Consider the following 56,351-nt stretch of genomic DNA (forward strand, 5'->3'; position numbering starts at 1 on the left):
TCTTGTGCAGTTGCAGGTTGAACGTGCGCGAGAAGGTAGTTTCTTCGCTGGCCACTTTGCGGCCCAGGTAGTCGGCAATGGCGCCGTCATAACCCGCCGTGTGTTCGAATGCCTTGACGGCCAGGTCGAAACGCGTCGGCTGAGTCACCTGGCCGCCATGCTCGGCCAGCTCGTTCAACACGCGGGAGTAGTCGTCCGCGTTGACGACGATAGTGGTGTAGGCATGGTTCTTGGCGCAGGCGCGCACCATGGTGGGGCCACCAATATCGATGTTCTCGATGGCATCTTCCAGCGTGCAATCCGGTTTGGCGATGGTGGCAGCGAACGGGTAGAGGTTCACCACGACCATGTCGATGGGGCTGATATCGTTATCGGCCATCACGGCGTCGTCCTGACCGCGACGGGCCAGAATGCCACCATGGATTTTGGGGTGCAGGGTCTTGACCCGGCCGTCCATGATTTCCGGAAAACCGGTATGTTCGGAGACTTCGGTCACGGGGACGTCGTTCTCTTGCAGCAGTCGGTAGGTGCCGCCGGTCGAGAGCAGTTCGACGCCATGCTTCACGAGGCCCTGTGCGAACTCGACAATGCCGGTTTTATCGGAGACGCTCAGCAGGGCGCGGCGGACGGGGGTAGCGGTGCTATCAGCCATGGGAGTGCTCATGTATCAGGTTCAGGGTTGGAACAGCCAGGTTTAAAAACGGCAACGCCCCTTAAGGGGCGTCACGATCGATCAGTCCATACAGCTTGAGTTTCTTGCGCAGCGTGCCACGGTTCAGGCCCAGCACGTCGGCGGCACGGGTCTGGTTGCCGTCGGTATGCTCCAGTACACAGGCCAGTAGCGGTGCCTCCACTTCGGCCATCACCATGGCATACAGGTCCGATGCCTGACCTCCATCAAGGTGCTCGAAGTAGCGACGCATGGCCGTTTCCACGGCTTCCCGCAGCGGTTGAGGTTGGGCCGTGGTCGCCGGGTCCGCCAGGGTGCCCGCCAGTGGCGATGAGCTTTCGCTTGAGAGCAGGTCGCGTTCAGTCATGCGGCATGGGTTCCTTTGGCTAGCAAGCGCTGGGAGGCGCTATGGGTCATGGCGTCATCAATCCATTGAAACTGCGCATCAGGTGATGCGAGCGCATTGAACTGCTGCTTCAAGCGGCGCTGCTCGGTATGGGTAAAGCGTGAGTCTTCATCGAGGTACCAGCCCACATGCTTGCGCGCAATGCGCACGCCCATGGTATCGCCGTAGAACGCGTGCAGGGCGTGCAGGTGCTCGGTCAACACCTGGCGGCGCTCTGCCAGCTCAGGGGCGGGCAGGTGCTCGCCATGGGTCAGGTAGTGAGTGATCTGCTGGAAGATCCACGGGTTGCCCTGGGCGCCACGACCAATCATGACCGCATCGGCGCCGGTATGGCGCAGCACGCGGGCCGCCTTCTCTGGCGAAGTGATGTCGCCATTGGCAATGACGGGAATGGTGAGTCGTGACTTGATCTCGGCGATGGTGTCGTATTCGGCTTCGCCCGTGTAGCGCTGCTGGCGGTGGCGTCCATGCACGGCCAATGCCTGTATGCCTGCCGATTCGGCCAATTGGGCAATGCGTACCCCATTGTTGGAGTCGGCGCACCAGCCCGTGCGGATCTTGAGCGTCACGGGAATATCGACGGCATTGACCACTGCGTCGAGAATCTCGGCCACCAGGGCTTCATCGCGCAGCAGCGCGGAGCCAGCGGCCTTGTTGCAGACTTTCTTGGCGGGGCAGCCCATGTTGATGTCGATGATCTGCGCGCCCAGTTCGGCATTCAGGCGGGCGGCTTCGGCCAGCATCTGCGCATCGCCACCGGCAATTTGTACCACCCGGGGTGCAGGTTCACCCTGATGATCCATACGCAGCTGGGATTTGCGCGTGTGCCAGAGCGAAGGATCGGACGTGACCATTTCACCCACCACCCAGCCTGCCCCCAAACGCCGACATAGCTGCCGGAAAGGGCGATCGGTGACACCGGCCATGGGCGCAAGTATCACGGGGTTGGGCAGTTGATAAGGCCCAATCGCAGGGGGCTGGATAGTCATCATGGTCATGGCGGTGCACTTTGATAGGCATGAAAACGACGAATAGCGCGTTTCAAGGGAGCGTATGATACGCCTACTCGCCGCAGTAATGAAGGAAAGCGCAGCAAATTATGCGGGTCTCCAGCCGGTCAAGCGTACCCAGCCTTCACGCAAGGTCGGCTCTTCCATGATAAGTCCTTGGGCTTCATAGGCGTCCAGTACGTCGTTGGCCTGCTTGGCAAGAATGCCCGAGAGCGCAATGTGGCCTCCGGGTGCCACGTGGCTGGCAATCATGCCCGATAGTTCGACCAGCGGGCCGGCCAGAATGTTGGCCGTCACGATAGGGTAGGTCTGGTCATCGGCCAGTTGCTCGGGGTAGTAAAGTGACAAGGCCTGTTCGGCAATACCGTTGCGCTGCGCATTGTCGCGACTGGCTTGCAGCGCCTGCGGGTCGATGTCGGTTCCATCGGCGCTGGACGCCCCCAGTTTCAGGGCAGCAATGGCCAGAATGCCTGAGCCGCAGCCCACGTCCAGTACGCGCTGGTGGGTCAGAACGCCTTGCACGGCCAGGTGGTCGAGCCATTCCAGGCAGAGTGCGGTGGTGGGATGGGTGCCGGTGCCAAAGGCCAGGCCGGGGTCCAGGATCAGGTTCACCGCCTCTGCTTCGGGGGGCTCCAGCCAGCTGGGCACGATCCACAGCCGCTGGCCCATGCGCAGGGGAGTGAAGTCATCCATCCATTCCCGTTCCCAGTCCCGGTCGGCCAGCAGCTCGTACTCGATGGTGGGGCAGGGTTCGCCGGGCATGTGTTCTGCCCAGGCGGCCTCGATACGCTCCAGCATCTCGCTGATGCCATCGAGGTCGTCATACAATCCCGTCAGGACGGTGTCTTGCCAGAGCGGCGTGGTGCCACGCTCCGGTTCGAAGACGGGGTCGTCGTGGGCATCCTGAAGGCCGATGGCCGTAGCACCCTCGTCCAGCAGCAGTTCTTCAAGAAGCTCGGCCTGCTCAGGAGCAACGTGCGCTTTTAATTGCAGCCAGGGCATGAGAAGTCTCCACGGGGTCAGTGAATGGTCATGAAACGCTCACGGGGTGGCAATCGCCACCCCGCGTAGACAACCTGGCGTTACTCCGATGAGGAGGCGTCAGGTTTGTAAGCATCAGCTCACTACCTAGCTGCTCAGCTTCTTTTCCAGATAATGGATGTTGACGCCACCCTGGCGGAAGTAGCTGTCTCGAACCAGGTCTTTCTGCAGGTCGATGTTGGTTTTGATGCCTTCCACCAGCAGTTCGTCCAGCGCATTGCGCATGCGGGTCAGCGCAATGTCGCGATCGGCGCCCCAAGTGATCAGCTTGCCGATCAGCGAATCGTAATGCGGTGGAACGGTGTAGCCCGTGTAGAGGTGCGAGTCCATGCGAACGCCCAGGCCACCTGGGGCGTGGAACAGCGTCACTTTGCCAGGAGACGGCATGAACGTACGGGCGTCTTCGGCATTGATACGGCATTCGAAGGCATGACCATTGAGCTGCACGTCTTCCTGGCGAATCGACAGCGGCATGCCAGCGGCGATGCGCAGCTGCTCCTTGACGATATCCACGCCGGTGACCATCTCCGTCACGGGGTGCTCTACCTGGACCCGGGTGTTCATCTCGATGAAGAAGAACTCACCCTCTTCGTAAAGGAACTCGAAGGTGCCGGCGCCGCGATAGTTGATCTCGATACAGGCCTGACGGCAGGCTTCCAGAACCCTGGCGCGTGCCTCGGGGTCGAGGCCGGGCGCTGGGGCCTCTTCCAGCACCTTTTGGTGGCGGCGCTGCAGGGAGCAGTCCCTGTCGAACAGGTGAATCGCGTTACCTTGGCCATCGGCAAGTACTTGCACCTCGACATGGCGCGGCTTCTCGAGAAACTTCTCCATATAGACCGTGCCGTCACCAAAAGCAGCATGCGCTTCGGTGCGGGTGACGGTAATGGCAGACAGCAGGTGCCCTTCGGTATGCACCACGCGCATGCCACGCCCGCCGCCACCGGCCGCGGCCTTGATGATCACCGGGTAGCCAATGCGGCGCGCAGTGGCCAGATTGGTGGCATCGTCATCGCCCAGAGGGCCATCCGAACCGGGAACGGTTGGTACGCCTGCTGCCTTCATGGCCTCGATGGCGCTGACCTTGTCGCCCATCAAGCGAATGGTCTCTGCGCGGGGGCCGATAAAGGTAAAGCCAGAGCGTTCTACCTGCTCGGCGAAGTTGGCGTTCTCGGAAAGGAAGCCATAGCCCGGGTGAATCGCGCTCGAGTCCGTCACCTCAGCGGCGCTGATCAAGGCTGGGATGTTCAAGTAGGATTGCGCGGAAGAAGCAGGGCCGATGCAGACGGCTTCGTCTGCCAGGCGAACGTGCATCAGCTCGCGGTCGGCTTTGGAGTGAACCGCTACGGTCTTGATGCCTAGCTCTTTACACGCTCGCAAGATGCGTAGGGCTATCTCGCCGCGGTTCGCGATAAGTACCTTGTCCAGCATGGGAGAGTCCACCCGTATCGTAATGAAAGATTAAGCGAGGACGATCATGGGCTGATCGAATTCCACCGGCTCGCCATCTTCCACCAGAATGGCTTCGACCACGCCATCACGGTCGGCTTCGATCTGGTTCATCATTTTCATGGCTTCGACGATGCACACGGTGTCGCCTTGCTTTACGGTGTCGCCAACTTCCACGAAGGCCTTGGCGCCAGGGGCCGGGCTGCGGTAGAAAGTGCCGACCATGGGAGAGTTGACGGCTTCACCGCGATAGCTGGCACCTTGAGGTTCCGCTTCGGCGCTGGGGGCGCTTGGCGCAGGAGCCTGCGGCGCGTATGCGGGCTGGGCGTATTGTGGCATTGGCTGTGGCTGCCAGCTGACTCCATTCGGATGGCGGCTGATACGCACTGATTCTTCGCCTTCCTGAATTTCGATTTCGCTGATGTTGGACTCTTCCAGCAGCTCGATCAGCTTTTTGACCTTACGAATATCCATCTATATAGCCCCAAACGTTAATCAATAAAACACGGCGCAGCAGGTCGAACCTGCCTGCTTGCGTGCGGCGCAGTAAACCTGATTTTAAAACGAAGAGAACGCTGCACGATGGCGAACGTTACCCCTGTGTCAACGCTAAAAGATGAGCTTTTTAGCAAATATGGCTGCGGAGTTTGCCGAAAAAGTTGCGCACTGTCCAGTGGTCGCCTCAGGCGTGGCTAATTTTGCGACTTAAACGACCGTTTGACGACGTTGGCGACAAAGCGCTAAAAAAATGGCCAGCGCACCGTACTGCGCTGACCATGTCATTCAGACTAGTGCAAGGCTAACCTTGCTGCCACCGTTTGAGTGAATCGAGGTGCTGCGCCAGTGCGTGTGCCGTGACTTCGCCCTGTATACGTGCTTCCCGGACCTCGATACCATGCTGAAAGAACAGCAGGCTGGGCGGGCCAAACAGGTCGAAATGATTCAATAGCTCTCTGCTGTTTGCGTTGGTATTGGTAACATCGACTGCGACACGCTGAAAATCGTTCAATTGCGCGGCTACTTGCGGATTGGGATAGACGTCTCGCTCCATTAATTTACAGGATATGCACCAGTCGGCAGTGAAGTGTACGAAGACTGGCTGATCGGATTGAGCAGCTTGTTCCAGCTGGGTTTGTAGCTCGCCCAGCGTACTAACCGTTTCAAACGGTAGTGCCGTTTCAGTGGTGGTGGTCGAGCTGCTGCCCAGCGTCAATGGGCGTAGTGGGTTGGTGCCACCCTGAGCCGCCCCCAGTACCAGGGCTATCCCCCAGGCAAGCAGCATCAGGCCCAGGGTTTGGCGTGCCTTGGCCCAGCCCGACGCGTGCTGGAGCGTCAAGGCTCCCAGCGTCAGGGCAGTCCCGATCGCCAGCGCTGCCCAGAGCAGCAGGCCGATGGAAGGTGCCACAAGACGTTCGATCATCCAGATGGCGACCCCTAGCATCAGCAAGCCAAACGCGATCTTGACGCCGTTCATCCAGGCGCCCGAGCGCGGTAGCAGCGTCGTGCCAAAGGTGCCGACCAGCAGTAGCGGCACGCCCATGCCCAGACCCAGTGCAAAGAGGGCGGCACCGCCCACCATGGCATCGCCCGTGGACGATATGAACACCAGGGCGCCCGCCAGTGGCGCCGTGACGCACGGTGAAACCACCAGCACCGAGAGCGCTCCCGCCAGGGCCAGGCCTGCCGGGCCGCTGCGCTGGGCTCGCGCCTGCCAGGCGTCGACGGTGTTGGCCACTCGGGGAGAAACGCGTAGATCGAAGGCGCCGAACATGGCCAGCGCAAAGAGGGTGAACAGCAGTGCAAAGGTGATGAGCACCGGCGCTGACTGAAGATGTGCCTGCAGGTTCAAGCCTGCGCCAAACAGCCCCATCAGCACGCCCACCAGCGCATAGGTGCTGGCCATGCCCAGCACGTAGCTGGCTGACAGCACGAAAGCACGGGGTCTGGTCGGGTTTTGCCCTACCACGATGGAGGAGAGAATGGGAATCATGGGCAGCACGCAGGGCGTAAAGGTCAAGCCGATACCCGCCACAAAGAATAGCCCTAGCATCAAGGGCAGGCTGGCCTCGCTCATCAGGTGGCGAAAACGGCTGTCCTCGCTTTGCGGGGCAGTAAAGGCTGAGGGTTGGGCGATAGAGGACTGCGCGTCGCTTGTTGATGCAGTATTGGCTGGAGCATCCGTCCCCTGGTGTTCACTCCATTGGGCGAACTGGCTGGGGGGTGACGCTTGCGGAGCTTTCAGCGTTACCCGCTCTGGCGGGTAGCAAAGTCCGGCATCGGCACACCCTTGAAACGTCAGCTCGATATGGGCCGGGCCAGAATGGGGCGCGGAAAAGGGTACTTCGAACACCAGGCTGTCGCGAAAGATATAGACGTCACCCATGAACTCATCGTTGGTGAACGTGCCTTCGGCGATGATGGGGGCTTCCAGGCGGAGATCATCCTGCAGGCTGGCAACCGCGAGCTGGTGTCGATAAAGATAGTACTCATCGGCAATGTCGATGCCGATATACAGTGTTTCTTCGTCATGCCAGGCGCTGGGTTGGAACGCCTCCATGACAGGCAGAAAATCACTTTGATTACTGGATGAAAACCATTGGCCTTGCGCCAGCAATGGCAAGCAGGCCAGTAGGAAAAAAAGAGAGAAGCGTTTGAGCAGTAACACGAGGTTTCCTTACGCAGCGGTGTCGAGGCAACAATAGCACGCAGAATACCGTAACCGTTCGCCCAGGCGTAGCGGCTGCGGTGACGTGACGCGCTACTTCATGTTCGCTTAACCCAGTATGCAAAAGGCCGCCCGAAGGCGGCCTTGGACGAATCATGGCAGAACGTTTGCCACTTGAACGTCGACTCAGGACTTCTTGTAAGCCGCCACCGATTTTTCGATGGCCTTGCGAGCGGCTTCAACCCCTTCCCATGACTCTACCTTGACCCATTTGCCTTTCTCCAGGTCCTTGTAGTTCTCGAAGAAGTGGGCAATCTGCTGGCGCAGCAGTTCTGGCAGGTCGGTGACTTCCTTGACGTCATCATAGAGGGCAGACAGCTTGGCATGAGGTACGCATACCAGCTTGGCGTCTTCGCCTGCTTCGTCAGTCATGTTCAGGATGCCTACCGGGCGGGCGCGAATGACACTGCCGGGAGCGACCGGGTAGGGGGTCACCACGAGTGCGTCGAGGGGGTCGCCGTCATCTGCCAGGGTGTGAGGGATGAAGCCGTAGTTGGCCGGGTAAAACATGGGGGTGGCCATGAAACGGTCAACCAACAGCGCACCCATATCCTTGTCGATTTCGTATTTGATCGGCGCGTGGTTGGCAGGAATTTCGATCGCCACATAGATATCGTTGGGCAGATCCTTTCCAGCGGGGATGTTATCGAGGTTCATCTTGAGTTCCTTGGCTTGGCTTATCTATTGCGATTGAGGCAGATGTCAAACAATTGATGCATTGCATTAATAGGGCAGAATTATACGAACATGACTGCCAGATTACCAATGCGACATAGGTGTTTGACGTTGATGAAGACAGGGGGCGGAGTGCTCTTTGATGGCCGACGCGACGTTTGGTGGGCATCGTTTCGGCGTCGCAGCGTGTATCATGTCGCCGTGTGATCGTGGCAAGGACCTTTATGTCCAGGAGGATGAGTTGGCGCACGCCCAGTTGCTAATCAGTTATGGTCAGGCTTTCGTTGCCCCGCAGCGCCGCCAGCATCGCAGCTCCATGTCGGTGCGCCTGCCGGATGCGCCCGTATTGAAATCGAAAGGTGGCTGTGCCGTCATCAGCGACTCGCTGTCGCGCAATACCATGGCCAAGCAGGCAGGTGATCTAAGCGTGCGTGGCTTTTTGTCCGACTATTACTCCACCCCCGAGCACTGGGATACCAAGACCTCTGCCACGCGGGTCTTGAGAGCGCTCAATAGCTGGTGTTATAGCCAGAGTCAGCACGTCAAGGAAGGTGGTTTTGTGTCCTCCATGTCTGCCCTGGTATTGCTTGGCCGCGAAGGGCACCTGTTTCATATGGGGGACACGCTGGTCTTTCGTCTGCGAGGGGCCGAGTTCGAACAGTTGACCCGTGACCATGTAACCGACGTGGGGGGGTACCGCTATCCTTCTCGGGCCTTGGGCATGGATGGCAGCCTGGATATCGATTACACCCACCTGCCGCTCAAACAGGGTGATTTTTTCGTCTTTACCACCCAAGCCGTGCGCGGCACGCTCATGCCGTCTGACTATGTGCGCTTGATTCGTGAAGATGCCAGCGATCTCGATGCGGCCTGTGAGCGCCTGGCCAGCGAGGCCAAGCAGCGCGCCCAGGAGCGAGGTTATGGGGGAGAGCAGTTCTGTTTTCAGATTCTGCGTGTCGATGAGCTGCCGGAAGAACCCAGTGATACGCCCAGTATGCTGTATGGGGACTTGCCCATCCCCCCAGAACTGGCGGTAGGCGAGCGGCTGGATGGCCTCGAAATACAGGCGGTGCTGTCGCGAAACGCGCAGTCCAGGGTCTACCGCGTACGCGATGTGCACAGCGACCGTATCATGGTCATGAAGGCGCCAAGCCCAGAGCTTTCGCTGCGCAATGCCTATCTGGAACACTTCCTGCTGCAGCAGTGGGTAGTGGAGCGGGTCAACTCCCCCTTCGTGGTCAAGGTCATGGAGCTGTCGCGTCCTCGCCGCTATCTCTACTATCTCATGCAGAACGTGGAAGGCGAGACGCTGCGTGAGTGGGCGCAGCGCCACCCTCAAGCCAGCTTGAACCAGCGTCTGGACATTGCCAACCAGCTGGGCAAGGCGGTACAGGCGCTGCACCACCGAGATATCATTCATCAGCAAATCAACCCGGATAACGTACTGATCGACCAGCACGGTAAAGTCGTGCTGACCGACTTCAGCGCCTGCCACATGCGCGAGGTGGATGGCCATCGCCAATCCGGCGACCTGCTGCGACAGGTGGGGCTTTGCGAGCATACGGCGCCTGAGTATGCGCTGGGCGACACCATAGGCCGCCGCAGCGACCAGTATTCGCTGGCTTCGACCGTTTACTGGTTACTGACCGGTGAGCTGCCGTACCTGTTGACACCTAACCGCCTGCGCAGCCATACCGATCTTGAAGAGCTGGCCTATCGCAGCGCGCGTACCACCAATCCTGAGATTACCCCGGAGCTGGATGAGGCGCTGCGTCGAGCCCTGGACCCCCAGCGAGCGCTGCGTTTTCGTCGCATGTCGGAGTTTCTCTACGCACTGCGTGTGCCCTTGGGGCGTTTGCCGGTACGCGAAGAGTCGCGCCCAGAAGCTCGGCGGTTCTGGCAGGGGGTAGCGGGCATTCTTCTGCTGCTGTTGGTGCTCTCCTGGCTGTTACGCTAGGTCAGAACGCAGAAGGGATGGCCTGGGCCATCCCTTCTAGCGCGACTGCGGGCCGTTCAGGTCGTATTACAGCGTGAACGTGGGCAGTTTCTGCGCCACTTTCGCCAGCTTCAGCTTGGCGACTTTGGGCAGGCCATTTTCGAAGGGCGGGAAGTCTTCGCCTTGAATCAGCGGGGACAGGTAATCGCGGCACTGCTGAGTGATGTCGAAGCCACTTTCGCTGATGAAGTCACGTGGCATGAACTTTTCCTGGTTAGCGATTTGTGCCAAGGGAGCAGAGATCACGTCCCATTGGTACGGGGTCTGAGAGATGCGACGAATCGCCGGCATCATGGAGTTCTTGCCTGCCAGCGCCAGCGTCACGGCTTCGCGGCCCACGGCATAGGCCTGCTCCACATCGGTTTTGGAAGCCAGGTGGCGCGCCGCCCGCTGCAGATAGTCAGCCACGGCCCAATGGTACTTGTAACCCAGGTCCTGCTTGATCATGCCCGCCAGAGTGGGCGCTACACCGCCCAGCTGGCGGTGGCCAAAGGCGTCGGTGTTGCCTGCATCGGCCAGGAAGGTGCCGTCTTCGTAGCGTGCCCCTTCAGATACCACGATGACGCAGTAGCCGTACTTCTTGACGCTCTCATCGACCCTGGCCATGACCGCTTTGCGGTTGAATGCCACCTCGGGGAAGATGATCAGGTGAGGCGGTTCACCTTCGCCTTCCCCTGCCAGACCACCCGCTGCTGCAATCCAGCCTGCATGACGCCCCATGACCTCAAGCACGAATACCTTGGTAGACGTGGCACACATCGAGGCGATGTCCAGAGACGCTTCGCGAGTAGAAGTGGCAATGTACTTGGCCACGCTACCAAATCCGGGGCTGTTGTCGGTGATGGGCAGATCGTTGTCGACGGTTTTCGGTACGTGAATGGCGGTCAGTGGATAGCCCATTTTTTCCGATAGCTGAGACACCTTGAGACACGTGTCGGCGCTATCACCTCCGCCGTTGTAGAAGAAGTAGCGAATATCGTGGGCTTTGAAGACCTCGATCAAGCGCTCGTACTGGGTGCGATGAGTATCGATATCCTTGAGCTTGTAGCGACATGAGCCAAAAGCACCGCCCGGGGTGTGGCGCAGGGCAGCAATGGCGTCGTCGCTCTCCTGGCTGACGTCGATCAGGTCTTCAGTCAGGGCGCCGATGATGCCGTTATGGCCGGCATACACCTTGCCGATCTGATCGGGGGCTTGCCGACACGCTTCGATCACGCCGCAGGCGCTGGCATTGATGACGGCGGTAACGCCACCGGACTGGGCATAAAAGGCATTGTGCAGGGCCATGGAACGTTTCGTCTCCTGAGCGAGTGTCGTGTTGCTAGCTAAATGAGTTTTCGGGGTATCAGTAAATGCTGCGGAGTTTAGCCTAAAGCCGTTGCCACTGCATTACACGCAGGGCAAGGCTGCTGGAGCTACTCCTCGCCTGCGTCCATGGCTTGCTCTTTCAACGCCAGCTGCCAGCCGCCCAGATCCTTGTAGCGATTGACCATGGCGCAGAATAGTTCGGCGGTGCGCTCGGTATCATAACGGGCGGAGTGAGCCGATTTGTTGTCGAATTCGATGCCCGCCGCACGACAGGCGCGTGCCAGCACGGTTTGGCCGTAAACGAAACCCGCCAGGGTCGCTGTATCGAAACTCGAGAACGGATGAAACGGGTTGCGCTTGACGCCACACCGATTGGCGGCTGCGTTCAGAAACCCTTGATCGAACGCCGCGTTGTGGCCTACCAGAATGGCGCGAGAGCAGCCATGCGCCTTGATGGACTTGCGAATGGGGCGAAAGATTTCCCCCAACGCCTCGGACTCGCTCAAGGCGACCTGGCGGCGCAGCGGGTCATCCAGGTTGATACCCGTGAAATCGAGAGCCGATTGCTCCACATTGGCCCCCTCGAAGGGGTGAATATGGTAAGCATAGGTGGCGTCGGGCAGTAGATTGCCTTCCGGGTCCATGGTGAGCGTCACAGCGGCAATTTCCAGTACGGCATCCGTCTGGGCATTGAACCCGCCCGTTTCCAGGTCAATGACCACCGGCAGGTAACTGCGAAAACGCTGGGCCATCAGATCGCGGGCAATTGCCTCGCTCATGCAGCTCTCCTTAGTAAAGCGAGTAATCGAACACAGTGGCGGTCATGGGGAGTCGCCACGAATGAGCTGATTCTAGCAGCTTTGGGCCCAAGGCGTCGTTGACGGTATTCGCTGGGCAATGAGAGCGCTATACTGGGTGCCAGGTGTAATGGGTAGTGCCCGAGCGTGCTACCGATTCTGGTGAACTGTGTTCTTATTCAAGAGGAGCAAAGAATGTCCGATGTCAAAAAGGTTGTGCTGGCATATTCAGGCGGCCTGGACACATCCGTTATCGTCAAGTGGTTGCAAGAGACCTACAACTGCGAGGTAGTGACCTTCACTGCCGACATCGGTCAAGGTGAGGAAGTCGAGCCCGCGCGTGCCAAGGCCCAGGCGCTGGGTGTCAAGGAAATCTATATCGAAGACCTGCGTGAAGAGTTCGTGCGCGATTACGTCTTCCCCATGTTCCGTGCCAACACCATTTACGAAGGCGAGTACCTGCTGGGTACTTCCATCGCTCGCCCGCTGATTGCCAAGCGTTTGATCGAAATCGCCAACGAAACCGGCGCCGACGCCATTTCCCACGGTGCGACCGGCAAAGGCAACGACCAGGTGCGTTTCGAGCTGGGCGGCTATGCGCTCAAGCCGGGCGTCAAGGTCATCGCACCCTGGCGCGAGTGGGACCTCACTTCACGCGAGAAGCTGATGGCCTACTGCGCAGAGCACAATATCCCGGTGGACTTCTCCAACAAGAAGAAGAAATCCCCGTACTCCATGGATGCCAACCTGCTGCACATCTCCTACGAAGGCGGCATTCTGGAAGATCCGTGGGCCGAAGCCGAAGAAGACATGTGGCGCTGGAGCGTTTCACCGGAAGCCGCCCCTGAGCAGCCCACCTACGTCGAACTGACCTTCGAGCAAGGCGATATCGTGGCCATCGACGGCGAGCCGTTGAAGCCCCATGAAATCCTCGAAAAGCTTAACAAGCTGGGCGGCGACAACGGTATCGGTCGTCTGGATATCGTCGAAAACCGCTATGTGGGCATGAAGTCGCGCGGCTGCTACGAAACTCCCGGAGGCACGATCATGCTGCGTGCCCACCGCGCCATCGAGTCGCTGACACTGGACCGCGAAGAAGCACACCTGAAAGATCAGCTGATGCCCAAGTACGCCGAAGTGATCTACAACGGCTACTGGTGGAGCCCCGAGCGTCGCATGCTGCAGGCGGCCATTGACGAAACGCAGAAAAACGTTTCAGGCGTCGTGCGCATGAAGCTCTACAAGGGCAATGCCACGGTGGTGGGCCGCAAATCCGAGCAGTCGCTGTTCGACGAGTCCATTGCCACGTTCGAAGACGATGCCGGTGCCTACAATCAGAAAGATGCCGAAGGCTTCATCAAGCTGAACGCGCTGCGCCTGCGCATTGCGGCCGGCAAAGGTCGCCAGCAAAGCTAGTCTCTTGCCTTGTGACCAGCCCCGGTGGGTTGGTCACTCTTTCCTGGAGTGGTCATGTTTAAAAAACTACTTGCGGGCCTGTTTGGGTCAAGCGATGAGCGTGGAGGCCTGTCGGGCACCAAGGCGGCTGAGCCTGTCGCCTACAAAGAGTACCTGATCATTTCCCAGCCGGATGACCAGAGTGGCCAGTACCGTGTCAGCGGTGTGATTCGTAAAGCCGTTGCGGGTGATAGCGTTCAAGAGCACCGTTTCGAGCGTTCTGACATGCTGCCAGGGCGTGAGGCGTGTGATGCGCTGATGGTCAGCAAGGCGCAGCGCTTCATCGATGAGGTGGGGGACGCGATGTTCGAACCGGACCCCCGTCGTGAAAGCGGTACCCCTAACTAAGCTGTGAATCCATCAGGGTGCGCGCTTCTGCGGCGGCCTGCAGCATCAAGTCTGCAGGTGCCGCTAATAAGGCGCCCTGTTCAAAGGCCTCTACATCCTCTAAAAGCTGCCCCATACGCCAACATGGCTTGCTAGCGCTTTATGGACACTCGGACTTAAAGGCAACTCTTGCAGCATTGTGACCAGATCAATACCCAAAATGATTGGCATATGCGAGAAAAGCCCCACCATAAATGTCTCTTCTGCAATATCCTACTCTGCCTGACGGGGTAAATGCATTTAGAAAGCCAAGAATAGCGTACAAGATGAAGAACATGCCAGTTACATTAAGATACGCTTGCCTGTCACATTTTTTCACTTATCAAGCTGTGCAGGGAGTTCAATCGACATCCGAGTGCCACCCAAGGGCGAGGCCTCTGCCCACATTTTTCCCCCGAGATGCAGAACGATGGCACGGCTGATGGGTAATCCCAGCCCACTGCCTTTGGGTCGCTGTGGCCTGGAGTGTCCGTTGCGCTGCAACTGATAGAACTTTTCGAAAACATGCTCCCTTTCTTCTTCGGGAATGCCTGGCCCATTATCGTCCACGCTCAGGCGAAAATGATCTTCATAGGCTTCTACGCTTAGCATTATCTCGGGATGGGTGTGGTGCGCGAACTTGCGCGCGTTTTCCAGCAGATTGATGATCACCTGTTCCAGCCTGTCGGGGTCAGCTTCTACCATGGCAGTCTCGGGCTGCACCACCAATTTAAAGGTCAGGGCTTCTTCTTGATGCAAGCGGGCCAGTGCGTCGCTGCTTTGTCGGGCTAATACCACGAGATCGACGGGCTGGGGTGACATGGTGAAACGACCACTTTCCAGACGCGCCAGATCGAGTATTTCCTCAATCAGCCGGGAGAGTCGCTCACTTTCCTGCACCATGATGGTCAGGAACTGATGGCGCTTGTCATCGCTGATGTCCGGAGTGTCGCGCAATATTTCGGCAAACGAGCGAATCGACGTCAGGGGGGTTCGTAACTCATGGCTGACCATGGCCACGAACTCATCTTTCATCCGGTCCAGCTCGCGCAGCCGCTCATTGGCACTGCGCAGTTCCTTGCCCACCCGGGCCAGCTCCTGGGATTTCTGCTCAAGGCGACGGTTGTACTCCAGCGTCTGTGACGTGGTATCCAGAATGCTCATCACCGAGGCAACGTCCAGCGCTTCACCGCGCAGCACCGAATTGATCAACACGCTGGCGGAGGCACTGCCCAGCGAGCCTGCCAGCGCCTGCTCGGCCCGCGTGATCAGCCCGCTGGAAGCAGGCTGTGTTTTGTTCAGCGGCTCATGTTGGGTAAACACGCGCTCGGTGGCCGTACTGCCCAGGTAGCGGATGAGCAGGGCGTGTAGGGCGCCTTCGGTGGTTTCGCCTCGCCATAGAGAGGTCGTGTGCAGGCCCGGGTGCATGGCGCCGGTGAAGAGTGCTGCCTGGGTCTGCTCCAGCGGCGTGGGCCGGGTAAACAGCGATACACCTACCAGCAGCCCCACATTGCACAGCATGCTCCAGAACAGTGAGTGGGTATAAATGTCCCAGCCGGTCAGGCCCAGCAGGGCATAGGGCGACAGCCACGCTAGCCCCCAGGGGCCTTGGGTGACCAGCGCGCTATCCAGCCATCCCGATTGAGCAAAGCCCGGCAGCAGCAGGGTGTAGAACCAGACGATAAAGCCTGCTACCAGAGCCGCGGCCGCCCCTTGGCGGGTGGCGCCGCGCCAGTAAAGGCCGATCAGCAGCGCAGGGGCAAATTGAGCGACGCCCGCAAACGAGACCAGTCCGATGGTGACCAAGCTGTAAGTGTCGCCAATCAGCGCGTGGTAGAGATACCCCATCAGCAGAATCACGACGATGGCGATTCGGCGTATCCCCAGCAGCCAATCGGCCAGCTTGCCGTGGCTGCCGATATAGAGCCCTTTGACCTTGAGCAACAGCGGCATGACCAGTTGGTTGCTCACCATGGTGGAGAGCGCGATGGTTTCCACGATCACCATCCCCGTGGCCGCGGACAGCCCACCGATGAACACCAACAAGGGCAGGCCCTCGAGACCTGCGGAGAGAGGCAGCGTCAGCACGAAGCTGTCCGGGTCTCCGGCATCCAGCAGCAGCCCCGCCAGGGCAATGGGAATCACGAACAGGTTGATCAGCAGCATGTAGAGCGGAAACAGCCAGCTGGCGCGAATCAGGTGCTGCTCATCGACGTTCTCGACGACCAGTACCTGGAACTGACGTGGCAGGGTCAAAAAAGCCAGAAACGCGAGCAGCAGCATGCCCACCCAGCCGGTGGCCCCGCCGGGTACACTCTCCAGCCGCATGGCGTTGGCCAGCTCCGGCATGGCCGCGGCCTGCGCGAACAGGGCGGCAGGCCCCTCGAACAGCACGAAGGTGACGAAGATACCCACCGCCAGGAACGCCACCAGCTTGACCAGCGACTCGACCGCAATGGCCGCGACCATGCCCTCGTGGCGCTCGCTGGCATCCAGATGCCGAGTGCCGAACAGAATGATGAACACGGCCAGTACCATGGCGATCCAGAACGAACGATCACTCCAGAACCGCTCGGTGGCCAGGGTCGCGTCGGCACTCAACGGGTAATTCATCAGCACCGCATGGCTGACCGTGATCGCCTTGAGCTGCAGCGCGATATAAGGCGTGATGGTAATCAAGGCCATAAGGGCCACCAGAGCACCCAGCAGAGAACTCTTGCCATAACGAGCACTGATGAAGTCGGCAATCGAGGTGATCCGCTGCTGAGCCGCAATGCGCACCATCTTGCGCAGCGTGAAAGGCGCCAGCAGCATGGCCAGCGTTGGCCCCAGATAGATGAGCAAGAAGCTAGGGCCAAACTGCGCGGCCCGGCCCACGCTGCCGTAAAAGGTCCAGGCGGTACAGTAGACCGCAATGGAGAGCGCATACACCGTGGGCGAGCCAATCAGCGAGCGCCCCTGTTCGGCGCGGCGGTCTCCCCAGGCGGCCACCATGAACAGCAGTGCCAAGTAGCTAAAGGCAGCGCCAATCACCACCAGGTCGGTACGCATGGTCATCGCCGCCTGGGCGCTTCCACCAGCCAGGCGGTCATGCCGATCAGCGCGCCCCAGACCACGAACAGGTAGAGCGGCAGCCAACCCAGTGAAGAGGGCAAACGGTCCATGATCAGCAGGGCAGGCGGACAAAACAGCAGCAAGGCCAGTATGATCAAGGCGATCAATCTTTCCTGACGTCGGGAGAGCGGGCGGGTGTTTTTCATGAAGCGCTGGCATCCTCACGGTCGAAGGCATTGGCCTGCAGGGCTAGCAGCTCCTCCAAGGTATCGATGCCTCTGGCTTCCAGCCGGGGCAGCAGCGCCAACCATAGCTCCGCCGTGACGCGGGCATCGCCCAGCGCCGTATGCCGCGTGCCGGGGGGAAAGTGCAGATCGTAGCGCTTGGCAAGGGTATCCAGGTCGTGACCATCCAGCGCTTCGTCCAGTGCTCTGGAGATCAACAGCGTATCGAGCACCGGCATGTCAAAGCGCACGCCGTGGCCGCTGATGGCCAGCATGTCGAAGGCGGCGTTGTGGGCCAGCAAGACGGCATTGTCCACATAGGCGCTGAACCAGGTCAGCACGCTGTCCAGCGTGGCAGCCCCCGCCACATCGGCATCGGTAATGCCGTGGATGACCGTGCTGGCCGCCGGAATGGGGCGTTGGGGGTCGACGTAATGGTTGAAAGCGTCGCTGGCCAACAGTCGGCCATTGACGATACGGCACGCCCCCAGGCTGATCACCGTATCGCCTCGACGCAGCTCCAGGCCGGTGGTTTCCGTGTCGAAGGAGACGATATCCAGGTTGCGCAAGCGTCGGTTGGCCAGCGCATCATCCGGGGCAGGCAGCTGGGCAATGCCGAAGTCATGAAATTCGGGCCGTGGCGGGGCGGGTTCACGGGGGGCGTCGGTACGCTCTATGGTGGGTAGCGGCATGCGCAAACGCGCGTGGCGCTTGTCGCTGTCGGCAACGCTCCAGATATCGGCGGCGTGCTGGCGCAGGATGTCGGCCACCGATGGCCCTAGCGGCAGCGCCGTCAGTCGCTCTTCACGCCAGCGTACCAGCTCGCTCTCGGGCACGGGAGCGCCTTGCCAGATCAGGTCGACGTAAACGCGTTTCTGATGATGGCTCAGCTCACCCTCGAAGCCGCCGCTGGGCAAGTGACTGTGTAAATAGCGTACCAATGAGTTGAACAGCTCGATCAGAGCGGGAGCATCGCCCTTGAACCAGGCAGGCATGCCAATAGGGGTGATCAGCCGATGGGCAGGGTCCAGGCGTTCATCCAGGGATTGCCAGAAATCATTGGACCACATGGGCCGCAAGCGCTCGCCGTGGTACTGCATGTCTTCGAGGAGCGTGGCCATTCTGGCGACCTGCTGGTTCAGGCCATGGCTCTCTTCATGAATGACCTGCTCCAGGCGTTCTCTTAATGCAGGGTCCTGGGGCAGAGTGCCCAGCTGTCGAATCACATCCGCTGCGCTGCCCAGACTGGCAGAGTGCTGGCGTAGCGATGGCAATAGACTGCCAAGGTCGGCACGCACGCCCATCTCATTGTTCCATGCCGTGGTGGCATCGCTGCACGTGACCAGGGTTTCTTTCTCGCTGCCGGGCACGCGACGAATCACCACTTTTAGCCAGCGCTGCTCGCAGGGGGCCAGCAGTTCGCGGGGAGAGCCATCGTCCGGTAGCTGGGTCAGGGCATGCTCCAGACCAACGGTGGGCAGCAGCGTGTCGAGACGTTTACCAAGCCCCAGCCCCGTGTGCCCGGCAAAGAAGTCCTCGGCAGCCTGGTTGAACAGCATGACTCGCCGATGGCGGTCGCAGAGCAGCAGCGGCGTTTCCAACACCTGCAGCAGGGTTTCCAGCTCCTGGCGTATGCGGGTGGCGCTACGCGCACCCTCTGCATGAGCGGTGGCCAACCGCCCCCGGTCGGCGCGCCAGCTCTGGCTGAGGCGCCGCAAATCCGGGCCAAGGCCCTTTAGCCAGCCTTCGGGTGTTTTTTCGTCCTGGGCATCCGGGTTGGCCACCCAGCGAGCCAGCTGGGCCTGAAGGTGGCGCAGCGGTGTAAACAGCATGCGTTCGAGCAGCAGCCCGACCAGAAAAATCGTCATGCCACCAGAGAAGCTGCCCAGCCAGAGCGCGGCGCGCCCAGCCCCCGAGAGGTTCAACTGGGCATCGAGCCAGGCGGCAAAAATGGCCCCGCCGAGCAGGCTGATCCCGCTCAACAGCAGCCATACGCCCATGAGTTGCTGGCGTTTGGGTAACCCTTTGCCGGTCATGATGTTCGCTCACCCAGCAGGGATTTGACCTTTTCCACCAGTTGTTGAGTGGAAAAGGGCTTGGTCACGTAGTCGTCCGCTCCCAGCGCCAGGCCTTTCTCGCGCTCTACCTCGCGGCCGTGGGCGGTCAGCATGATGACTGGCAGCCGCGGGGTCGACGCTTGCTGTTCACGCTGGCGCAGCTGTTCGAGCACTTCGAAGCCGCTGATGCCGGGCAGGCTGATATCCAATAACAGCAGGTCGGGGGAGGCATCTTCCAGACGTAAAAGCGCGCTTTCTCCATCCTCGGCAGTCACGACTTCGAGTCCGGCGTGGGACATCAAGAACTCCAGAGACAGGACAATATTGGGTTCATCGTCGACCACTAAGACTTTGGCCATGGAGGGCTCCTGATAACGCAATGTTATTATTGGTTCTTGAAGAAGTTTAGGTAGCCAAACCGAGCACGCCAAGACGACCTTCGATGAGTATCGTCATGACGTCTACAACTTTCGCCGTGGTTTAAAGCCATAAAAGGGCTTTTTCATGGACTTGCCAGACGACTCATACCACTATGAAAACGCTCGGAGTGAGCAAGCGAGTAAGCCCAACAATAAAGCATCATCATTAAAGGAGCTGCGCTTATGAGTGCTATTTTCTTGGGGTATCCGGAATCTAGTGTGTAATTCCACTTCAGCCTACAGCGTGTCACATAATCCGTAAACCGGAATTGCGTGTGTGATACCTCTGTCGTATCATCGGGCTTCTAAACCGGAACTAAGTGTGTATTCTGTCGTCAGAATTCGCACGTAGTCGAAGGCTCGACGAACGACTGGCCAGGAGTGGAAAACATGGCGATTAGTCAGGCACGCATTATCGAATCCATGGAGCAGGCCTGCTCCAACCTCAATCCGGATGAGTTCATTGATACCGGAATTGAGGGAGAGAGAAAATCATCTATTCCCACACTCAATTCCGGATACCCTTTTCTTGCTGGTGGTGGGTCTTGGGGCAATGGCGATGGGGTACTTTATCGAACATCGCGAAAAACCTCGTACTTCTGTGCGAGGATGGATAGCGAGGGGCGCGAGAGCGCCCCTAGTCCGGCCTCGATTGTTGCTCAATATACTGCTTGACCATGCTCAGGGGGGCGCCTCCGACACTTCCCGCAAAGTAGCTTGGACTCCATAGCGCATTTTTCAGGTACGCAGGCTTCACCAGTTCGGGGTGCAGCCGCTTCAATCTCCTGCTTGATACGCCTTTCAAGCTGTTCACCAGTTTGGATAACGCCACTTTTGGCGGGTAGTTAACCAACAGGTGAACGTGATCTGTCTCACCATTGAACTCAACTAGCTCGCTTTCAAAATCCGCGCAGACCCGTCGAAATAGCGTTTCAAGGGAGTCGAGGTGCTCAGTGTTGAAGATTCTGCCCCGGTATTTGGTCACAAAGACCAAGTGAGCATGAATCATAAAAACACAGTGTCTACCGGTGCGTAAGTCTTGTTTGGTCTCCATAGGCCAACTATACTACAGCCTATGAAACAGACCAAGACCCTCAAGGTTCGAGTGAAGGACAAACACGCCGCCGAGCTTAACCGCATGGCCCGCAGCGTGAATTTTGTTTGGAACTACCTCAACGAACTGTCTTCCCGAGCCATTCGGGAGAAAGGTCTGTTTCTGTCTGCCTACGACATGCACCCCTATACCAAGGGTGCTGGCAAGGACCTCGGCCTGCACAGCCAAACGCTGCAATGCATCGCTGCTGAATACGTTGCCCGCCGCAAGCAGTTCAAAAAGCCCCGCTTGAATTGGCGCAAGTCCGGCGGTGTACGCCGCTCACTTGGCTGGATTCCGGTCAATACCGGCGCGGCCAAGTGGAAGAACGGGCAGGTATTTCATAACGGCACCTACTTCAAGGTGTGGGATAGCTACGGCCTGTCGACATACAAGTTCCGTGCCGGCAGTTTCAACGAAGATAGCCGGGGCCGGTGGTATTTCAATGTTGCGGTCGAGGTGGACGTGCAGCCGACGCTTGGGCAGGGCGCCGTTGGCATCGACCTTGGGCTCAAGGATGTGGCCACCTGTAGCGATGGAGGAAGGCTGGAAAACAGCCGCTTCTACCGCCGCATGGAAGACCAGTTGGCGACAGCCCAACGTGCCCGCAACAAGCGGCGGGTAAAAGCTATTCACGCCAAGATCAAGAACCGTCGCCAGGACGCGCAGCACAAGTTTTCCCGGAAACTCGTCAACCAGTACGGCGAAATCGTCGTGGGCGATGTTTCCTCAACCAGGCTCGCGAAGACCAGGATGGCCAAAAGCGTCTACGACGCTGGCTGGTCACAACTGAAAACGATGCTGGAATATAAATGCGCTCACGCAGGCATTGTCTTCAAGGTCGTTCGCGAAACCAACACCACCCGCGCCTGTTCGTCGTGCGGCTCGCTTAGCGGGCCGCAGGGCGTCAACGGGTTGCGAGTAAGGGTCTGGGAGTGCGTGGAGTGTGGTGTACTCCACGACCGGGACGTGAATGCGGCCCGGAATATCCTCAGCCTCGGGGCAGGACGTTGCCCTCAAGAAGTTGGAATCCCTGTCCTTTAGGGCGGGGAGGACGTCAAGCAGCGCCAGAAATGATGCAGGAGCTGGAGCGGCAGATGCGCCTGACACGTCAGTCTCCCGGCACTCAGGAGGCCGCCTTGCTGGAGCGGTTGGCTCGTCTGATGGTGGACGATGAGGCCCCCTATGACGTGATCATTTTCGATACGGCGCCCACGGGGCATACCCTAAGGCTATTGACTCTGCCCGAGGCCATGGCCGCGTGGACCGACGGGCTGCTGGCCCATAACCGCAAATCCGCCGAGTTGGGCAAGGTGCTGGAGCATCTGACCCCCAAGCGAGGCAGGGACGTGGCGACGCCCTTTGACGACCCCACCCAGGACCCGCTGGAAGACCTGGATGAACGCACCCGCGATGTGGCCAGCACGCTGATCGAGCGCCGCCGCCTGTTTCACCAGGCACGACGACGTATCGAGGATGAAAACGCGTGCAGCTTCTTGTTCGTCATGACCCCCGAGCGGCTGCCGATCCTGGAAACCGATCGTGCGGTGAAAGCACTGGAAGAGGTGCGTATCCCGGTGGCGGGGGTGCTCATCAATCGGGTGATTCCCGCAGACGCCGACGGCGAGTTCCTGGCAGCCAGGCGGCAGCAGGAGGCCACTTATCTGGCGCGCATCGAACAACATTTTCGCCACCTGCCGCGCCCCGTGCTACCCTGGCTGCCGACGGATGTACAAGGTATTGAGGTGCTGGAGCAGTTGGCTGCCCAGCTTGAACAGCAAGGATTTTAATGCGGGTATTGCTGCTTTCCGCCTACGAGGCGGTCAGCCATCGTTACTGGGCAAACAGTTTGATGGCTGAACTGACGGATGTGGAATGGACATTGCTGAGCTTGCCACCGCGCCATTTTGCCTGGCGCATACGCGGTAATCCGCTGAGCTGGTGGTTGAAGGAATACGCTACCCTCAGCCAGCGCTTCGATGTGGTGCTGGCCACCTCCATGGTAGACATGGCTACGCTGGTCGGGCTGTTTCCGCACCTGGGCCAGGCCCGCAAGATCGTCTATTTCCACGAGAACCAGTTTGCCTACCCGGAGTCCAGCGAGCAGGTGCCCCAGGTCGAAGCCAAAATGGTCAATCTCTATGCGGCCCTGGCGGCGGATACCCTGGTATTCAACACCGCCTATAACCGCGACTCCTTTTTTACGGGCGTCAGGCAATTTCTGAAAAAAATGCCCGAGAACCTGCCGGCCGCCGCGCCGCTGGAGCGGCTGAGGCGTTCGGCAAACGTGCTGCCGGTGCCCTTGCAGCCGCTGGCGCAGGGGCCCGACGTTGCACCGCCACCACGGCGCATCGTCTGGAACCACCGTTGGGAGTACGACAAGAACCCTGAGGACTTCTTTGCGGTGTTGTTCAGGCTGAGTGAGGAGGGCGTGCCTTTCGAGCTTGCCGTCATGGGCCAACGGTTTCGTGACGAGCCCGCCATCTTTGCCGAGGCGCAGGTGCGGCTGGCGCAGCATCTCGTCTGTTGGGGGGCCTCAGCCAGAGGAGCAGTATCAGGCGCTGTTGAACGGCGGCGGCATCGTCGTGTCGACCACCTGGCATGAGTTTCAGGGGCTGGCCATCATGGAGGCTGCCCAGCGTGGTGCGTGGCCGCTGGTGCCGGACAGGCTCTGTTTTCCGGAACTCTATCCTGACGCCTACCGTTACGATGGAACACGGGAGGGGCTCTATCAGCGCCTTGCCGCGTGGCTACAAGGTACAGTGGCCGCCCCTGAGCGGCTGGATACGTCGCCCTGGGAGTGGCCCCAGTGGCGCGAGGCGTATCGTCAGTTGTTGGACTGAAGCAGGTCCAGGCGCTTGGTCGGCCAGTGCACCACGGCCGTGTGAGGTCGTATCTTGCTGGGCAGCTCCCTGGGGCGGCCCAAACGTTCAGGTCAGCTCGGTTTTGTCTTTATAGTCGCAAAGATCCTCGATGATACAGCTACCGCAGCGTGGCTTGCGAGCGATACAGGTATAGCGGCCATGCAGGATCAGCCAGTGATGGGCGTCCTGCTTGAAAGCCTTGGGCACATGGCGCAACAGCTTCTGCTCCACTTCGACCACGTCCTTGCCCTTGGCGATGCCCGTCCGGTTGGAGACTCGGAAGATATGCGTGTCCACGGCGATAGTGGGCTGCCCAAAGGCGGTATTGAGAATGACGTTGGCGGTCTTGCGTCCGACACCCGGCAAGGCTTCCAGCGCCTGGCGGGTTTGCGGCACGTTGCTACCATGCTGGTTCACCAGAATATGGCAGGTCTTCATCAGGTTTTCAGCCTTGGTGTTGAACAGGCCGATGGTCTTGATGTACTCCTTGAGTCCCTCGATGCCCAGCGCGATGATCGCTTCGGGGGTGTTGGCCACCGGAAACAGTCGGTCGGTGGCTTTGTTGACGCCCACGTCGGTGGCCTGTGCCGAGAGCAGCACTGCAGCCAGCAGCTCGAAGGGGGTGCTCCAGTTCAGCTCGGTGGTGGGGTGCGGATTTTCCGCCTGCAGGCGGGCAAAAATCTCCTGTCGTTTCTGGGCATTCATGAACGTTTCTCCAGACTATTTGATGATGCCAGTGACCCGGACGCGGCGTTCGCTGCGCTCGTGGGGGGGGGCGGGCTGTGCACGGCGCTGGCGCTGGTCGAGGACATTCTTGAGCGCGATCAGCAGGCCCGCAACGAAAAAGGCCCCTGGCGGCAGCATGAAAAACAGAAACTGATAGTCGTCCATCACCGTTATCTGCCACTCGGCGGCCCTGGGGCCCAGCAGCAGATGCATGTTGTGGAACAGCGTCCCCTGGCCCAGCAGCTCTCTGATCGCTCCCAGCAAGACCAGCACCCAACCGAACCCGAGCCCCATCATGAACCCGTCCAGCGCCGCAGGCAGCACCGGCTGGCGCGAGGCAAACGCATCGGCACGTCCCAGGATGGCGCAGTTGGTCACGATCAAGGGGATGAAAATGCCCAGAATTTGATAGAGCGAATAGGCAAAGGCAGCCATCAACAGCTCGGCGCAGGTCACGAAGGCGGCAATGATCATCACGAAGGCGGGTAGCCGCACCGCGCTGGGCACCTGATGGCGAATCAACGAGATGGTCGTGCTCGCCCCGACCATGACCAGCAGGGTGGCCAGCGCCAGCCCCAGTGCGTTGACCACGCTGGCGCTCACGGCCAGCAGCGGGCAGAGCCCCAGTAGTTGCACCAGGGCCGGGTTGTTGCGCCAGAGCCCTTCCTGGGTCAGCTGTTGCCATGGCGTCATGTCTCGGGCTCCTCGATGGTGATGGGCAAACGGACCTCATGGGCATAGCGCAGGGCATCGTGAACGGCATTAATAACCGCGCTTGGGGTGATGGTGGCCCCGGTGAAGCCATCGAACGCGCCGCCCTGCTGTCGCACCGCCCAGCTTTCTGGGGGCAGACTGTGGCGTGTCAGGCCATCGAAGCGAGTGATCCAGTCGCTGCGCTGGTGTTCGATGGCATCGCCTAGCCCTGGCGTTTCCTGGTGCCGAGTGACCCGAACGCCGCTGATACGGCCCTCATGGTCAATCCCCACCAGCAGGTGAATGGCTCCGCTGTAGCCCTGGTGGGTGATGACCGGCAGGACGACGGCAGCCTCGTCTGCGTGGTGAACATACCAGCCGTGTGTGGGCGCGCGGTGGCCCAGCCGCTCGGGCTCAGGCAGCTCGAAGGTGTCTTCCAGCAGCGATGCCTGTGAGTCCGTGACCAGCGAAGCTGGCAGCACTGCCTGCAGCTGGCGATATTGATAGGCCAACTGGTGCTGATCGATGCGTTCGGCGGTCAGCGCCCGAGTCACTGCCACGCTGCCTGCCGTTACCAGCGCAAAGGTGCCCAGTGCCAGCGCCCCACGCCACATGGCTTGATAGAGCGTCATGGGCGCCTCGCCGGGGATCGGTGCCCTGTGGGGCGACGCTCTGTGGGACGATGCCCTGTAGGAACAGGAGCGCTGTAAAGATCCAGCAGCGGCACGCACAGGTTCATCAGCAGCACGGCAAAGGCGACGGCATCGGGATAGCCGCCGAAGGTGCGGATGATCATGACCAACACCCCAATGCCGATGCCGAACAACAGCTTGCCGCGCCGACTGGTCGCCGCCGATACCGGGTCTGTGGCAATGAAGAAGGCACCAAACAGGGTAGCCCCCATGGTCAGATGAAACAGCGGAGAAGCATACTGGTCGCTGTCCAGGTCGTAGAGCAGTGCCGCGAGCAGTGCCATGCTACCCAGCATGGCAACCGGAATATGCCAACTGATCACTCGTTTGAACAACAGCAGCAACCCGCCTGCCAGCCACGCCAGCGCGATCAGGCGCCAGGCCTGTACCGTGTCTTCCAGCGCAGCCGCCGCCCAGAACTCATCTGCCCCTGTCAATCCTTTATGCTTGAAGGCATCCAATGGCGTGGCGCCACTCAGCGCGTCCAGCTCGGCAGCGGAGAGGGTGCCGCTGACCTGGGCCCAGAGTGTCGCCATCGAACCTGCCTGGTGCGGCACTGGCCACAGCGTCATGTAGGTTGGAAACGAGACCAGCAGCAGGGCGTAACCCACCATGGCCGGATTGAAGGGGTTGTGCCCCAGCCCTCCATACAGCTGCTTGGCGACCACCACCGCGGCGATGGCCCCTACCGCCAGCAGCCACCAGGGGCTACCGGGGGGCAGCGAGGCGCCCAGCAGAACGCCCGTCAGCAGGGCACTGCCGTCGGTCAAGGTAGCAACCACGCGGCGACGGCGCAGGGCGATGACGGCGGCCTCCGCCAGCATGGCAACGCCGGCGGCCACTGCCACGTTGGTCAGCACCCCCAGCCCAAAATAGAAGGTCATGGCCAGTAGCCCCGGCAGGGTTGCCAGGATGACCCAGCGCATGATCGATGCCGAGGAGGGGGCAAGGCCCAGCGTCGAGGCCTGGAGCATGCTCATGGTGTCGTTTGCTCCCGTTCGCGGGCTCTGGCATCGGCCAGTCGGGCGTCCGCGGCGAGCAGGTTTTCCTGGGCAGTGGCCAGCTGCATCTCCAGATCCTCCTGGGATTGTTGAGGGTCTTCTGCCACGGCGCGTGCCAGCGCCTTCTCGGCTTTTTTGACCGCCGCCCTGGCCGCGGTCTGTGCGATACGCAAGCTGCGCAGGTCAACGGCTGGCAGCTCTGCGTTGCGGGGCTCGGCACCCGATGACGACGGCTGACGCTGCTGGGCAAGCCGCGCCTGGCGGCGAGCCTGCTTCTCCGCCTCTTCCCGGGCCAGCCTGGCCTGGCGGAACTCGAAGCGGTGGCGCGCGTGCTCTGCCTTGGCGGTTTCGATGCGTTTCAAACGGATCCGTTGCTTGGCCGTGCGGTATTCCGCCACCAGCGGGATATGGCTGGGGCATACGAAACTGCAGGCGCCGCATTCGATGCAGTCGAACAGGTGCTGTTTTTCCAGGGCCGCGTCATGGCCACTTTGCGCGTGCCAATGCAGCTGCTGGGGCAGTAGCTGCACTGGGCAGACGGTTTCGCAGGCACCGCAGCGAATACAGGGGGAAGCGTCTGGCGCCGGGGGCAGTTCCTGGCGCGTGGCGGCAATCAGGCAGTTGGTGGTTTTGATGACGGGAACGTCCAGCGATGCCAGCGCTCTCCCCATCATGGGCCCACCTACCACCACTTGATGCAGGGCATCCGGCGCCAGCCCAGCCTGCTGAAGCAGACCCTCTATCGGGGTGCCCAGACGTACCCAGTAGTTGCCTGGCCGTTCGATGGCCTCGCCTGTCAGGGTGACGATGCGCTCGACCAGCGGTGTGCCCTCACAGATGGCCTGCTGTGCCGCCAGCAGCGTCCCCGGGTTGTGACACAGAACGCCCACATCGGCTGGCAGGCCGCCGCTGGGCACGTCTCTGCCCAGCAGCTTTTTGATCAGCTGTCGCTCGCCCCCGCTGGGGTAGCGGGTTTCGATCACCTCGAGCGTCACCGGAAGCGGTGATGGCACCTGGGGCAGCGCCGCCTGCAGGGCTTGCCGTGCCTCGGGCTTGTTATCCTCGATACCCACGACGATACGCGACGCGGCACACAGGGTGGCCAAAATTGCCGCGCCTTCCAGCACTTGGGCGGCATAGTGGCGCAGCGTCATGTCGTCGGCGGTGATGTAGGGCTCGCACTCGGCAGCATTGACCACCAGCGTATCGATGGGTTGTTGCAGGCTGACCTGCGCTTTGACGTGAGTCGGAAAGCCAGCCCCGCCCAGCCCTGCCAGGCCGCTGTCGTCCAAGCGCGACACCAGCGCTGAAGGTTCCGCCCGCCGCCAGTCGAGCGGCGCCAGCCGCTGCCACTCATCGTCGCCATCGCCTACGATCGTCACCGACTGAGGGCTGACCTCCCGCACGGTGCCGCTCAGGCTGGCATGCACATTGGCCGATACCAGCCCACCTTTGCGGGCCACCACAGTGCCCACCTTCACGCGCTCGCCTACGGCCACGCAGGGCAGGGCGGGCTTGCCGACATGCTGATCGAGGGGCAGCACCACTTGCGCAGGCAGCGGGGCCACCCTCAGCGGCGCGGTGAGTGAGCGCTGCTTGCGCTCGGGCGGATAAATGCCGCCGGGAAAATCATGACGGGACATGAGCACTCCCTGGCGTTGCGCGGTCGCTGATAATGGGCTCCCACTGACTCAACGGCTTGCGCCGTGGCAGCATGTCGATGCAGTCCACCGGGCAAGGGGCGACGCATAAATCGCAGCCGGTACATTCGTCTTCGATGACCGTGTGCATCTGTTTGGCCGCGCCGATGATGGCATCCACCGGGCAGGCCTGAATGCATTTGGTGCAGCCAATGCACTCGGCTTCGCGGATGAAGGCCACGCGATCTTCGCTGGGGGCTTCGCCATCCAGGGGCGCTGGCTCGCGACCCAGCAGCTCGGCCAAGGCCACTACCGTGGCGTCACCGCCGGGCGGGCACTTGTTGATGGCATCGCCCTGGTTGATCGCTTCGGCGTAAGGGCGGCAGCCGGGGTAGCCGCACTGGCCACACTGGGTTTGTGGCAGTAGCGCATCGATCTGCTCCACCAGGGGATTTTCATCCCCCTTGAAGCGCACGCTGGCCAAACCCAGCAGCGCCCCGAACAGCAGGCCCAGAGTGGTCAATGCGCCCACGGCGCTGGCGACCCCCCACCATGACAATGATTCGCCCATCACGATGCCCCCTGCACCAGGCCGGAAAAGCCCAGAAACGCCAGCGACATCAGGCTGGCGGTCACCATGGCAATGGCGGCGCCCTGGAACGGCTTTGGTATATCGGCACCGGCCAGCCGTTCACGCATGGCGGCGAACAGCACCAGCACCAGCGAGAAACCTGCTGCCGCGCCCAGGCCATAGAGGGTGGTGTGGAAGAAGCTCAGTTCGCGGTTGAGCGACAGCAGCGCCACTCCGAGTACGGCGCAGTTGGTGGTGATCAGGGGCAGGAAAATACCCAGCACTTGATGCAGCAACGGGCTCAGCTGGCGCACCATGATCTCGGTGAACTGTACGACGGCAGCAATGACCACGATAAAACTGATCGTTCGCAGGTAGGTAATGTCCAGCGGTACCAGCAGGCCATGGTACACCACGTAGCTGGCCGCCGAGGCCAGGGTAAGCACGAAGGTGGTGGCCAGCGACATGCCCATGGCCGACTCCAGCTTGTTGGAGACCCCCATGAAAGGGCATAAGCCAAGAAACTGGACCAACACGAAATTATTGACCAGCGCGGTGCTGATCAGGATGACAAACAGTTCGTTCATGGCGGCTAAGTCGCGCTGGTCAGGTTACCCGCTGACCGGGCTCAGCGCCGGAGTCCGGGGAGAGCAGATAGATACCGTCGTTATTGGCGGACGCCAGCACCATACCCTCTGACAGGCCGAAGCGCATTTTTCTCGGGGCCAGGTTGGCGACCATGACGGTCAGTCGTCCTTCCAGCGCTTCTGGAGAGTAGGCCGAGCGAATGCCGGAAAAGACGTTGCGGGTCTCGCCGCCCAGGTCGAGGGTCAGCTGCAGCAGCTTGTCTGCGCCTTCCACGTACTGTGCCTTGGCGATACGCGCAATCCGCAGGTCGACTTTGGCGAAATCGTCGAAGCTGATCTCGGCGGCGATGGGATCCTCGGCCAGCGGGCCTTTGGGCGTATTCTTGAGTTTCTGCTCTTCCACCAGATCCTCCTTGGAAGCGTCGATCATGGCGTCGATTCTGTCTCGCTCTACCCGAGTCATCAGCGGTTTGAATTTGTTGATAGCGTGGTTCACCAGAACGTTACCACGACTCTCCCAATTCAAAGTGTCAACATTTATAAACTCACGCGCTTGCTCTGCCATGCTCGGCACCACCGGCGCCAGATAGACCATCAGCTGGCGGAACAGGTTGATGCCCACCGAGCAGATTTCCAGCACTTCTTGTTCGCGTCCGTCCTGCTTGGCCAGTGCCCAGGGCGCTTTGTCAGCGATGTAGGTATTGGCTTCATCGGCCAGCTCCATGATCTTGCGCATGGCGCGGCTGAATTCCCGCGCTTCGAAATCGGCAGCGATATCCTCACCGGCCGAGATGAAGCGGGCAACCATGGCCGGTTCAGCGCAATGTTCGGAGAGCGTTCCGCCGCCGAGCTTTTTGACGAAGCCTGCACAGCGGCTGGCGATGTTCACGACCTTGCCGACCAGATCCGAGTTCACGCGCGCGGCAAAGTCGTCGAGGTTCAGGTCGAGGTCGTCGACCTTGGAGGTCAGCTTGGCGGCAAAGTAGTAGCGCAGATACTCGGGGTTGAGGTGCTCGGCATAGGTGGCGGCCTTGATGAAGGTGCCACGGGACTTGGACATCTTGGCACCATCCACGGTCAGGAAGCCGTGACAGTTGACCGCCGTGGGCGTACGGAACTCTGCCCCATGGAGCATGGCCGGCCAGAACAGGGCGTGGAAGTAGACGATATCCTTGCCGATGAAATGGTAGACCTCCGCGTTGGTGTTCGGCTGCCAGAAGCTGTCGAAGTCGATGCCTTGGCGGTCACACAGGTTCTTGAAGCTGGCCAGGTAGCCGATGGGGGCATCCAGCCAGACGTAGAAATATTTGCCGGGCGCATCCGGGATCTCAAAGCCGAAATAGGGCGCGTCCCGAGAAATGTCCCACTCATTGAAGCCGGATTCGAACCACTCCATCAGCTTGTTGCGGATCTGGGGCTGAACGTGACCGTCGTTGATCCACTGTTGCAAGAACTCGGCGAAGTCCGGCAGCTTGAAGAAGTAGTGGGTCGAGCTACGTACCTCGGGCGTGGCGCCGGAAATGGCGGACACCGGATTGATCAAATCAGCGGGGGTATAAGTAGCGCCGCACTTCTCGCAGTTATCCCCGTACTGATCGTCAGCATGGCATTTGGGGCAGGTGCCCTTGATGAACCGATCCGCCAGGAACAGGCCTTTCTGGGGGTCGTACATCTGCTCGATGTCGCGGGTCGCAATATGGCCCTTGTCGCGCAGGCGTTTGTAGATCAGCTCGCTGTAGTGACGGTTCTCTTCGGAGTGGGTGGAGTGGTAGTTGTCAAAGCCCACGCCAAAGCGAGCAAAGTCTTGCTGATGGTCCTGAGAGACTCTTTCGATCAGCGCTTCCGGGGAGATGCCTTCCTGCTCGGCTCGCAACATGATGGCCGTACCATGGGCGTCGTCGGCGCATACGTAGTAGCACTGCTGGCCACGGCTTTTCTGAAAACGTACCCAGATGTCGGTCTGGATGTACTCAAGCAGATGACCCAGGTGGATGGCACCGTTGGCATAGGGCAGTGCGCTGGTCACCAGAATGTTGCGTGGAGCAGTGTTGGACATGGTGAAGGTTGATTCCGTCTTGGCAAAACAAATAAATGGAGTGAGATAAACGTGTGTCGCCACCTGGCATGCAGTCAGCGACAACTAGTACAGTGCCTGCTCTTCCAGAACCACTTCGCGCAGCAGTTCCAGAAACAGCTTGTCGGCATCGGAGTGCTCGGCCGGGTCTTCAGGGATGTGCACGCTGGTGGTGTCGGAAATTTCATTGGCAATGCGCGCCATGATGGCGGGGCTGCTTCCTTCCGACAGCTGCTGACGGGCGATGGTCAGCGACTGTTCGAGGATTTTGGGATCCTGAAGAAGCTTGCGAATGAATCCACGCAGTTCGTTGATAATACGAGTTTTTTGGATTTCTGATGCGGACATGGGAGTCTCCTTAAGACCACGCCAGAGCAGGTACCCTAGCGAGACCAATGAATGCCTTGACCATAGCACTTTTTTGCATGTTGAGCATGCAAAGTCACATGACCTGCCCAACACGACCGATGAGCAACCGGATTACAGGCTCAGCCTGCCAGCCTTATGCTTGACGGGGTTGGCATACTGCTCCAGCCAATAGGGTCGCAGTGCTTCCGGGACCTCGGCAAGCCGCGCCTTGAAGCGTTCGCGGTCCTGGCGGGTGATCGACTTACGTGCCACCAGCTCGGGTGCTTCGCCCAGCGCTTCCAGGGCCAGGTAGTGGCTCGGGAAAAGCCGATAGCCTCCGATGACCTGGCGGTCGATCTCGGCGGCGACTTCATCAGGGGTCTCCATGTCCGAGCCTACCGGGCTGCCAAAGCGCAGCTGAACGCGGCCTTTGGAGCCGGTGATGCCGGAGACGATGGAGCGAATGTCTTCGAATTCGCTTTTGGCATAGCGGCCGTGGGTTGCGATGTCGTGCAGCTCCTGGGCTTTTTGCACGTCACAAGGGTCGTATTCATAGCTGATGGAAACGGGCACCAGCTTGAGTTCCGCTACTGCTTCACCAAAGACGATGTCGCGCTCGGCAAGGCGTTTGGCCATGATCAGCATCTTGATGATGGCGGGGTCGGTGCGGTCGATGCCGTTCTTGGCGCGACCTTCCCGCTGGGCCATCCAGATGGAGTGGTTGTCGTCGGTGATCGAGTGACGAATGTAGCCTGACAGCTGCTGGTAGGCAGCCAGCATGGCACGTTTGCCCCTGGCGCTGCGCGGCACGATGAAACTCTTGTTCAGGCGCATCAGGTCCGTGACGTAAGGCTTCTTCAGCAGGTTGTCGCCAATCGCGATACGCACGGTATCACGACCCGCCTGGTAGAGCGCATAGTTAACGAACGCCGGGTCCAGCGAAATGTCGCGGTGATTGCCGATGAAGAGATAAGCACTGTGCTCGTCGAGCTTGTCCAGGCCTGAGACGTCAAAAGCCGTCGTGGTGGTGCGAATCATTCGCTCCATGTAACGGGCAATGCGCATCTGAAATTCATGCACGCTGGTCACGCCCTTGACCTCACGACGCACCGCGTGACCAGCCAGCGCCCTGGCCAGTGGCGGTGCCCACTTGGCCATGCGTGGCAGGCGAAATCGGGTCAGCGCATCCAGCAGCTCTGTGTCGTGAGAAAGTCGAGCAATAACTTCAGGAACCTCATGATCCGTATAGGGGCGAATATCGGCCCAAGGGTCACTCGTGGTGTCTGCGTAAGGAGCGTTATTGTGTTGAGTCATGCGATCCGTAACGTGTCAGCAAGTAAGTGATCGATTCACCGAGAAGGTTGGGCGTGCCCATCTTGGGTGCCGGAGAGCGCACTCGGTTCCCGCTCGGTTTCACCGCCCAGCCACGCCATGAGGCGGCGAATGTCCTCGGACAGCGATTGGGCCATCAAAATGAAATCGGTTTCCAGGCGTGCCAGGGCATCGTCGCCATCATCGGCGTGGTCGGCCTCTTCGATCAGCGCATCGCCAAAGCGTAGAGATTTCAGAGCAAGGTCGTCATGCAGCACGAAGCTCAAGCGGCCCTCTATCTGCATGGCCAGCTTGCTGGCCTGACGGCCGCTTTCGAGCAGCTGCTGTATTTCGTCGCTATCCAGGTCCACCTGGCGGGCGCGCAGTACGCCGTCATCGCCTTTCGCCTTCAGCTCTACCTGGTCGCCCAGCTGCAGGTCGGCGGGGCGGCTGGCGGGGTCACCCAGCCAGGTCGTCATGGCGCGTATCGGCAACGTCTGGCTGCTGAGCGGCGTTGCCTTGAGGCTGCCCAGGGTTTCCCGCAGCAGGTCCAGCACGTCTTCGGCGCGGGTGCGCGAGCTGGCATTGATGCCAATCAGCTGATGCTGGGTGTCCCACCAGAGGTCGATTTTCTGGCTGCGCACGAAGGCGCGAGGCATCAGCTCTTCGGTGACCTGCTCCTTGAGAGCAGTCTTTTCCTTGCGCGTCACCTTGCGTCCTTCGCTGGCTTCGATGTCGGCGACTTTCTCATCGACCTCTTCCTTGACCACCGAGGCAGGCAGCAGACGTTCCTGGCGCAGTGCCGACAGCAGCCGATGTCCCTGGATCTCGTGCAGGCGCTGTCCGCCGCCCAGGCGGCCTGCGGGCGCGGTCCAGCCTAGTCGGCGAGCATCCGCATTGCCCAATGGCTTGGCGGCGTGTTCATCCAGCGCGTTGGCCAGGGTGTGGCTGTCGAGCTCGGGCGCGCCGTGCAGGCGATATAGATGCAGGTGCTTGAACCACATGTCACCAATCCTGTTTAAAAGGTGGCACATTATGTCGAAAGCAGGCCTTTCCTGCCAGCACTCTGGTGTGCCGTCATGCTGTTGCACTAGTTTTAAACTTGTGTTTGATTTGTGTGGGGCATGTTGCCTGTCGCTGGCAGGTGCCTGCGCCTGCTGATCACTGTCATCAATAAAAGAGGTTGTCATGTCTGAAGCGATTTCCAGCGTTACCATGCGCGTGCGGGGCTACCACCTGGACGGCTATGGCCACGTCAACAATGCGCGCTACCTGGAGTTCATGGAGGAGGGGCGTTGGGCATTTTTCGATGAGCACCCGCAATTGATGAAGCAGCTGCATCAGGCGAAGCGGGCGTTCGTCGTGGTGAATCTGAATATCGATTACCGTGCGGCAGCCTTGCAAGGGGACGATCTCACGGTGCAGACCGGCATCATCGACGTGAGTGAGCGCAGTGCGCTTTGCCATCACCGCATCGTGCGTCAGGATGGCAGCGTGGTCGCCCAGGCGGATCTGACCTTCGTGCTGCTGGACATGCAGCAAAATCGCGCGGCGACCATCGAGGGCGACGTGCGTGAAGCGCTCATGGGGCTACAGGTCGGCAAAGAGGCCTTTTTGGCTTAAATAGCAATGGAGGTGTCACCGACTGCCCTTGATGCGTATGCAGTGGTATGATGTGAGCGACTCTGCGCGCCGCCTTGCTGGTTAGCTAAAGGCGGCATTTTCAAGCGCTTTCAACTCTCGCAGTGCCAATGCAGTGCAAAGGATCTGACTTTCATGGGTGACATCGCCAGAGAAATCTTGCCCGTCAATATTGAAGACGAGCTCAAGCAGTCGTACCTCGACTATGCGATGAGTGTCATTATTGGTCGTGCGCTCCCCGATGTGCGCGACGGCCTCAAGCCGGTTCATCGCCGTGTGCTGTTTGCCATGCATGAGCTGGGGAATGACTGGAACAAACCGTACAAGAAGTCGGCGCGTGTCGTCGGCGATGTCATCGGTAAGTACCACCCCCACGGTGACAGTGCGGTGTATGACACCATCGTTCGCATGGCACAGCACTTCTCCATGCGTCACGTGCTGGTCGATGGTCAGGGTAACTTTGGTTCCATCGACGGCGATAACGCGGCTGCCATGCGTTACACCGAGGTGCGCATGGCGCGCCTGGCCCACGAGCTGCTGGCGGATCTCGAAAAAGATACCGTCGATTGGGTCGATAACTACGACGGCACCGAACGTATCCCCGAGGTGCTGCCCACCAAAGTGCCGAACCTGCTGATCAACGGTTCCTCGGGCATTGCCGTGGGCATGGCCACCAATATTCCTCCCCATAACATGCGGGAAGTGATCGATGGCTGCCTGGCGCTGATCGACGACTACACCCTGACCGTCGATGACCTCATGCAGTACATCCCCGGGCCTGATTTCCCCACCGGCGGCATCATCAATGGTCGTGCCGGTATCCTGGATGCCTACCGCACCGGGCGTGGACGCATCTACGTGCGCGCTTGTCACACCATCGAACACGATGACAAGACCGGGCGTGATCACATCATCGTCACCGAACTGCCGTATCAGGTGAACAAGGCGCGGTTGATCGAGAAGATCGCCGAGCTGGTCAAAGAGAAAAAGATCGAGGGCATTGCCGAACTGCGCGACGAGTCCGACAAGGATGGCTTGCGTGTGGTGATCGAAGTCAAGCGCGGTGAGTCTGGCGAGGTCGTGGTCAATAACCTGTTTGCCCAGACCCAGCTTCAGAACGTCTTCGGTATCAACATGGTGGCGCTGGAAAATGGCCAACCGCGCACGCTCAATCTGAAAGAGATGCTCGAGGCGTTCATCCGCCACCGTCGGGAAGTCGTCACGCGGCGCACCCTGTTCGAGCTCAAGAAAGCGCGTGAGCGCGGCCATCTGCTGGAAGGCCTGGCCGTCGCTATCTCGAACATCGATGAAGTCATCGAGCTGATCAAGGCATCGCCCAATGCCGCCGAAGCCCGTGAGAAGCTGCTGGCCAAGGTATGGCAGCCGGGCCAGGTGACGGCCATGCTGGAGCGTGCAGGAGCCACTTCCTGCAAGCCCGAAGACCTGGACGAAGGCTTTGGGCTGAACCCCTCGGCCACCGAGTATCGCCTTTCGCCTGCTCAGGCTCAGGCGATTCTGGAACTGCGTCTGCACCGCTTGACCGGTCTTGAAACCGAAAAGCTGCTGGATGAGTACCTGTCGATTCTCGAAAAGATTGCCGAGTTCACAGAAATTCTTGCCTCTGCCGACCGCCTCATGGAGGTGATTCGGGAAGAGCTGCATGCGGTGCGCGACCAGTTCGGTGACGACCGTCGTACGGAAATTCAGGCCAGCCACCTGGACCTGTCCATCGAAGACCTGATTGCCGAAGAGGACATGGTGGTCACGGTGTCGCGTTCGGGCTACGCCAAGACGCAGCCGCTTTCGGACTATCAGGCCCAGCGTCGGGGTGGTCGCGGCAAGTCCGCTACGGCCATGAAGGACGAGGACGTCATCGAACACCTGCTGGTTGCCTCGACCCATGACACGGTGCTGCTGTTCTCCAACCGGGGCAAGGTGTATTGGCTGAAGGTGTACGAGATGCCCAACGCCAGCCGTGGTTCACGCGGCAAGCCGTTGGTGAACATGCTGCCGCTGGAAGAGGGCGAATCGGTCAACGCCATCCTGCCTGTGCGTGACTACGACCCCGAGCACTATATTTTCTTCGCCACCGCCAACGGTACCGTCAAGCGCACCAGTCTCGAGCAGTTCTCTCGCCCGCGCAGCGTGGGCTTGATTGCTATTGATCTGGAAGAGGGCGACCGCCTGGTGGGGGCTGCGATTACCTCGGGCAGCGACCACGTCATGCTGCTCTCCTCCAACGGCAAGGCGATCCGTTTCGAGGAAGGCAACGTGCGCGCCATGGGCCGTACCGCTCGCGGTGTGCGCGGCATGCGCCTGCTGGGCGACGCGGAAGTGATCAGCCTGATCATTCCCAAGAGCCAGCAAATCGATGCCGAGGCGGATGCCGATGCCGAGCAGGAAGCCCCGGCAGATGCCGCCGAGCTGGCGCAGAGCGATGGTCAGATCTACATCCTCACCGCCAGTGTGAAGGGCTATGGCAAGCGCACGCGCCTCGAAGAGTTCCCGCTGCGTGGTCGCGGTGGGCAGGGCGTGATTGCCATGCAGACCAGTGAGCGCAACGGCGCCCTGGTGGCGGCCATGCAAGTGTATGACAGCGATGAAATGATGCTGATCACCGACCGTGGCACCCTGGTGCGTACGCGGGTGGAAGAAGTGTCGATCACGTCGCGTAATACCCAAGGCGTGATGCTGATTCGCCTGGGCAAAGAAGAGCAGCTGGTGAAAACCGTGCGTGTCGATGAGCCCGAAGATACGGGAGCGCCCGAGGCGGTCGAGCCAGACGAACAAGACAATGGCGCACAGGAACCGGGAACCGATGACACGTCATTATAATTTTTGCGCAGGGCCTGCGGCCCTGCCTGTTGCCGTACTGGAGCGCGCTCGCAGTGAGCTGCTCGACTATCAGGGGCGCGGTTTGTCGGTGATGGAAATGAGTCATCGCAGCGATGAGTTCATTGCCATTGCCGAGCAGGCAGAAGCCGATCTGCGGTCTCTGCTGGGCATCCCTGATCAGTACAAGGTGCTGTTTCTTCAGGGCGGTGCCAGCATGCAGTTTGCCATGCTCCCCATGAACCTGCTGGGTGGGGGTGGTAGTGCCAACTTCATCCAGACGGGCATTTGGGGCAAGAAGGCGCTGAGCGAAGCCAAGCGGCTCGGTTTTGCCTGCCATGTGGCGGGCAGCAGCGAGTCCAATGGACATCTGGCGGTGCCTGACGAAGCTTCCCTGTCGCTCAGCAGCGACGCGGCCTACCTGCATTACACCTCCAATGAAACCATTGGCGGGCTGGAGTTCGACTACGTGCCAGACGTCACCCGTGCCGATGGCAGCGACGTGCCCCTGGTCTGCGACATGTCCTCCAATATCCTGTCGGGGCCTATCGATGTCAGCGACTTCGGGGTGATTTATGCCGGGGCGCAGAAGAACATCGGTCCAGCGGGATTGACCATCGTGATCGTCCGCGATGATCTGCTGGGCAAGGCGCCTGCAAGCGTCCCTTCGCTGTTCGACTACCAGATGCTGGCTGACGCAGGCTCGATGGTGAATACCCCGCCTACCTACGCCTGGTACCTCTCGGGTCTGGTGTTTCAGTGGTTGAAAAACGACATTGGCGGGCTGGACGCCATGGACCGCATGAACCAGCGCAAGGCGCAAAAACTTTACGCGGCCATCGATGGCAGTGACTTCTACAGCAATCCTATCGCCACAGCCAATCGGTCGCGCATGAACGTGCCGTTCGTGCTGGCGGATGACCGGCTGGACGGTGCCTTCCTCAAGGAGGCCGACGAGGCCGGGCTGCTGAATCTCAAGGGTCACCGCAGCGTCGGTGGCATGCGTGCCAGCTTGTATAACGCGGTGCCGGAAGATGCGGTGGATGCGTTAATTGCCTTCATGGCAGATTTCGAACAACGAAGAGGCTAACCCCCATGTCCGATACGCCGATCAATCTCGACGACTTGCGTCAACGTATCGACCAGCTGGATGGCGATATTCTGCGTTTGATCAGTGAGCGGGCCAACTGTGCCCAGCAGGTGGCTCACGTCAAGCTGGCTCAGGACAAGGATGCGGTGTTCTACCGTCCGGAGCGCGAAGCCCAGGTGCTGCGCCGTATCATGGCGTTGAACAAGGGGCCTTTGGACTCCGAAGAAATGGCGCGGCTGTTTCGCGAAATCATGTCTGCCTGCCTGGCGCTGGAGCAGCCGGTCAAGGTGGCTTATCTCGGGCCTGAAGGCACCTTCACCCAGCAGGCCGCGTTGAAGCATTTCGGTGAAAGCGCCGTCAGCCTGCCGATGGCAGCCATCGATGAAGTGTTCCGGGAAGTGGAGGCGGGGGCCGTCAACTATGGCGTCGTTCCCGTCGAGAACTCCACCGAAGGGGTGGTCAATCACACCCTCGACACGTTCATGGACTCCTCTATCAGGATTTGTGGTGAAGTGGTGCTGCGCATTCACCACCATCTCTTGATCAGTGAAACCACGCGTAAAGAGAAGGTGTCACGCATCTATTCGCACCCTCAGTCGTTCGGTCAGTGCCGCAAGTGGCTGGATGCTCACTACCCTCATGCCGAGCGGGTGCCGGTCTCTTCCAACGCCGAAGCCGCCAAGCTGGTGAAAACCGAGTGGCACAGCGCCGCGATTGCCGGCGACATGGCCGCCAAGCTGTATGGCCTGGAGCGCATTGCCGACAAAATCGAAGATCGGCCGGACAACTCCACGCGCTTCCTGATCATTGGCAATCAGGACGTGCCCATGTCGGGCGAAGACAAGACCTCCATCGTCGTGGCAATGCGTAACCAGCCCGGTGCGCTGCACGATTTGCTGGAGCCCTTCCACCGCCACAAGATCGATCTGACGCGTATCGAAACGCGGCCCTCGCGCACCGGTGTGTGGAACTACGTCTTCTTCATCGACTTCAAGGGCCACCGTGACGAGCCCCAGGTGGCTGCGGTGCTGGAAGAAGTTCGCCTGCGCGCCTCTGAACTGCGGGTGCTGGGTTCCTACCCTCAGGGTGTGCTGTGACGGTTTCACCTTCTCTTGCACCTCGGGTGGCGTGTGTCGAACCGCGCATTCTGATTGTCGGCCTTGGCCTGATCGGCGGCTCGTTGGCCGCCGCATTGCGTGCCTCGGGCTACGCTGGCCAGATCATCGCCTGCGACCCCAATGAGCAGGAAGTGGCATTGGGCATCGAGCTGGGGCTGGTGGATGCCGGCGGTGTCGAGCTTGCCAACTGCTTGAAAGGCGTTTCCATGGTCGTGCTGGCGGTGCCGGTGCTGGCTATGGAAAGCGTGATGAGCACGCTGTCGCGTTCTCTCGATCAGGCGGCTCCCGATGTCGTGATCACCGACGTAGGCAGTACCAAGGCCACCATACGTGATTGCGCCGAGCGCGTATTCGGCCGTGTCATGCCCAATATCGTGCTGGGTCATCCTATTGCGGGCTCCGAGAAAAGCGGTGTGGCAGCCGCCAATCCATCACTGTACGTCAATCACAAGGTGATTCTGACGCCGGAGCCGGATGTCGACCCGGTAGCGCTGGCGCGGGTAGAAACCCTGTGGAGAGCCTGCGGCGCCGACGTGCTGCAAATGAGCGTCGAGCGCCATGATCAGGTGCTGGCGCGCACCAGTCACTTACCCCACTTGTTGGCATTTTCACTGGTGGACACGCTGGCGCGGCAGGACGAGCGGCTGGATATCTTCCGCTATGCCGCGGGTGGGTTTCGTGATTTTACCCGTATTGCAGGCAGTGACCCGGTCATGTGGCGCGACATTTTCGTGGCCAATCGTGACGCCGTGCTCTCTTCTCTGGATGATTTCGAAGCGGGGCTCAAGCGGCTGCGTCAGGCGGTGGAAAGTGCCGACAGCGATGCGATGATTGCCACCTTCGACCGAGCCAGTCATGCTCGCCACTATTTTGATACGTTATTGAATAAAACCAGTTATCAGGCGGAATATCATATGCAACCACACGGTCAAGTGACTTATCGCGTGCAGCCAGGCGGCCAGGCGCAGGGGCGTTTGCGGGTGCCGGGCGATAAATCCATGTCTCACCGCTCGATCATGCTTGGCGCGTTGGCCGAAGGGGTGACCGAGGTCAAAGGCTTCCTGGAGGGCGAAGATAGTCTGGCCACCTTGCAGGCCTTTCGTGAAATGGGGGTGGCCATCGAAGGCCCGCACCAGGGGCGTGTGACCATTCATGGGGTTGGCATGCACGGCCTCAAGGCGCCGGCAGGCCCGCTGTATGTAGGTAACTCTGGCACCGCCATGCGCCTGTTTGCCGGGCTGCTGGCGGGTCAGGCGTTCGATAGCGAATTGACCGGTGATGAGTCACTCACCAAGCGCCCCATGGGGCGTGTGGCAGACCCGCTGCGACTGATGGGAGCGACCATCGATACGGCAGAGGGTGGTCGTCCGCCATTGAAAATTCATGGCGGCGCTGCGCTGAAAGGCATTCATTATGATATGCCCATGGCCAGTGCTCAGGTGAAGTCGTGCCTGCTGCTGGCAGGGCTCTACGCCGAGGGAGAGACCCGCGTGCGCGAGCCAGCGCCGACTCGCGATCATACCGAGCGGATGCTCAACGGGTTTGGCTACGCCGTTTCTCGCGAGGGCGACACCTGCTGGCTGCAGGGAGGCGGTCAACTGACGGCGGGGCCGATTGACGTGCCCTCCGATATCTCTTCGGCTACCTTCTTCCTGGTCGCCGCGGCCATTACCCCTGGTTCCGACATCACGCTGGAGCACGTGGGCATCAACCCGACGCGTATCGGTGTCATCAATATTCTGACCCTGATGGGCGCTGACCTGACGCTTGAAAACCAGCGCGAGGTAGGCGGTGAGCCCGTGGCGGATATCCGTATTCGCTATGCGCCGCTGAAGGGTATCGATATTCCTGTCGATCAAGTGCCGCTCGCCATTGATGAATTCCCGGCGCTGTTCATTGCGGCGGCCAATGCACAAGGCACCACGCGGCTGCGCGGAGCTGAAGAGCTGCGCGTCAAAGAGTCGGACCGTATTCAGGCCATGGCAGATGGTTTGGCGATTCTGGGTGTCGAGCATACGGTCGTGGAAGACGGCATCGACATCATCGGTAACGGTGACGAGAGCATGCCGAGTTACGGCGGTGGCCGCATCGATAGCCTCGGCGATCACCGCATTGCCATGGCGTTTGCGATTGCCTCCCTGCGCGCGGGTGCTGAGATCATCATCGACGATTGCGCCAACGTGGCAACGTCCTTCCCTGGCTTCGTGACGCTGGCTCAGCGTATCGGTATGCGTGTCGATGTGGAGGACGTCCATGACCGCTAACGCTCCTGTGCTGACCATCGATGGCCCCGGCGGTGCCGGTAAAGGCACGATCAGCAGCCTGGTGGCTGAACGGCTGGGCTGGCATTTGCTGGATAGCGGTGCGCTCTATCGGTTGACGGCCCAGGCGGCCGTCAAGCATCACGTGGCGTTGGATGACGAAGCGGCGCTGGCCGATATCGCAGCAACCCTGGACGTGGCTTTCCCGGTGGAAGAGGGTCAGCCACGCACGCTGCTGGAAGGCGAAGACGTCAGTCGGCTCATTCGTACCGAGCAAGCGGGCGAACGTGCTTCCCAGGTGGCCGCATTGCCAAAGGTACGCGCTGCGCTGCTGCAGCGACAGCGTGATTTTTGTCAGTCTCCCGGGCTGGTGGCGGATGGACGCGATATGGGCACAGTGGTGTTTCCAGAGGCGCCGCTGAAGATTTTTTTGACCGCCAGTGCCGAGGAAAGGGCGCATAGACGGCATCTGCAGTTGCAGGAAGCAGGGGTGGATGCTAGTCTGTCGAGTCTTTTGAAGGAGATTCAGGCACGCGATGCACGCGACACGCAGCGCAGTGTGGCTCCGCTCAAGCCGGCAGATGATGCCATCACGCTTGACACCACGCGCCTGAGTATACCGGAAGTGGTTGATCGGCTAACCGAGCTGCTTGCCCAACGGGGCATGTTTAACGGCGCTTGATTCTCCCTTGCGGCGTTTTTGGAAAGGTGTCACGACGTGGCAGGGCGACAGTAATATCTTAGTGAGCCCGGTCAGGTCCAACCAGCGCTAACACCTCCAGAAGCTGAATGACATTAGGCCCGTACTCGCTGGTGGTACGGAGAAGGCAGTTATGCCTCAACAACGTTGATCACGTAGGAAAACCATGAGCGAAAGCTTTGCTGAACTGTTTGAACAGTCCCTTAACGACATCAACATGGAGCCGGGCGCCATTGTTGCGGCTCAAGTTGTCGACATCGACGGTGACTGGGTTACCGTCAACGCTGGTCTGAAATCCGAAGGTCAGATCCCTGCGGCACAATTCCGTGACGAAAATGGTGAGCTGACCATCGCGATCGGTGACGATGTGCACGTTGCGCTGGAAGCCGTGGAAGATGGCTTCGGCGAAACTCGCCTGTCCCGTGAAAAAGCCAAGCGCGCAGAAGCTTGGAAGATTCTGGAAGCGGCCTTCGAGAAAGACGAAATCATCAAAGGCGTGATCAACGGTAAAGTCAAAGGCGGCTTCACTGTCGACGTCGACTCCATCCGTGCCTTCCTGCCGGGCTCTCTGGTTGACGTTCGTCCGGTTCGCGACACTGCGCACCTGGAAAACAAAGAGCTGGACTTCAAAGTCATCAAGCTGGATCCGAAGCGTAACAACGTCGTTGTTTCGCGTCGCGCCGTGCTTGAAGCCGAAAACAGCGCCGAGCGTGAAGCACTGCTGGCCACGCTGCAAGAAGGTCAGCAAATCAAGGGTATCGTCAAGAACCTGACCGACTACGGTGCTTTCGTAGATCTGGGCGGTGTCGATGGCCTGCTGCACATCACCGACATGGCGTGGAAGCGTATCAAGCATCCGTCTGAAATCGTTGCCGTTGGCGACGAGATCAACGTCAAAGTGCTGAAATTCGACCGTGAGCGCAACCGCGTTTCTCTGGGTCTGAAGCAGCTGGGTGAAGATCCGTGGGTCAACATCAAAGACCGTTACCCGGAAGGCATGAAAGTGAAGGCAGTGGTCACTAACCTGACCGATTACGGCTGCTTCGCCGAGCTGGAAGAGGGTGTCGAAGGTCTGGTTCACGTGTCTGAAATGGACTGGACCAACAAGAACATCCATCCGTCTAAAGTCGTTCAAGTGGGCGACGATGTTGACGTCATGGTGCTCGATATCGACGAAGAGCGTCGTCGTATCTCCCTGGGTATCAAGCAGTGCACTGCTAACCCGTGGGAAACCTTCAACGCCGAGTACAACAAGGGCGACCGCGTTTCTGGTACCATCAAGTCCATCACAGACTTCGGTATCTTCATCGGCCTGGAAGGCGGTATCGACGGTCTGGTTCACCTGTCCGACATCTCCTGGACGGAAACCGGTGAAGAAGCGGTTCGCAACTTCAAGAAAGGCGACGAGGCAGAAGCCGTTATCCTGTCTATCGACCCTGAGCGCGAGCGCATCTCTCTGGGCATCAAGCAGATGGATTCCGATCCGGTTGCCGAATACCTGTCTGTCAACGACAAGGGCAGCATCGTGACGGGTCGCGTCGTAGAAGTTGACGCCAAGGAAGCTCACATCGAGCTGGCCACTGACGTCATCGCGGTTCTGAAGGCTTCTGAAATCAGTGCTGACCGTGTTGAAGACGCACGTAACGTACTGAGCGAAGGCGACAGCGTCGAAGCGCGTATCGTCAGCGTTGACCGCAAGAGCCGTCAGATTGCTCTGTCCGTCAAGGCCAAAGAGCAGGACGACACGCGTCAGAACCTGAAGAAACTGCGTGAGCAAGAGCCGGAAACTGCCGGTGGTCCGACCACGATTGGTGATCTGATCAAGCAGCAAATGGGCCAGGACTAATACCAGTCTTGTCTCGGAAAACGCCGCCCTTTGGGGCGGCGTTTTTGTTTCTGTCTGCTTAAAATAGGTTGTTGTTAAGGGGGTGCAAACGTTGCTATAAGTGGTATGCGCAATTGTCACATCGCCTTTAATGGCATTAGAGTGTATAAAATTGTTTAGTAAAGGCGCTAAAATCAACTAGACTATTGTCAATCAGTGGATTTAAGGCAATAATGTGTCCGCATCCTGAAGTAGTCGGTGTTGAGTTTCCCGGCTCAGTGCCAATGCCGTTATCTTTTTTATAAAAGGACCTCCCATGTCTCTGTTAAATGATTACATCCAAAAAGAACAGCAGCTTAAGCAGCTCCAGGAAGAGCTGCAGCGTTTGGAAAATGACCAGCGTCTGAAAAGTGAGCTTGAATTTAAAGCTAAACTGGAAGCGTTAATGACCGAGTTTGGCAAGCGCCCATCCGACGTCATTGCATTGCTGGATCCTGCTGCCGATCAGCGTAGCGCACCCAAGGCAGCCGCTGCCGCTACTCGCCGCAAGCGTCGCCTGAAGATCTACAAGAATCCGAACACGGGTGAAGTGATCGAAACCCGCGGTGGTAACCACAAAGGCCTGCGTAGCTGGAAAGACGAGCACGGCGATGACACCGTCGAATCCTGGCTCGTGCGCCTGGAAGATTAAGTTAACAACCGGCATTTCTCCCCAGAAGTGCCGGTTTTGTTTTAGCAGTATCGAAGTGTTGCCACCCCGGCCAGGTAATGCTCTCCACAGTTTCCCAGCCTTCTCCCTGTATTGAGCAGTGATTATGTCAGGCGTTGCAACGGTACTTTGAGTTCCAGACGTCCCTTGCGCCACAGCACATGGGGTGCGCCCCCGCTAACGTGATAAAGGCTCTGGTGGTAGTGCAGTTGGCACAGTGTTGCCGTCAGCGCATCCGAGAGCTCGCTAAAGTCATCAAACAGCGTTACCGCATAGTGTTGTGAGGGAATATCGATACGCCGATATTCAACCGGTAAAGCCACGCTGTCGGTGCTCGCCTGGTTTTCGATATGCAGCCCGATATCGGTGCGTAGTTTATACTGCTTGGTCGTGCTGTCGAGTGCCAATACTTTGTCTGCTAGCAGGTCAGGGAGGGCCACGGCGGGGGTAGAACCGCCGAGTTGAGCTTCCAGACATGGAAGATGGTTGGTATGGCGCTTACGATTACCCAAGCCGCTGATGGCGTGTGCCGCCTTGTAGATACGCATATAGACGGCTTGGCGGGGGCCGCCTTGCTTTATGGTCGTGGTAAATGACGTTAGCGGCGGCTTCAGGTGATGCCTATCGTTGAGAGCCTGGCGATAATGCCTGGGCGACAGCTGGTAGCGTCGCTGGAAGGCGCGTGAAAAGGATGAGTGATTTACATAGCCACATTGCGCGGCGATATGCGCTATATTTTGCTGGGTCAGCGATAGCAGTACAGCGGCACGCTCCAGTCTGCGCTGCTCCCGGTATGCTCGGGGTGACATGTTAAAGCACTGGCGGAACTGTCGCCGTACCTGTGAGGCTGAATATCCCAACTGCCTGGCGAGATCTTCGATACTCAGCGGTTGATCAAGCGAATCTTGTAGCCAGATTTCAGCTCGTGACATTGCATTGAACACTACCTGGCCTCCTATGCGGGTTCAACAGGTAGCTTGCGACTGACCTGCCTGTGCACTCTCCCGGTGCGTTTGGTGACTCGTAACCTGGTAGGCCATCTCTGGTGGTAGTGCGTGCCGGGGCATGGAAATAGACAGAGTGGCCGGACCTTGCCAGCGATGACGTAAAAGGTATTAGCATAAATCACCTGTTCGGTTAGTCATTGTTACCGATGGTGAGATCATCGCGTTGCTGTCTTTATGCTTCCAAGCGGTAGCAAAGGCAAGTTTGCTCTTAAAGAATACGCGTTTGTGCACAGTTTTTGATTAAAATGGCCTGTTGCTCAGGCATGTCGACCATTTTCAGTAGGGTGTAGATGAAACATCAATGAAATATCACAAGGTTTCTAAACAGCTGGATGAGCGTGAAAAGCTACGCAAGTTTCGTGAGCTGGATGACGCCTTTGCCCAGGCGCTGCGTCAATTGGAAGACCCTGACAGTGATTTCGATATTCCCACCGGCCCTCCGGTGCGCTCCTTGGCCGAGCTAGAAGCAGAAGATCAGGCGGACCAACAGAAGCGGCGTGATGAGCTGTTCGGCGAGCGCCTGCATGCGCTGATGGCCGAGTACGACCAATCGGCAGGGGCGTTGCGCGAGTTGATCGATACGTTGCTCAAGTACAATGTGTGGGCGTTGGAGGACATACCCGGTGAGTGAAGGGGGCTGCTAACGGTAGCGGAAGACCCGCAGGCTGGGCAGAAACACCTCACTTTCCAGCTTTTCATCCCGTCGCTTTGCGCGGGTGCGGGCTATGGGCGCTGTTTGTGGTGGCGTTTTAATATCGGGTAGACGCCCCTCTGGCGCAGGGACCACAAGGGGCATGGCCACGTTGAGCGCTCGACGCGTGTGACCATCTGCCAGCGGTTCGGTGTAGAAAAGGTTGGCGCGCATCAGCGGGGCCTGGTTCTGTACCTGGGCCAGCACTTCCTGGCTGGGTAGGCTGGCCAATTTGCGCAACTGGATGCGTACATGAGGCGCGTCGGTGTCCAGTTGCAGTAGCTTCTGCTCCGCTTCCTGAACGCTTATGCGTTTGATGGAGCGGCCGCTGGTATACCAGGCAAAGCGAATTCTGGCGACGGGGGCTTCGGCGAGAGGGATCAGTCGCCAGCACTGCTTCAAATGTAGCCTGGCCAACCCGCTTTGACGCAGCACGCTGTCCAGGTCAGGGTGACGGCGAGGGAGCCGCTGCCTGGCTTCGCTCAATGCAGTAGGGTGAGCCTGTTTGATGTGCCTGAGCCAGTCACTGATCGCCTGCTTGGCATGATTGACGTCATGAAAGGCCTCCAGTAGTGCTTCGTCCGCCGCGATGACTCCAATGTAATTGCGCGTTTCGCGCCCATCCTGGGCTTGCTGATGCCACATGTCCAGCAGCGCATGGCGTAGCCAGCCGGGGTCGCTGAGGCCATCGAAGCGCCACATGGGCAACGGCTGGGTTTCATAAAGCGAAACGGCTTGTTCAATGGCTTGCATCAACTGATCGAAACGGTCATCCAGTTCATGCAGCAGGCGGTAGGCGGGCGAGGACGACATCGTGGGTCAGGCCTCAGGAGAGTGGGGCATCGCGATCCGCCTGTGCCAGCAGAGCGTCCATATCCGCTTCATCCATGGCCGACTCGCCGGAAATACGGTGTGATTCATCGGCCCAGGCACCCAGGTCGAGTAGTTGGCAGCGCTGGCTGCAAAACGGTCGATAGGTACTTTGTGCGCTCCAGGTCACGGGCGTGGCACATTGTGGGCAGGCGACTTCCAGTGGGGCATCGTTGGCAGCGCTCTTCATGCATCTCTCCTCTCATGACTCAATCGTGCATTACTCAATCGTGCGCTATCGTGCTGTAGCGTCGATGCAGCGTGACGACCTGGTGCTGCAGGTGCTCCAGGCTGTCGCTGTTATCGATCACGTCATGGGCACGGCTGAGCCGTTCCTGGCGCGATAGCTGGGCGGCGAGGATAGCACGCACCTGGGCTTCACTCACCCCGTCGCGCGCTAAAGTGCGCGATCGCTGCAGCTCCTCCGGTACATCGACCACCAGTGTGCGTTGCGCCAGCGCATCCTGGCCCGACTCGAACAGCAGTGGCGATACCAGCAGAACATAAGGCGAGTTCAGAGCAAGCTCCTTTAGCCGCAACTGCAGGCGTTCACGAATGCGCGGATGGGTTTCGCTTTCCAGCCAGCGGCGCTGCTCGGGGTCGCTGAAAACGATCTGACGCAGCGCGGCGCGGTTCAGGCCACCATCGGCATCGAGCACCTGTTGACCAAAACGTTGCGCAATCGCCGCCAGTGCGGGCTCTCCGGGCATGACCACTTCGCGGGCGATATCGTCGGCATCTACCCAGCCGACCCCTAGTTCGCCAAATGCGCGTGCCACGGTCGACTTGCCGGAGCCGATACCGCCTGTCAATCCGATGATCATTATCGCCTCCGGTCAGAAGAGTGAGAGATAAAGGGCCATCAGCTCATTGCCCGCCAACAGCCCTAACCAGCCCGCCAGGGCGAGAAAAGGCCCGAAGGGCATCGGTTGGCCACGCAGCCTGGGCATCGTCGCTTGAAGCGTCAGCCCGATGATCGCGCCCAGGCCTGCTGAGACGATCAGTAATAGCGGCAGCATTTCCCAACCCAGCCAGGCACCCAGCGCTGCCAGCAGCTTGAAGTCGCCAACCCCCATGCCTTCCTTGCCGGTGAGTCGTTTGAACAGCCAGTAGAAGCTCCAAAGGATCAAGTAACCCGCCATGGCGCCAATCACGGCACTGGGCAGCATCAGCGGTTGAAACAGCAGCTGGTACAGTAGCCCCATCCACAGTAGGGGTAGAGTGAGAATGTCCGGCAGCAGATAGGTGCGCAGGTCGATGACCGCCAGTACCAGCAGCGTCAAGCAGGCCGCGTACAGAAACAGGCTGGCCAGCGTTGGGCCATGCAGCTGCATGACAGCTACCGCCAACAGCCCACCCATCAGCTCCACGACCGGGTACTGGGGGCTAATGCGGGTGCGGCAGTTGGCGCAGCGTCCACGGCGTTTCAACCAGCCCAGTAGGGGCAGGTTATCATGCCAGGCAATGGCGTGCTGGCATGAAGGGCACAGTGAAGCAGGGTATGCCAGGTTGAAGCGGGGGTGCGCTTCGGCTGGCTGCTCCAGCGCGACCAGGGCTTCGTTGCGCCACTGGCGCATCAACATGACGGGTAGCCGGGTGATGACGACGTTCAAGAAGCTGCCGAAGCACAGCCCCAGCATCAGCGAGATAGCGAGCAGCATGGTTGGCGATAAACCCATGGAGATCCTGAAGTGAAATAAGCGTGTCGACGGCCGAGCGATTAAAGCGCTGTGCCGATTTCGAAAATGGGCAGATACATGGAGACCACGACACCGCCTACCAGGGCGCCCAGGACCACGATGATAAGCGGCTCCATCAGCGATGTCAGTGCATCGACCTTGTTATCGACTTCTTCTTCATAATAGTCGGCCACTCGGTTGAGCATGGCATCCAGTGAGCCCGCCTCTTCCCCAATGCTCACCATCTGCACTGCCAGCGCAGGGAAGCGATTGGTCATGCGCATGGCAAAGTGCAGCTGCTGGCCGGTAGTCACGTCCTGGCGCACTTCGTTGATGGCCTGAATGTAAACACGATTATCGGCGGCGCCCGCCGCCGTTTCCAGCCCTTCTACCAGCGGCACCCCGGAAGCAAAGGTCGTTGCCAGCGTCCGCGTGAAACGTGATACCGCCGATTTATGCATGATGTCACCGATCACCGGCAGCTTGAGCAGCAGGCCATCCAGCCGATAGGCGAGTTTTGGAGAGCGCCGAGCCGCGGCCTTGAGCAGCATCACACTGCCCACCAACCCGCCGATGGCATGCAGCCAGTAGCGCTGGGCCATCTCGGAAAGGTTGACGGTAAATTGTGTCAGCGCTGGCAACTCGGCACCAAATCCCTGGAACATGCTCTCGAACTCCGGGACCACCTTGATCAGCAGCAGCATGGTGACCCCGACCCCAATGGCCATGACCGCCGTGGGATACCAGAGCGCTTTCTTGACACGATTTTTCAGCGATTCGACCTTTTCCTTGTAGCTGGCAATACGCTCCAGCATCTGGTCCAGGGCACCGGCTTGCTCACCGGCATCCACCAGATTGACGAACAGGCGATCGAACTGCTTTGGGTGCTTGGCCATGGCTGCAGAGAGGCTGTCACCGGAAGAGACGTCTTCCATGATCTGCTGGGTCAGTGCCACCATGGCGGGTTTTTTGAGGCTCTCGGAGACCGCCTGGAGAGCTTGAAGGATGGGAATGCCTGCGCGCACCATGGTGGCCATTTGCCGCGCGAACACCATGATATCGACCTTGTTGATCTTGCCTCGGCCGCTGAAGCTGCTGCATTTTTGGATCTTGCCGGCGACGATCCGTTGCCTGGCGAGCTGATCGACGATATCGGCCCTGGTTCTGCCGATCAGCTCCCCCTTCATCGGGCGGTCCTGGGGGCCTTTCCCCGACCACTTCCAGCGGTGCAACGGGGCCGGTTTGGCGCGGCGCGCCTTGGCTTTGGCCATGCGAGGGGTTACTCCTTGCTGATACGGTTGACTTCATCGAGACTGGTGCTGCCATCCAGCACACGGCCAAGGCAACTTTGATAGAGGCTGGGGTGGCCTTCACGTCTGGCCTGCTGGTCGATCTCGATGGCGTTGCCGTCGCGCATGATCAACTGGCGCATGTCGTCGCTGATGGGCACGACTTCGTATACCCCAATCCGACCCTTGTAGCCTTGAGTACACTGCTTGCAGCCCACCGCCTGATAAATGGTGGCATGGCGAATCTCCTGCTGGCTAAAGCCCGCCTTGCGCAGCGCCTCGGCGGGTATGTCGGCAGGTGCTTTGCACTGGTTGCATAGCTTGCGCGCCAGCCGCTGGGCGATGATCAGGCTCACCGAGCTGGCAATGTTGTACGTGGCCACCCCCATGTTGGCGAGGCGCGTCAAGGTTTCGGCGGCGGAGTTGGTATGCACGGTGGAGAGCACCAGGTGCCCGGTTTGCGCTGCCTTGACGGCGATTTCCGCCGTTTCCAGATCGCGGATCTCGCCGACCATCACTACGTCCGGGTCCTGGCGCAGGAAGGCGCGTAGGGCGCTGGCAAAGTTGAGCCCGATTTTGGGCAATACGTTGACCTGACTAATGCCGGACACCTTGATTTCCACCGGGTCTTCCGCTGTACAGATATTGCGCTGCACCTGATTCAGAATATTGATGCCGGTATACAGGGTCACGGTTTTACCGCTACCGGTGGGGCCCGTTGCCAGAATCATGCCCTGGGGTTTCTTGAGCGCGCTTTCATAAGCGGTTTGCTGCTCAGGGGTGAACCCCAGCTGGTCGATGCCCAACTGAGCAGACGTGGGGTCGAGGATCCGCAGTACGACCTTTTCCCCCCAAACCGTGGGCAGCGAGTTGACGCGGAAATCGATCGAGCGGGTGCGTGACAGCTGCAGCTTCAAGGCACCATCCTGGGGCAGGCGACGCTCGGAGATATCGAGCCGTGACATGATCTTCAAGCGGGCAGCAATGCGATGGCGAAGGGCAAACGGTGGCCGAGCGATCTCCACCAGCATGCCATCGATACGAAATCGCACTCGGTACTGGGTTTCATAAGGTTCGAAGTGAATATCCGAAGCACCTCGACTAATGGCATCCAGCAGGATCTTGTTGACGAACTTGACGACTGGCGCGTCCTCACCGCTTTGAGCGGCGTTATCCAGCGTTGCTTCGCTACCATCTTCGTGCTGTACGACATTGAGTTCACTGACGGCATCGTCCACGTCCTCAAGCTCGTCCAGCATGCTGCGTTCGTTTTGCGCCAGGTACTGTACGAGCGTATCGCGTAGCTGATCGGCAGGGGCTAGCACCCCGTCCACGCTTAGCCCGGTAGCAAACTGCAGCTCGTCCAGCTGGGTCAGCGTGGCGGGGTAAGGGACTGCCACGGTCAATCGGTGGCCATGGCGCGCCAAAGGCAAAATACCCAGTCGCTCAAGAATCTTGACCGGATAGTCACTGGCAGCAGGCAGGGCGGCCACTCGTATGGCTTCCAGGTCTACTACCGGCAGGCCGTACTCCCAGGCAGCCGCCACCGCCGCCTCATCGGCAGACACCAGGCTGCTGTCTACCACATGTTGCAGTAGCGATATTTCCAGCTGAGTGGCAGTGTTTTCCGCAATGGTGGCCTGGGCATCGGTGAGCAGGTCGTGCTTGACCAGCCGTTTGGCGATACCGCGCAGCCCCCCGTTCAGGGCAGCATGGCTCAGCGTAGACTCAGGGGCAGGTTGGCTCATGGCATACTCGGCAGCGGGCAAATGAAACGGAATGTAATGCTGAGGGTTGTACCATATTTACTGTTCCCGAGGTACCAGCCACGTACAGGCTCCATACCGTGAAATAGGCCGATTATCGGGGCATGTCAGGAAGATAAAGCTGGTTGCCAATGGGGGGTGGTTAAGCTAATTTAATCAGCAATCAAGGCTGATGTTCAGTAAGATTTGGCCTGACGATGACTCTTACACCGCAAGGGAACTCCGCAATGCAAACGACCCAACCCAACCAACCCCGCCGCTTCAAGCAGCCGGGCTTCACCCTCATCGAGCTGCTGATCGTGGTGGCGATTATTGGTATTTTGGCGGCGGTGGGTGTGCCGCAGTACGGAAATTATTTGGATCGTTCTGAGCAAAGTGCCTGTATTGCAGAACTAAACTCTTTCCGATCGTTGGCTGTTGCCTCATCCGTCGATGCTGATAATTCACAAATTGAGGCCTTTAGTTTTCAGTCGTGTGAAGAGGGCACAAATAAGACAGCACTTGTCGACCGATTTACAAGTACTTCAGAAGAGAACCCCGGCCCAATAACAGTCACAACTGGGAGCCGTGAAGTAGTTGTAACGGTCACAGAGACTGGACGTATTGTTGCTGGCACTGGTGGTGATGGTTAACTAATAGTTGATAGGCGATATATTACGCACTAGGCCGCTTCTTCAAGAGCGGCCTTTTCACTGTATCATGTGAAGTACTGTATGCGAACTCTAGCCAGCGGTTTTAGCCTGTTCGAGCTGTTAATCATGATAGCGGTGATAGCCCTTTTGTCAGGAATGAGTCGGCCCGCGTACTTGGCTTACCTGGACCGTTCCGCCTTCAGCGCCTGTCAGTAAGAGCTAATGCTCGCGTATTGGCGACGGATCACCTGGATGATGCCCTTGAGCCATACCGCTCGTGGGTGAAAGCAACCAACCTACCCAGTTAGCCGTTGCGAATGCTTTGCGCGGCGTATTCGATGGCGATGCTACTTCCCTTGTGCTGAATACCCAGCGTTCAAACGTTCAGGCTCGCATCACGAGCCAAGGCATGGTCGAGCGCGTCGTCACACCTTGATCATGAAGGTGCGTTACCAAGCTGGCTCTTCATACAAGTTCGCGAACTTTACACACTCCCTGCGTAATTCCCGCCTACACTCATGGCTTCTTCAGGTAACGTTAATATCGGGAGCCAACCATGAAACCACTTTCTCTTGCCGTGCTCCTTGGCACGCTATGCTGGCACGGCCTGGCGAGTGCTCAACCTGCACATGCCCCCGCCCATGGCGCCCGTGGCCACCAGGAGCAGCAGGCGGGCCAGAATGGTCGTGAGCATCGTCAGGAATATCAGCGGGAGCATCGCCATGAATATCGCCGTGATCGTGAGCATCGCTCGGAGCGCTATATCGATCTGCCGCGTATCAACGAGCGGGAGCTGCTTGGCCTGCTGCGCCAGTACGAAGCCCCCCGCGCCGAGCCGCTGCCGCCCGGCATACAGCGCCGCCTGGAGCGGGGCAAGCCGCTGCCGCCGGGGATCGCCAAGCGCTTCGATGGCCCCATTGCACAGCAGCTGCCACGCTACCCGGGCTATGAGTGGGAGCGCGTCGGGGCAGACGTGGTGCTCATCGAAGCCGCTACGCGGGTAGTGGTAGATATACTGGTAGATGCCCTGCGATAACGAGTTCTTGGCTAGTGTTGTGGGTAGTCGCTTGAGCGAGCGTTCATGGTAATGCCATCGGCTAGCGCTTATGCTGACCTATCTATTGTCACTCATTCAATGTTCGTTAGAAGAGGCAACTTGATGGCAGCGTATACCCTGGAAGAGCGCCTGGCGCTGGCAATCACCATCGCCGAAGAGGCGGGGCAGATGATCCGCGAGGCGCGTGAGCAGCAGAACTTCGCCCAACGCTTGAAAGAGGGCGTTGAGCTGGTCACCGATGTCGATGTCGCCGTCGACCAGCGAATCAGTCAGCGGCTGGAAGAGCATTTTCCCGGTGAGGCTCGGCTGAGCGAAGAGCTGAGCCCTGAACAGGCGCTCTACCATCCCGCCGAACAGCTATGGGTCGTGGACCCTATCGATGGCACGGTGAACTTTGCCCAGGGCCAGCGTCATGTGGCGGTGTCCATTGGCTGGATCGAGCAGGGCGTGGGCAAGGTAGGCGTCGTTCATGCACCGTTCCTGAATGAGACCTTCAGCGCAGCCCAGGGGCTGGGGGCTTACTGCAACCAGCGGCGTATTCAGCCCAGCGGTGCCGAATCGCTGGCCAGCACGCTGGTCGGTACCGGGTTTCCCTACGACAAGCAGGCCCGCAAGGCCCTGCTGCCACGGCTCGAAGCCGTCCTGACCCACTGCCAGGACATCCGGCGCAACGGTGCCGCGGCGCTGGATATCTGCGACATTGCCTGTGGGCGCCTGGATGCCTATTACGAAAGCGTATCCCCCTGGGATTTTGTGGCAGGCTGGGTGATCGCCCGGGAAGCCGGGGCACGCGTGGGGCATTTGGTCGAGGTGCCGGAAGGCATTCCTGCCGACCTTTTCCCAGAGCAGCTGTTGGTAACCGCCCCCGGCGTTTACGATGCCATGGCGACGCTGCTGGCAAACGCGGATCGCTAGCCTGATGGGTGCTTTTCAACGCAACACGGCAAGCATTTGAAAAGAAAGCGCAAAAAGGGCTTTTCATTTGGCTAATAAAGCGCTAGTATACGCACCGTCCTGAAGCGAAAGCCAACGGGCATCGGAGTGTGGCGCAGCTTGGTAGCGCGTTGCAATGGGGTTGCAAAGGTCGCAGGTTCGAATCCTGTCACTCCGACCAATATCGAAAAAGCCGCTGCATTTATTGCAGCGGCTTTTTTTTCGTTGGCTCATGTTGGTGTCTCTTGATATGCGTCAAGTTTTGAGCGGTGGGAATCATTCTGTGCAGCCGGGTACGGTATGCTCTTGGGCAGGTGGAAGGTCTACTCAAGCGCATCGATCAGGAGGCAAGGATGAGTCGCACAGGCAAGCAGTCTGCAACGCCCGAGGCATGGCATGGGCTGTCGGTAGACGAGGCGTTGGCGCAACAGTCGGCGACCCGTGAAGGTCTGAGCCGCGAAGAAGCAGAGGCGCGTTTGGCTCAGTATGGTGAAAACCGCCTGGAGCAGGCCCAAGGGCGCCCCTGGTACAAGCGGCTGCTGGCGCAGTTTGCCAATATTCTGATGCTGATTCTGGTGGTCGCGGCGGTGGCCAGCTTTCTGCTGGGCCACGTGATTGATGCGGCCGCCATCGTGGGCGTGGTGTTGATTATTGCCTTGATCGGCTTTTTCCAGGAAGGCAAGGCCGAGCAGGCGCTGGACAGTATTCGCAACATGCTCTCTCCCCAGGCAAACGTGCTGCGCGATGGCCAGCGTACCACGGTGCCCGCCGAAGCGCTGGTGCCGGGGGATATCGTGCTGTTCGAGAGCGGGGATCGCGTGCCTGCGGATGTTCGGTTGCTGGAAGTACGGCGCTTGAAAACCGATGAGGCTGCCCTGACCGGTGAGTCGGTGCCCGTCGATAAGCAGCCCGCGCCGCTGGCCCACGATACCGAGCTGGCCGAGCGTTCGAACATGGCGTTTGCCAGCACGCTGGTCGTGCAGGGGAATGCCCGTGGCCTGG

54 protein-coding genes and 1 tRNA gene (2 of these 55 only partly in view) are annotated in these 56,351 nt (G+C 59.6%); 22 read left to right on the forward strand and 33 right to left on the reverse strand.

From position 1 onward, the window contains the following. The 8 genes from purH to ppa form a co-directional block, all read right to left on the reverse strand. A protein-coding gene (purH, locus tag KVY02_RS07910) for a bifunctional phosphoribosylaminoimidazolecarboxamide formyltransferase/IMP cyclohydrolase (RefSeq protein WP_218314928.1) crosses the window boundary here: on the reverse strand, positions 1-652 show its start. 929 nt of this gene lie to the left of the window's left edge; the window shows 652 of its 1,581 coding nt (coding positions 1-652); its start codon is at positions 650-652; the stop codon falls past the left edge of the window. Positions 653-713: 61 nt separating this feature from the next. After that, entirely contained in the window at positions 714-1,037 is a 324-nt protein-coding gene (gene fis, locus KVY02_RS07915) for a DNA-binding transcriptional regulator Fis (RefSeq protein ID WP_016913715.1), read from the reverse strand. Next, complete coding sequence (gene dusB, locus KVY02_RS07920; protein ID WP_081137274.1) at positions 1,034-2,074, reverse strand: tRNA dihydrouridine synthase DusB; 1,041 nt, start codon at positions 2,072-2,074, stop codon at positions 1,034-1,036. The genes fis and dusB overlap by 4 nt, the downstream gene beginning before the upstream one ends. Before the next feature lie 99 nt (positions 2,075-2,173). Then, complete coding sequence (gene prmA, locus KVY02_RS07925; RefSeq protein ID WP_218314929.1) at positions 2,174-3,088, reverse strand: 50S ribosomal protein L11 methyltransferase; 915 nt, start codon at positions 3,086-3,088, stop codon at positions 2,174-2,176. Between the two features lie 126 nt (positions 3,089-3,214). Then, positions 3,215-4,555: an acetyl-CoA carboxylase biotin carboxylase subunit gene (accC, locus tag KVY02_RS07930; protein ID WP_081193311.1), complete on the reverse strand. Its 1,341-nt coding sequence runs from the start codon at positions 4,553-4,555 to the stop codon at positions 3,215-3,217. Between the two features lie 30 nt (positions 4,556-4,585). Beyond that, positions 4,586-5,047 (reverse strand): acetyl-CoA carboxylase biotin carboxyl carrier protein, encoded by a 462-nt coding sequence (gene accB / locus KVY02_RS07935; RefSeq protein WP_016913719.1) that lies wholly within the window; start codon positions 5,045-5,047, stop codon positions 4,586-4,588. Between the two features lie 325 nt (positions 5,048-5,372). Next, positions 5,373-7,238, reverse strand: a complete 1,866-nt coding sequence (gene dsbD / locus KVY02_RS07940) for a protein-disulfide reductase DsbD (RefSeq protein ID WP_218314930.1) — start codon at positions 7,236-7,238, stop codon at positions 5,373-5,375. A gap of 186 nt (positions 7,239-7,424) precedes the next feature. Further along, the gene (gene ppa, locus KVY02_RS07945; RefSeq protein ID WP_100730596.1) at positions 7,425-7,955 is read right to left on the reverse strand and encodes an inorganic diphosphatase; all 531 of its coding nucleotides are present in this window, start codon (positions 7,953-7,955) and stop codon (positions 7,425-7,427) included. 259 nt (positions 7,956-8,214) lie between these two features. Here ppa and KVY02_RS07950 point away from each other — a divergent pair, with 259 nt between their 5' ends. Next, positions 8,215-9,930, forward strand: a complete 1,716-nt coding sequence (locus tag KVY02_RS07950; RefSeq protein ID WP_081137319.1) for a bifunctional protein-serine/threonine kinase/phosphatase — start codon at positions 8,215-8,217, stop codon at positions 9,928-9,930. Positions 9,931-9,996: 66 nt separating this feature from the next. Here KVY02_RS07950 and KVY02_RS07955 read toward each other — a convergent pair whose 3' ends face one another. Together KVY02_RS07955 and rnt are read right to left on the reverse strand one after the other, a co-directional pair. Continuing rightward, positions 9,997-11,256 (reverse strand): 6-phosphofructokinase, encoded by a 1,260-nt coding sequence (locus tag KVY02_RS07955; RefSeq protein WP_081137282.1) that lies wholly within the window; start codon positions 11,254-11,256, stop codon positions 9,997-9,999. A 128-nt stretch (positions 11,257-11,384) separates the two neighbouring features. Continuing rightward, positions 11,385-12,056, reverse strand: a complete 672-nt coding sequence (rnt, locus tag KVY02_RS07960) for a ribonuclease T (protein ID WP_081137284.1) — start codon at positions 12,054-12,056, stop codon at positions 11,385-11,387. Between the two features lie 213 nt (positions 12,057-12,269). On the opposite strand from rnt, the gene KVY02_RS07965 reads away from it, so the two are divergent. Together KVY02_RS07965 and KVY02_RS07970 are read left to right on the forward strand one after the other, a co-directional pair. Next, positions 12,270-13,490: an argininosuccinate synthase gene (locus tag KVY02_RS07965; RefSeq protein WP_081193305.1), complete on the forward strand. Its 1,221-nt coding sequence runs from the start codon at positions 12,270-12,272 to the stop codon at positions 13,488-13,490. Between the two features lie 54 nt (positions 13,491-13,544). Next, positions 13,545-13,877: an HlyU family transcriptional regulator gene (locus tag KVY02_RS07970; protein WP_218314931.1), complete on the forward strand. Its 333-nt coding sequence runs from the start codon at positions 13,545-13,547 to the stop codon at positions 13,875-13,877. 354 nt (positions 13,878-14,231) lie between these two features. Here KVY02_RS07970 and KVY02_RS07975 read toward each other — a convergent pair whose 3' ends face one another. From KVY02_RS07975 to KVY02_RS07990, 4 genes are read right to left on the reverse strand one after another with little or no spacing between them, the layout of a single operon-like run. Then, positions 14,232-16,946, reverse strand: a complete 2,715-nt coding sequence (locus KVY02_RS07975) for a sensor histidine kinase (RefSeq protein ID WP_218315067.1) — start codon at positions 16,944-16,946, stop codon at positions 14,232-14,234. Between the two features lie 2 nt (positions 16,947-16,948). Next, positions 16,949-17,155 carry a hypothetical protein gene (locus KVY02_RS07980; RefSeq protein WP_218314932.1) on the reverse strand — a complete coding sequence of 69 codons (207 nt, stop codon included), beginning with the start codon at positions 17,153-17,155 and terminating at the stop codon, positions 16,949-16,951. Further along, a complete protein-coding gene (locus KVY02_RS07985) occupies positions 17,152-19,209 on the reverse strand; it encodes a 3'-5' exonuclease (RefSeq protein ID WP_218314933.1) in 2,058 nt (685 codons plus the stop codon). The genes KVY02_RS07980 and KVY02_RS07985 overlap by 4 nt, the downstream gene beginning before the upstream one ends. After that, the gene (locus KVY02_RS07990) at positions 19,206-19,589 is read right to left on the reverse strand and encodes a response regulator transcription factor (RefSeq protein WP_100730600.1); all 384 of its coding nucleotides are present in this window, start codon (positions 19,587-19,589) and stop codon (positions 19,206-19,208) included. Before KVY02_RS07990 ends, KVY02_RS07985 begins: the two co-directional genes overlap by 4 nt. Before the next feature lie 450 nt (positions 19,590-20,039). On the opposite strand from KVY02_RS07990, the gene KVY02_RS07995 reads away from it, so the two are divergent. Beyond that, a complete protein-coding gene (locus KVY02_RS07995; RefSeq protein ID WP_218314934.1) occupies positions 20,040-20,324 on the forward strand; it encodes a hypothetical protein in 285 nt (94 codons plus the stop codon). On the opposite strand, the gene tnpA is transcribed toward KVY02_RS07995, so the two are convergent. Next, complete coding sequence (gene tnpA / locus KVY02_RS08000) at positions 20,287-20,703, reverse strand: IS200/IS605 family transposase (protein ID WP_016914376.1); 417 nt, start codon at positions 20,701-20,703, stop codon at positions 20,287-20,289. The two genes, KVY02_RS07995 and tnpA, sit on opposite strands and share 38 nt — an antisense overlap. Positions 20,704-20,724: 21 nt before the next feature. On the opposite strand from tnpA, the gene KVY02_RS18315 reads away from it, so the two are divergent. From KVY02_RS18315 to KVY02_RS18540, 4 genes are read left to right on the forward strand one after another with little or no spacing between them, the layout of a single operon-like run. Further along, the gene (locus KVY02_RS18315) at positions 20,725-21,786 is read left to right on the forward strand and encodes an RNA-guided endonuclease InsQ/TnpB family protein (protein ID WP_016914375.1); all 1,062 of its coding nucleotides are present in this window, start codon (positions 20,725-20,727) and stop codon (positions 21,784-21,786) included. A gap of 53 nt (positions 21,787-21,839) precedes the next feature. Beyond that, positions 21,840-22,532: an ArsA family ATPase gene (locus tag KVY02_RS08010; protein WP_256357592.1), complete on the forward strand. Its 693-nt coding sequence runs from the start codon at positions 21,840-21,842 to the stop codon at positions 22,530-22,532. Further along, a complete protein-coding gene (locus tag KVY02_RS08015) occupies positions 22,532-23,347 on the forward strand; it encodes a tRNA-queuosine alpha-mannosyltransferase domain-containing protein (protein ID WP_371317407.1) in 816 nt (271 codons plus the stop codon). Before KVY02_RS08010 ends, KVY02_RS08015 begins: the two co-directional genes overlap by 1 nt. Beyond that, the gene (locus KVY02_RS18540) at positions 23,328-23,585 is read left to right on the forward strand and encodes a hypothetical protein (RefSeq protein ID WP_371317408.1); all 258 of its coding nucleotides are present in this window, start codon (positions 23,328-23,330) and stop codon (positions 23,583-23,585) included. The genes KVY02_RS08015 and KVY02_RS18540 overlap by 20 nt, the downstream gene beginning before the upstream one ends. Positions 23,586-23,672: 87 nt before the next feature. Here the strand turns inward: KVY02_RS18540 and nth are convergent, their stop codons facing one another. From nth to KVY02_RS08070, 11 genes are all read right to left on the reverse strand, one after another. Beyond that, positions 23,673-24,311, reverse strand: a complete 639-nt coding sequence (gene nth / locus KVY02_RS08020) for an endonuclease III (RefSeq protein ID WP_081193293.1) — start codon at positions 24,309-24,311, stop codon at positions 23,673-23,675. Positions 24,312-24,326: 15 nt separating this feature from the next. Then, positions 24,327-25,025 (reverse strand): electron transport complex subunit E, encoded by a 699-nt coding sequence (locus KVY02_RS08025; RefSeq protein ID WP_218314935.1) that lies wholly within the window; start codon positions 25,023-25,025, stop codon positions 24,327-24,329. Then, positions 25,022-25,657: an RnfABCDGE type electron transport complex subunit G gene (locus KVY02_RS08030; protein ID WP_218314936.1), complete on the reverse strand. Its 636-nt coding sequence runs from the start codon at positions 25,655-25,657 to the stop codon at positions 25,022-25,024. The genes KVY02_RS08025 and KVY02_RS08030 overlap by 4 nt, the downstream gene beginning before the upstream one ends. Next, the gene (locus KVY02_RS08035) at positions 25,654-26,697 is read right to left on the reverse strand and encodes an RnfABCDGE type electron transport complex subunit D (RefSeq protein WP_218314937.1); all 1,044 of its coding nucleotides are present in this window, start codon (positions 26,695-26,697) and stop codon (positions 25,654-25,656) included. The genes KVY02_RS08030 and KVY02_RS08035 overlap by 4 nt, the downstream gene beginning before the upstream one ends. Next, entirely contained in the window at positions 26,694-28,361 is a 1,668-nt protein-coding gene (rsxC, locus tag KVY02_RS08040) for an electron transport complex subunit RsxC (protein ID WP_218314938.1), read from the reverse strand. The genes KVY02_RS08035 and rsxC overlap by 4 nt, the downstream gene beginning before the upstream one ends. Beyond that, positions 28,348-28,929, reverse strand: coding sequence for an electron transport complex subunit RsxB (gene rsxB, locus KVY02_RS08045; protein ID WP_081193285.1), 582 nt, complete (start codon positions 28,927-28,929; stop codon positions 28,348-28,350). The genes rsxC and rsxB overlap by 14 nt, the downstream gene beginning before the upstream one ends. Further along, complete coding sequence (rsxA, locus tag KVY02_RS08050) at positions 28,929-29,516, reverse strand: electron transport complex subunit RsxA (protein WP_016913743.1); 588 nt, start codon at positions 29,514-29,516, stop codon at positions 28,929-28,931. Before rsxA ends, rsxB begins: the two co-directional genes overlap by 1 nt. 19 nt (positions 29,517-29,535) lie before the next feature. Beyond that, complete coding sequence (gene metG / locus KVY02_RS08055; RefSeq protein WP_218314939.1) at positions 29,536-31,572, reverse strand: methionine--tRNA ligase; 2,037 nt, start codon at positions 31,570-31,572, stop codon at positions 29,536-29,538. A gap of 84 nt (positions 31,573-31,656) precedes the next feature. Continuing rightward, complete coding sequence (locus KVY02_RS08060) at positions 31,657-31,938, reverse strand: hypothetical protein (RefSeq protein WP_218314940.1); 282 nt, start codon at positions 31,936-31,938, stop codon at positions 31,657-31,659. Between the two features lie 132 nt (positions 31,939-32,070). Further along, positions 32,071-33,252 carry a 1-acyl-sn-glycerol-3-phosphate acyltransferase gene (locus tag KVY02_RS08065; protein ID WP_081135434.1) on the reverse strand — a complete coding sequence of 394 codons (1,182 nt, stop codon included), beginning with the start codon at positions 33,250-33,252 and terminating at the stop codon, positions 32,071-32,073. A 35-nt stretch (positions 33,253-33,287) separates the two neighbouring features. Beyond that, positions 33,288-34,253, reverse strand: a complete 966-nt coding sequence (locus KVY02_RS08070; RefSeq protein ID WP_016913748.1) for a recombination-associated protein RdgC — start codon at positions 34,251-34,253, stop codon at positions 33,288-33,290. A 184-nt stretch (positions 34,254-34,437) separates the two neighbouring features. On the opposite strand from KVY02_RS08070, the gene KVY02_RS08075 reads away from it, so the two are divergent. The 8 genes from KVY02_RS08075 to KVY02_RS08110 all read left to right on the forward strand — a co-directional run bounded on the left by KVY02_RS08075 (position 34,438) and on the right by KVY02_RS08110 (position 45,407). Then, positions 34,438-34,872: an acyl-CoA thioesterase gene (locus KVY02_RS08075; protein ID WP_081135436.1), complete on the forward strand. Its 435-nt coding sequence runs from the start codon at positions 34,438-34,440 to the stop codon at positions 34,870-34,872. 153 nt (positions 34,873-35,025) lie between these two features. Continuing rightward, on the forward strand, positions 35,026-37,725 hold the full coding sequence (gene gyrA, locus KVY02_RS08080; RefSeq protein ID WP_218314941.1) for a DNA gyrase subunit A: 2,700 nt from the start codon (positions 35,026-35,028) through the stop codon (positions 37,723-37,725). Next, entirely contained in the window at positions 37,709-38,812 is a 1,104-nt protein-coding gene (gene serC / locus KVY02_RS08085) for a 3-phosphoserine/phosphohydroxythreonine transaminase (RefSeq protein ID WP_039178105.1), read from the forward strand. The genes gyrA and serC overlap by 17 nt, the downstream gene beginning before the upstream one ends. Before the next feature lie 5 nt (positions 38,813-38,817). Further along, the gene (pheA, locus tag KVY02_RS08090) at positions 38,818-39,909 is read left to right on the forward strand and encodes a prephenate dehydratase (protein WP_081135443.1); all 1,092 of its coding nucleotides are present in this window, start codon (positions 38,818-38,820) and stop codon (positions 39,907-39,909) included. Beyond that, positions 39,906-42,194: a bifunctional prephenate dehydrogenase/3-phosphoshikimate 1-carboxyvinyltransferase gene (locus KVY02_RS08095; RefSeq protein WP_256357593.1), complete on the forward strand. Its 2,289-nt coding sequence runs from the start codon at positions 39,906-39,908 to the stop codon at positions 42,192-42,194. The genes pheA and KVY02_RS08095 overlap by 4 nt, the downstream gene beginning before the upstream one ends. Then, positions 42,184-42,873 carry a (d)CMP kinase gene (cmk, locus tag KVY02_RS08100; RefSeq protein WP_016913754.1) on the forward strand — a complete coding sequence of 230 codons (690 nt, stop codon included), beginning with the start codon at positions 42,184-42,186 and terminating at the stop codon, positions 42,871-42,873. The genes KVY02_RS08095 and cmk overlap by 11 nt, the downstream gene beginning before the upstream one ends. 184 nt (positions 42,874-43,057) lie before the next feature. After that, positions 43,058-44,737 (forward strand): 30S ribosomal protein S1, encoded by a 1,680-nt coding sequence (gene rpsA, locus KVY02_RS08105; protein WP_218314942.1) that lies wholly within the window; start codon positions 43,058-43,060, stop codon positions 44,735-44,737. Between the two features lie 295 nt (positions 44,738-45,032). Next, entirely contained in the window at positions 45,033-45,407 is a 375-nt protein-coding gene (locus KVY02_RS08110; protein ID WP_016913756.1) for a histone-like nucleoid-structuring protein, MvaT/MvaU family, read from the forward strand. 122 nt (positions 45,408-45,529) lie between these two features. Here the strand turns inward: KVY02_RS08110 and KVY02_RS08115 are convergent, their stop codons facing one another. Beyond that, positions 45,530-46,369 (reverse strand): helix-turn-helix transcriptional regulator, encoded by an 840-nt coding sequence (locus KVY02_RS08115; RefSeq protein ID WP_218314943.1) that lies wholly within the window; start codon positions 46,367-46,369, stop codon positions 45,530-45,532. 364 nt (positions 46,370-46,733) lie between these two features. On the opposite strand from KVY02_RS08115, the gene KVY02_RS08120 reads away from it, so the two are divergent. Then, positions 46,734-47,063, forward strand: a complete 330-nt coding sequence (locus KVY02_RS08120; protein ID WP_193461517.1) for a hypothetical protein — start codon at positions 46,734-46,736, stop codon at positions 47,061-47,063. A gap of 9 nt (positions 47,064-47,072) precedes the next feature. Here the strand turns inward: KVY02_RS08120 and KVY02_RS08125 are convergent, their stop codons facing one another. The 6 genes from KVY02_RS08125 to pilB are packed head-to-tail and all read right to left on the reverse strand — an operon-like array spanning position 47,073 to position 52,709. Further along, entirely contained in the window at positions 47,073-47,936 is an 864-nt protein-coding gene (locus tag KVY02_RS08125) for a DNA replication terminus site-binding protein (protein WP_218314944.1), read from the reverse strand. Positions 47,937-47,949: 13 nt separating this feature from the next. Next, the gene (yacG, locus tag KVY02_RS08130; protein ID WP_016913760.1) at positions 47,950-48,183 is read right to left on the reverse strand and encodes a DNA gyrase inhibitor YacG; all 234 of its coding nucleotides are present in this window, start codon (positions 48,181-48,183) and stop codon (positions 47,950-47,952) included. 34 nt (positions 48,184-48,217) lie between these two features. Continuing rightward, complete coding sequence (gene coaE / locus KVY02_RS08135; RefSeq protein WP_218314945.1) at positions 48,218-48,817, reverse strand: dephospho-CoA kinase; 600 nt, start codon at positions 48,815-48,817, stop codon at positions 48,218-48,220. Positions 48,818-48,829: 12 nt separating this feature from the next. Then, entirely contained in the window at positions 48,830-49,672 is an 843-nt protein-coding gene (locus tag KVY02_RS08140) for a prepilin peptidase (protein ID WP_218314946.1), read from the reverse strand. 41 nt (positions 49,673-49,713) lie between these two features. Further along, complete coding sequence (locus KVY02_RS08145; protein WP_081193259.1) at positions 49,714-50,943, reverse strand: type II secretion system F family protein; 1,230 nt, start codon at positions 50,941-50,943, stop codon at positions 49,714-49,716. Positions 50,944-50,951: 8 nt separating this feature from the next. Then, a complete protein-coding gene (gene pilB / locus KVY02_RS08150; RefSeq protein ID WP_081193256.1) occupies positions 50,952-52,709 on the reverse strand; it encodes a type IV-A pilus assembly ATPase PilB in 1,758 nt (585 codons plus the stop codon). A 245-nt stretch (positions 52,710-52,954) separates the two neighbouring features. On the opposite strand from pilB, the gene KVY02_RS18460 reads away from it, so the two are divergent. From KVY02_RS18460 to KVY02_RS08175, 5 genes are all read left to right on the forward strand, one after another. After that, entirely contained in the window at positions 52,955-53,359 is a 405-nt protein-coding gene (locus tag KVY02_RS18460) for a pilin (protein WP_081193254.1), read from the forward strand. Between the two features lie 556 nt (positions 53,360-53,915). Then, positions 53,916-54,395: an anti-virulence regulator CigR family protein gene (locus tag KVY02_RS08160; protein WP_218314947.1), complete on the forward strand. Its 480-nt coding sequence runs from the start codon at positions 53,916-53,918 to the stop codon at positions 54,393-54,395. A gap of 123 nt (positions 54,396-54,518) precedes the next feature. After that, positions 54,519-55,331 (forward strand): inositol monophosphatase family protein, encoded by an 813-nt coding sequence (locus KVY02_RS08165; protein ID WP_218314948.1) that lies wholly within the window; start codon positions 54,519-54,521, stop codon positions 55,329-55,331. A 122-nt stretch (positions 55,332-55,453) separates the two neighbouring features. Continuing rightward, a tRNA-Pro gene (locus tag KVY02_RS08170) sits at positions 55,454-55,530 on the forward strand. Positions 55,531-55,702: 172 nt separating this feature from the next. Then, positions 55,703-56,351, forward strand: partial view of a cation-transporting P-type ATPase gene (locus KVY02_RS08175; RefSeq protein ID WP_218314949.1) — the beginning only. Its footprint extends 2,063 nt past the window's final position; the window shows 649 of its 2,712 coding nt (coding positions 1-649); the start codon lies at positions 55,703-55,705; its stop codon lies off the right edge, out of view.

It is taken from the genome of Halomonas sp. 18071143 (assembly GCF_019211725.1).
Taxonomy (GTDB): domain Bacteria; phylum Pseudomonadota; class Gammaproteobacteria; order Pseudomonadales; family Halomonadaceae; genus Vreelandella; species Vreelandella stevensii.

Excerpts from the sequence above, each read along its gene's own strand:
- fis (WP_016913715.1), bottom strand. The coding sequence starts at position 1,037 with ATGACTGAACGCGACCTGCTCTCAAGCGAAAGCTCATCGCCACTGGCG.
- dusB (WP_081137274.1), bottom strand. The coding sequence starts at position 2,074 with ATGACCATGATGACTATCCAGCCCCCTGCGATTGGGCCTTATCAACTG.
- prmA (WP_218314929.1), bottom strand. The coding sequence starts at position 3,088 with ATGCCCTGGCTGCAATTAAAAGCGCACGTTGCTCCTGAGCAGGCCGAG.
- accC (WP_081193311.1), bottom strand. The coding sequence starts at position 4,555 with ATGCTGGACAAGGTACTTATCGCGAACCGCGGCGAGATAGCCCTACGC.
- accB (WP_016913719.1), bottom strand. The coding sequence starts at position 5,047 with ATGGATATTCGTAAGGTCAAAAAGCTGATCGAGCTGCTGGAAGAGTCC.
- ppa (WP_100730596.1), bottom strand. The coding sequence starts at position 7,955 with ATGAACCTCGATAACATCCCCGCTGGAAAGGATCTGCCCAACGATATC.
- KVY02_RS07955 (WP_081137282.1), bottom strand. The coding sequence starts at position 11,256 with ATGGCCCTGCACAATGCCTTTTATGCCCAGTCCGGTGGCGTTACCGCC.
- rnt (WP_081137284.1), bottom strand. The coding sequence starts at position 12,056 with ATGAGCGAGGCAATTGCCCGCGATCTGATGGCCCAGCGTTTTCGCAGT.
- KVY02_RS07965 (WP_081193305.1), top strand. The coding sequence starts at position 12,270 with ATGTCCGATGTCAAAAAGGTTGTGCTGGCATATTCAGGCGGCCTGGAC.
- KVY02_RS07970 (WP_218314931.1), top strand. The coding sequence starts at position 13,545 with ATGTTTAAAAAACTACTTGCGGGCCTGTTTGGGTCAAGCGATGAGCGT.
- KVY02_RS07975 (WP_218315067.1), bottom strand. The coding sequence starts at position 16,946 with ATGCGTACCGACCTGGTGGTGATTGGCGCTGCCTTTAGCTACTTGGCA.
- KVY02_RS07980 (WP_218314932.1), bottom strand. The coding sequence starts at position 17,155 with ATGAAAAACACCCGCCCGCTCTCCCGACGTCAGGAAAGATTGATCGCC.
- KVY02_RS07985 (WP_218314933.1), bottom strand. The coding sequence starts at position 19,209 with ATGACCGGCAAAGGGTTACCCAAACGCCAGCAACTCATGGGCGTATGG.
- KVY02_RS07990 (WP_100730600.1), bottom strand. The coding sequence starts at position 19,589 with ATGGCCAAAGTCTTAGTGGTCGACGATGAACCCAATATTGTCCTGTCT.
- KVY02_RS07995 (WP_218314934.1), top strand. The coding sequence starts at position 20,040 with ATGGCGATTAGTCAGGCACGCATTATCGAATCCATGGAGCAGGCCTGC.
- tnpA (WP_016914376.1), bottom strand. The coding sequence starts at position 20,703 with ATGGAGACCAAACAAGACTTACGCACCGGTAGACACTGTGTTTTTATG.
- KVY02_RS18315 (WP_016914375.1), top strand. The coding sequence starts at position 20,725 with ATGAAACAGACCAAGACCCTCAAGGTTCGAGTGAAGGACAAACACGCC.
- KVY02_RS08010 (WP_256357592.1), top strand. The coding sequence starts at position 21,840 with ATGCGCCTGACACGTCAGTCTCCCGGCACTCAGGAGGCCGCCTTGCTG.
- KVY02_RS08015 (WP_371317407.1), top strand. The coding sequence starts at position 22,532 with ATGCGGGTATTGCTGCTTTCCGCCTACGAGGCGGTCAGCCATCGTTAC.
- nth (WP_081193293.1), bottom strand. The coding sequence starts at position 24,311 with ATGAATGCCCAGAAACGACAGGAGATTTTTGCCCGCCTGCAGGCGGAA.
- KVY02_RS08025 (WP_218314935.1), bottom strand. The coding sequence starts at position 25,025 with ATGACGCCATGGCAACAGCTGACCCAGGAAGGGCTCTGGCGCAACAAC.
- KVY02_RS08030 (WP_218314936.1), bottom strand. The coding sequence starts at position 25,657 with ATGACGCTCTATCAAGCCATGTGGCGTGGGGCGCTGGCACTGGGCACC.
- KVY02_RS08035 (WP_218314937.1), bottom strand. The coding sequence starts at position 26,697 with ATGAGCATGCTCCAGGCCTCGACGCTGGGCCTTGCCCCCTCCTCGGCA.
- rsxC (WP_218314938.1), bottom strand. The coding sequence starts at position 28,361 with ATGTCCCGTCATGATTTTCCCGGCGGCATTTATCCGCCCGAGCGCAAG.
- rsxB (WP_081193285.1), bottom strand. The coding sequence starts at position 28,929 with ATGGGCGAATCATTGTCATGGTGGGGGGTCGCCAGCGCCGTGGGCGCA.
- rsxA (WP_016913743.1), bottom strand. The coding sequence starts at position 29,516 with ATGAACGAACTGTTTGTCATCCTGATCAGCACCGCGCTGGTCAATAAT.
- metG (WP_218314939.1), bottom strand. The coding sequence starts at position 31,572 with ATGTCCAACACTGCTCCACGCAACATTCTGGTGACCAGCGCACTGCCC.
- KVY02_RS08060 (WP_218314940.1), bottom strand. The coding sequence starts at position 31,938 with ATGTCCGCATCAGAAATCCAAAAAACTCGTATTATCAACGAACTGCGT.
- KVY02_RS08065 (WP_081135434.1), bottom strand. The coding sequence starts at position 33,252 with ATGACTCAACACAATAACGCTCCTTACGCAGACACCACGAGTGACCCT.
- KVY02_RS08070 (WP_016913748.1), bottom strand. The coding sequence starts at position 34,253 with ATGTGGTTCAAGCACCTGCATCTATATCGCCTGCACGGCGCGCCCGAG.
- KVY02_RS08075 (WP_081135436.1), top strand. The coding sequence starts at position 34,438 with ATGTCTGAAGCGATTTCCAGCGTTACCATGCGCGTGCGGGGCTACCAC.
- gyrA (WP_218314941.1), top strand. The coding sequence starts at position 35,026 with ATGGGTGACATCGCCAGAGAAATCTTGCCCGTCAATATTGAAGACGAG.
- serC (WP_039178105.1), top strand. The coding sequence starts at position 37,709 with ATGACACGTCATTATAATTTTTGCGCAGGGCCTGCGGCCCTGCCTGTT.
- pheA (WP_081135443.1), top strand. The coding sequence starts at position 38,818 with ATGTCCGATACGCCGATCAATCTCGACGACTTGCGTCAACGTATCGAC.
- cmk (WP_016913754.1), top strand. The coding sequence starts at position 42,184 with ATGACCGCTAACGCTCCTGTGCTGACCATCGATGGCCCCGGCGGTGCC.
- rpsA (WP_218314942.1), top strand. The coding sequence starts at position 43,058 with ATGAGCGAAAGCTTTGCTGAACTGTTTGAACAGTCCCTTAACGACATC.
- KVY02_RS08110 (WP_016913756.1), top strand. The coding sequence starts at position 45,033 with ATGTCTCTGTTAAATGATTACATCCAAAAAGAACAGCAGCTTAAGCAG.
- KVY02_RS08120 (WP_193461517.1), top strand. The coding sequence starts at position 46,734 with ATGAAATATCACAAGGTTTCTAAACAGCTGGATGAGCGTGAAAAGCTA.
- KVY02_RS08125 (WP_218314944.1), bottom strand. The coding sequence starts at position 47,936 with ATGTCGTCCTCGCCCGCCTACCGCCTGCTGCATGAACTGGATGACCGT.
- yacG (WP_016913760.1), bottom strand. The coding sequence starts at position 48,183 with ATGAAGAGCGCTGCCAACGATGCCCCACTGGAAGTCGCCTGCCCACAA.
- coaE (WP_218314945.1), bottom strand. The coding sequence starts at position 48,817 with ATGATCATCGGATTGACAGGCGGTATCGGCTCCGGCAAGTCGACCGTG.
- KVY02_RS08140 (WP_218314946.1), bottom strand. The coding sequence starts at position 49,672 with ATGGGTTTATCGCCAACCATGCTGCTCGCTATCTCGCTGATGCTGGGG.
- KVY02_RS08145 (WP_081193259.1), bottom strand. The coding sequence starts at position 50,943 with ATGGCCAAAGCCAAGGCGCGCCGCGCCAAACCGGCCCCGTTGCACCGC.
- pilB (WP_081193256.1), bottom strand. The coding sequence starts at position 52,709 with ATGAGCCAACCTGCCCCTGAGTCTACGCTGAGCCATGCTGCCCTGAAC.
- KVY02_RS18460 (WP_081193254.1), top strand. The coding sequence starts at position 52,955 with ATGCAAACGACCCAACCCAACCAACCCCGCCGCTTCAAGCAGCCGGGC.
- KVY02_RS08160 (WP_218314947.1), top strand. The coding sequence starts at position 53,916 with ATGAAACCACTTTCTCTTGCCGTGCTCCTTGGCACGCTATGCTGGCAC.
- KVY02_RS08165 (WP_218314948.1), top strand. The coding sequence starts at position 54,519 with ATGGCAGCGTATACCCTGGAAGAGCGCCTGGCGCTGGCAATCACCATC.